This window comes from Pandoraea thiooxydans (assembly GCF_001931675.1).
In the GTDB taxonomy this organism is placed as follows: Bacteria; Pseudomonadota; Gammaproteobacteria; order Burkholderiales; family Burkholderiaceae; genus Pandoraea; species Pandoraea thiooxydans.
The window spans coordinates 2338079-2394862 of record NZ_CP014839.1; the positions used below are offsets into that span (position 1 = coordinate 2338079).

51 protein-coding genes and 1 tRNA gene (1 of these 52 running past the window's edge) are annotated in these 56784 nt (G+C 63.6%); 24 read left to right on the forward strand and 28 right to left on the reverse strand.

Translation table 11 applies throughout. The annotated features are described in order from the left end of the window. Together aptA and PATSB16_RS10735 are read left to right on the forward strand one after the other, a co-directional pair. Positions 1-206, forward strand: the 3' portion of a protein-coding gene (gene aptA / locus PATSB16_RS10730) for an omega-aminotransferase AptA (protein WP_047214124.1). 1132 nt of this gene lie to the left of the window's left edge; 206 of the gene's 1338 nt are visible here — the last part of the coding sequence; the start codon falls outside the window, past its left edge; it ends in the stop codon at positions 204-206. Positions 207-228: 22 nt separating this feature from the next. Then, on the forward strand, positions 229-660 hold the full coding sequence (locus PATSB16_RS10735) for a YybH family protein (RefSeq protein ID WP_047214125.1): 432 nt from the start codon (positions 229-231) through the stop codon (positions 658-660). A 13-nt stretch (positions 661-673) separates the two neighbouring features. Here the strand turns inward: PATSB16_RS10735 and PATSB16_RS10740 are convergent, their stop codons facing one another. The 3 genes from PATSB16_RS10740 to hrpA all read right to left on the reverse strand — a co-directional run bounded on the left by PATSB16_RS10740 (position 674) and on the right by hrpA (position 6555). Continuing rightward, positions 674-1477, reverse strand: a complete 804-nt coding sequence (locus tag PATSB16_RS10740) for a competence/damage-inducible protein A (protein WP_047214126.1) — start codon at positions 1475-1477, stop codon at positions 674-676. 36 nt (positions 1478-1513) lie between these two features. After that, on the reverse strand, positions 1514-2356 hold the full coding sequence (locus tag PATSB16_RS10745) for an EI24 domain-containing protein (protein ID WP_047214127.1): 843 nt from the start codon (positions 2354-2356) through the stop codon (positions 1514-1516). Between the two features lie 191 nt (positions 2357-2547). Continuing rightward, on the reverse strand, positions 2548-6555 hold the full coding sequence (gene hrpA, locus PATSB16_RS10750; RefSeq protein ID WP_047214128.1) for an ATP-dependent RNA helicase HrpA: 4008 nt from the start codon (positions 6553-6555) through the stop codon (positions 2548-2550). 22 nt (positions 6556-6577) lie between these two features. On the opposite strand from hrpA, the gene argA reads away from it, so the two are divergent. The 3 genes from argA to PATSB16_RS21275 all read left to right on the forward strand — a co-directional run bounded on the left by argA (position 6578) and on the right by PATSB16_RS21275 (position 8564). Beyond that, positions 6578-7933, forward strand: coding sequence for an amino-acid N-acetyltransferase (argA, locus tag PATSB16_RS10755; protein WP_047216476.1), 1356 nt, complete (start codon positions 6578-6580; stop codon positions 7931-7933). 49 nt (positions 7934-7982) lie between these two features. Beyond that, positions 7983-8255, forward strand: a complete 273-nt coding sequence (locus PATSB16_RS10760) for an oxidative damage protection protein (protein ID WP_047214129.1) — start codon at positions 7983-7985, stop codon at positions 8253-8255. A gap of 102 nt (positions 8256-8357) precedes the next feature. Further along, on the forward strand, positions 8358-8564 hold the full coding sequence (locus PATSB16_RS21275) for a DUF6726 family protein (RefSeq protein WP_047214130.1): 207 nt from the start codon (positions 8358-8360) through the stop codon (positions 8562-8564). Positions 8565-8625: 61 nt separating this feature from the next. On the opposite strand, the gene rpiA is transcribed toward PATSB16_RS21275, so the two are convergent. Continuing rightward, entirely contained in the window at positions 8626-9318 is a 693-nt protein-coding gene (rpiA, locus tag PATSB16_RS10770) for a ribose-5-phosphate isomerase RpiA (protein WP_047214131.1), read from the reverse strand. A 108-nt stretch (positions 9319-9426) separates the two neighbouring features. Between rpiA and tal the strand changes: the two genes are divergently transcribed. Next, positions 9427-10377, forward strand: coding sequence for a transaldolase (tal, locus tag PATSB16_RS10775; protein ID WP_047214132.1), 951 nt, complete (start codon positions 9427-9429; stop codon positions 10375-10377). A 46-nt stretch (positions 10378-10423) separates the two neighbouring features. On the opposite strand, the gene rlmB is transcribed toward tal, so the two are convergent. The 3 genes from rlmB to PATSB16_RS20860 form a co-directional block, all read right to left on the reverse strand. Beyond that, positions 10424-11167 carry a 23S rRNA (guanosine(2251)-2'-O)-methyltransferase RlmB gene (rlmB, locus tag PATSB16_RS10780; protein WP_047214133.1) on the reverse strand — a complete coding sequence of 248 codons (744 nt, stop codon included), beginning with the start codon at positions 11165-11167 and terminating at the stop codon, positions 10424-10426. A gap of 103 nt (positions 11168-11270) precedes the next feature. Further along, positions 11271-13793, reverse strand: a complete 2523-nt coding sequence (rnr, locus tag PATSB16_RS10785; RefSeq protein ID WP_072628636.1) for a ribonuclease R — start codon at positions 13791-13793, stop codon at positions 11271-11273. Positions 13794-13826: 33 nt separating this feature from the next. Further along, a complete protein-coding gene (locus tag PATSB16_RS20860; RefSeq protein WP_156884707.1) occupies positions 13827-13979 on the reverse strand; it encodes a hypothetical protein in 153 nt (50 codons plus the stop codon). 13 nt (positions 13980-13992) lie between these two features. Between PATSB16_RS20860 and PATSB16_RS10790 the strand changes: the two genes are divergently transcribed. Next, a tRNA-Leu gene (locus tag PATSB16_RS10790) sits at positions 13993-14077 on the forward strand. Positions 14078-14328: 251 nt separating this feature from the next. Here the strand turns inward: PATSB16_RS10790 and pstA are convergent. The 3 genes from pstA to pstS form a co-directional block, all read right to left on the reverse strand. Then, positions 14329-15228 (reverse strand): phosphate ABC transporter permease PstA, encoded by a 900-nt coding sequence (gene pstA / locus PATSB16_RS10795; RefSeq protein WP_047214135.1) that lies wholly within the window; start codon positions 15226-15228, stop codon positions 14329-14331. Then, positions 15176-16135 carry a phosphate ABC transporter permease subunit PstC gene (gene pstC / locus PATSB16_RS10800; protein WP_047214136.1) on the reverse strand — a complete coding sequence of 320 codons (960 nt, stop codon included), beginning with the start codon at positions 16133-16135 and terminating at the stop codon, positions 15176-15178. Before pstC ends, pstA begins: the two co-directional genes overlap by 53 nt. A 98-nt stretch (positions 16136-16233) precedes the next feature. Continuing rightward, on the reverse strand, positions 16234-17313 hold the full coding sequence (gene pstS / locus PATSB16_RS10805) for a phosphate ABC transporter substrate-binding protein PstS (RefSeq protein ID WP_047214137.1): 1080 nt from the start codon (positions 17311-17313) through the stop codon (positions 16234-16236). A 409-nt stretch (positions 17314-17722) separates the two neighbouring features. On the opposite strand from pstS, the gene PATSB16_RS10810 reads away from it, so the two are divergent. Further along, positions 17723-17995 (forward strand): BON domain-containing protein, encoded by a 273-nt coding sequence (locus PATSB16_RS10810; RefSeq protein ID WP_052892653.1) that lies wholly within the window; start codon positions 17723-17725, stop codon positions 17993-17995. Positions 17996-18046: 51 nt separating this feature from the next. On the opposite strand, the gene PATSB16_RS10815 is transcribed toward PATSB16_RS10810, so the two are convergent. Beyond that, positions 18047-18694 carry a nitroreductase family protein gene (locus PATSB16_RS10815; RefSeq protein WP_047216478.1) on the reverse strand — a complete coding sequence of 216 codons (648 nt, stop codon included), beginning with the start codon at positions 18692-18694 and terminating at the stop codon, positions 18047-18049. A gap of 237 nt (positions 18695-18931) precedes the next feature. On the opposite strand from PATSB16_RS10815, the gene PATSB16_RS10820 reads away from it, so the two are divergent. Continuing rightward, entirely contained in the window at positions 18932-20488 is a 1557-nt protein-coding gene (locus PATSB16_RS10820; protein WP_083566753.1) for an SH3 domain-containing C40 family peptidase, read from the forward strand. 63 nt (positions 20489-20551) lie between these two features. Here PATSB16_RS10820 and leuD read toward each other — a convergent pair whose 3' ends face one another. From leuD to PATSB16_RS10835, 3 genes are all read right to left on the reverse strand, one after another. Beyond that, positions 20552-21199 carry a 3-isopropylmalate dehydratase small subunit gene (gene leuD, locus PATSB16_RS10825; RefSeq protein WP_047214138.1) on the reverse strand — a complete coding sequence of 216 codons (648 nt, stop codon included), beginning with the start codon at positions 21197-21199 and terminating at the stop codon, positions 20552-20554. Between the two features lie 20 nt (positions 21200-21219). After that, positions 21220-22644, reverse strand: a complete 1425-nt coding sequence (gene leuC / locus PATSB16_RS10830) for a 3-isopropylmalate dehydratase large subunit (RefSeq protein WP_047214139.1) — start codon at positions 22642-22644, stop codon at positions 21220-21222. 102 nt (positions 22645-22746) lie between these two features. Beyond that, the gene (locus PATSB16_RS10835; RefSeq protein ID WP_047214140.1) at positions 22747-23649 is read right to left on the reverse strand and encodes a LysR family transcriptional regulator; all 903 of its coding nucleotides are present in this window, start codon (positions 23647-23649) and stop codon (positions 22747-22749) included. Positions 23650-23905: 256 nt separating this feature from the next. Here PATSB16_RS10835 and PATSB16_RS10840 point away from each other — a divergent pair, with 256 nt between their 5' ends. Then, positions 23906-25132, forward strand: a complete 1227-nt coding sequence (locus PATSB16_RS10840; RefSeq protein ID WP_047214141.1) for an MFS transporter — start codon at positions 23906-23908, stop codon at positions 25130-25132. Positions 25133-25242: 110 nt separating this feature from the next. Here the strand turns inward: PATSB16_RS10840 and mctP are convergent, their stop codons facing one another. Together mctP and PATSB16_RS10850 are read right to left on the reverse strand one after the other, a co-directional pair. After that, positions 25243-26775 (reverse strand): monocarboxylate uptake permease MctP, encoded by a 1533-nt coding sequence (gene mctP, locus PATSB16_RS10845; RefSeq protein ID WP_047214142.1) that lies wholly within the window; start codon positions 26773-26775, stop codon positions 25243-25245. Beyond that, positions 26772-27011 (reverse strand): DUF3311 domain-containing protein, encoded by a 240-nt coding sequence (locus PATSB16_RS10850; RefSeq protein ID WP_047214143.1) that lies wholly within the window; start codon positions 27009-27011, stop codon positions 26772-26774. The genes mctP and PATSB16_RS10850 overlap by 4 nt, the downstream gene beginning before the upstream one ends. Before the next feature lie 399 nt (positions 27012-27410). Here PATSB16_RS10850 and PATSB16_RS10855 point away from each other — a divergent pair, with 399 nt between their 5' ends. The 6 genes from PATSB16_RS10855 to PATSB16_RS10880 all read left to right on the forward strand — a co-directional run bounded on the left by PATSB16_RS10855 (position 27411) and on the right by PATSB16_RS10880 (position 34754). Continuing rightward, complete coding sequence (locus tag PATSB16_RS10855; RefSeq protein ID WP_047214144.1) at positions 27411-28829, forward strand: cache domain-containing protein; 1419 nt, start codon at positions 27411-27413, stop codon at positions 28827-28829. A gap of 14 nt (positions 28830-28843) precedes the next feature. After that, complete coding sequence (locus tag PATSB16_RS10860; protein WP_047214145.1) at positions 28844-29506, forward strand: response regulator transcription factor; 663 nt, start codon at positions 28844-28846, stop codon at positions 29504-29506. Between the two features lie 105 nt (positions 29507-29611). Next, a complete protein-coding gene (locus tag PATSB16_RS10865; protein WP_047214146.1) occupies positions 29612-31573 on the forward strand; it encodes an aconitase family protein in 1962 nt (653 codons plus the stop codon). 51 nt (positions 31574-31624) lie between these two features. Continuing rightward, positions 31625-32506 carry an alpha/beta fold hydrolase gene (locus PATSB16_RS10870; protein WP_047214148.1) on the forward strand — a complete coding sequence of 294 codons (882 nt, stop codon included), beginning with the start codon at positions 31625-31627 and terminating at the stop codon, positions 32504-32506. Between the two features lie 159 nt (positions 32507-32665). Beyond that, entirely contained in the window at positions 32666-33682 is a 1017-nt protein-coding gene (locus PATSB16_RS10875) for a YVTN family beta-propeller repeat protein (RefSeq protein ID WP_047214149.1), read from the forward strand. A gap of 70 nt (positions 33683-33752) precedes the next feature. Beyond that, positions 33753-34754 carry a sterol desaturase family protein gene (locus PATSB16_RS10880; RefSeq protein ID WP_047214150.1) on the forward strand — a complete coding sequence of 334 codons (1002 nt, stop codon included), beginning with the start codon at positions 33753-33755 and terminating at the stop codon, positions 34752-34754. 137 nt (positions 34755-34891) lie between these two features. On the opposite strand, the gene PATSB16_RS10885 is transcribed toward PATSB16_RS10880, so the two are convergent. Both PATSB16_RS10885 and PATSB16_RS10890 read right to left on the reverse strand, forming a co-directional pair. Beyond that, positions 34892-35860 (reverse strand): M14 family metallopeptidase, encoded by a 969-nt coding sequence (locus tag PATSB16_RS10885; protein WP_047214151.1) that lies wholly within the window; start codon positions 35858-35860, stop codon positions 34892-34894. Between the two features lie 145 nt (positions 35861-36005). Continuing rightward, complete coding sequence (locus PATSB16_RS10890; RefSeq protein WP_047214152.1) at positions 36006-37091, reverse strand: tartrate dehydrogenase; 1086 nt, start codon at positions 37089-37091, stop codon at positions 36006-36008. A 173-nt stretch (positions 37092-37264) separates the two neighbouring features. On the opposite strand from PATSB16_RS10890, the gene PATSB16_RS10895 reads away from it, so the two are divergent. From PATSB16_RS10895 to PATSB16_RS10905, 3 genes are all read left to right on the forward strand, one after another. Then, positions 37265-38182 carry a LysR family transcriptional regulator gene (locus PATSB16_RS10895; RefSeq protein WP_047214153.1) on the forward strand — a complete coding sequence of 306 codons (918 nt, stop codon included), beginning with the start codon at positions 37265-37267 and terminating at the stop codon, positions 38180-38182. A 223-nt stretch (positions 38183-38405) separates the two neighbouring features. Continuing rightward, on the forward strand, positions 38406-39563 hold the full coding sequence (locus tag PATSB16_RS10900; RefSeq protein WP_062551271.1) for an acyltransferase family protein: 1158 nt from the start codon (positions 38406-38408) through the stop codon (positions 39561-39563). Positions 39564-39614: 51 nt separating this feature from the next. Further along, positions 39615-40328 (forward strand): pseudouridine synthase, encoded by a 714-nt coding sequence (locus PATSB16_RS10905; RefSeq protein WP_047214156.1) that lies wholly within the window; start codon positions 39615-39617, stop codon positions 40326-40328. Here the strand turns inward: PATSB16_RS10905 and PATSB16_RS10910 are convergent. The 3 genes from PATSB16_RS10910 to PATSB16_RS10920 form a co-directional block, all read right to left on the reverse strand. Further along, on the reverse strand, positions 40325-41182 hold the full coding sequence (locus tag PATSB16_RS10910) for a 23S rRNA (adenine(2030)-N(6))-methyltransferase RlmJ (RefSeq protein WP_047214158.1): 858 nt from the start codon (positions 41180-41182) through the stop codon (positions 40325-40327). The two genes, PATSB16_RS10905 and PATSB16_RS10910, sit on opposite strands and share 4 nt — an antisense overlap. 56 nt (positions 41183-41238) lie before the next feature. Then, a complete protein-coding gene (locus PATSB16_RS10915) occupies positions 41239-41811 on the reverse strand; it encodes a DNA-3-methyladenine glycosylase I (RefSeq protein ID WP_047214159.1) in 573 nt (190 codons plus the stop codon). A gap of 70 nt (positions 41812-41881) precedes the next feature. Continuing rightward, entirely contained in the window at positions 41882-42742 is an 861-nt protein-coding gene (locus tag PATSB16_RS10920; RefSeq protein ID WP_047214160.1) for a fumarylacetoacetate hydrolase family protein, read from the reverse strand. A 212-nt stretch (positions 42743-42954) separates the two neighbouring features. Between PATSB16_RS10920 and PATSB16_RS10925 the strand changes: the two genes are divergently transcribed. Beyond that, positions 42955-44604 carry a FecR domain-containing protein gene (locus tag PATSB16_RS10925; protein WP_047214161.1) on the forward strand — a complete coding sequence of 550 codons (1650 nt, stop codon included), beginning with the start codon at positions 42955-42957 and terminating at the stop codon, positions 44602-44604. After that, positions 44601-46934, forward strand: coding sequence for a CHASE2 domain-containing protein (locus PATSB16_RS10930; protein WP_047214162.1), 2334 nt, complete (start codon positions 44601-44603; stop codon positions 46932-46934). The genes PATSB16_RS10925 and PATSB16_RS10930 overlap by 4 nt, the downstream gene beginning before the upstream one ends. Before the next feature lie 17 nt (positions 46935-46951). Here PATSB16_RS10930 and PATSB16_RS10935 read toward each other — a convergent pair whose 3' ends face one another. Together PATSB16_RS10935 and PATSB16_RS10940 are read right to left on the reverse strand one after the other, a co-directional pair. After that, positions 46952-47677 carry a response regulator transcription factor gene (locus PATSB16_RS10935; protein WP_047214163.1) on the reverse strand — a complete coding sequence of 242 codons (726 nt, stop codon included), beginning with the start codon at positions 47675-47677 and terminating at the stop codon, positions 46952-46954. 54 nt (positions 47678-47731) lie between these two features. Further along, a complete protein-coding gene (locus PATSB16_RS10940; protein WP_047214164.1) occupies positions 47732-48445 on the reverse strand; it encodes a response regulator transcription factor in 714 nt (237 codons plus the stop codon). A gap of 336 nt (positions 48446-48781) precedes the next feature. On the opposite strand from PATSB16_RS10940, the gene xth reads away from it, so the two are divergent. Further along, positions 48782-49561: an exodeoxyribonuclease III gene (gene xth, locus PATSB16_RS10945; protein ID WP_047214165.1), complete on the forward strand. Its 780-nt coding sequence runs from the start codon at positions 48782-48784 to the stop codon at positions 49559-49561. Positions 49562-49566: 5 nt separating this feature from the next. On the opposite strand, the gene PATSB16_RS10950 is transcribed toward xth, so the two are convergent. From PATSB16_RS10950 to glnA, 5 genes are all read right to left on the reverse strand, one after another. Next, positions 49567-49989: an HIT family protein gene (locus tag PATSB16_RS10950; protein WP_047214166.1), complete on the reverse strand. Its 423-nt coding sequence runs from the start codon at positions 49987-49989 to the stop codon at positions 49567-49569. A gap of 127 nt (positions 49990-50116) precedes the next feature. Continuing rightward, positions 50117-51019 (reverse strand): dTDP-4-dehydrorhamnose reductase, encoded by a 903-nt coding sequence (gene rfbD / locus PATSB16_RS10955; protein ID WP_047214167.1) that lies wholly within the window; start codon positions 51017-51019, stop codon positions 50117-50119. Positions 51020-51037: 18 nt separating this feature from the next. After that, on the reverse strand, positions 51038-52543 hold the full coding sequence (ntrC, locus tag PATSB16_RS10960) for a nitrogen regulation protein NR(I) (protein ID WP_047214168.1): 1506 nt from the start codon (positions 52541-52543) through the stop codon (positions 51038-51040). Between the two features lie 43 nt (positions 52544-52586). After that, entirely contained in the window at positions 52587-53717 is a 1131-nt protein-coding gene (gene glnL, locus PATSB16_RS10965) for a nitrogen regulation protein NR(II) (RefSeq protein WP_047214169.1), read from the reverse strand. A gap of 110 nt (positions 53718-53827) precedes the next feature. After that, a complete protein-coding gene (gene glnA / locus PATSB16_RS10970) occupies positions 53828-55243 on the reverse strand; it encodes a type I glutamate--ammonia ligase (protein ID WP_047214170.1) in 1416 nt (471 codons plus the stop codon). A 349-nt stretch (positions 55244-55592) separates the two neighbouring features. Between glnA and PATSB16_RS10975 the strand changes: the two genes are divergently transcribed. Both PATSB16_RS10975 and PATSB16_RS10980 read left to right on the forward strand, forming a co-directional pair. Further along, complete coding sequence (locus tag PATSB16_RS10975; RefSeq protein ID WP_047216480.1) at positions 55593-56057, forward strand: rhodanese-like domain-containing protein; 465 nt, start codon at positions 55593-55595, stop codon at positions 56055-56057. Positions 56058-56106: 49 nt separating this feature from the next. Further along, positions 56107-56727: a LysE family translocator gene (locus PATSB16_RS10980; protein ID WP_047214171.1), complete on the forward strand. Its 621-nt coding sequence runs from the start codon at positions 56107-56109 to the stop codon at positions 56725-56727. The last annotated feature ends 57 nt before the right edge of the window (positions 56728-56784 follow it).

Consider the following 56784-nt stretch of genomic DNA (forward strand, 5'->3'; position numbering starts at 1 on the left):
GCCTGATCGGGGCGATCGAGTTGCAGCCGCGCGAGGGTGCACCGGGCGCCCGTGCTTTCGACGTATTCCTCAACTGCTGGGAGCGCGGCTTGATGATCCGCACCACTGGCGACGTCATTGCACTGTCACCGTCGCTCATCATCGAACGCGGGCAAATCGACGAATTGTTCTCAATCGTCGCCGACGCTCTGGCATCGACCGACTGATCGCCACACACCGGGAAGCGGCATGGCTACCTCTTTTTTCCTCACTCCTGACGATGCCGAACAGGCATTTTACGAAGCGCTCAATCGCGGCGACGTCGACGCGTTGATGGAAGTCTGGTCGGAGGACGAGGACGTCGTATGCATTCATCCCGCTGGTCCGCGCGTGGTCGGCGTCGGGGCCGTGCGCAGCAGCTGGGAGCAAATCCTGGCGCACGGCAGCCTTGATATCACGGTCACGCACCGGCAGGTCGCGCGCAATCCGTTATGCGCGATTCACAGCGTTATCGAGCAATTGCTGGTCGAGCACGGACCTCAGCCTCGCTACGCATTCGTGGTCGCCACCAACATCTATCTGAAGGAAGCCGACGGCTGGCGGCTCGTGCTGCATCACGCCAGCCCCGCGCTCGGTCACGAGGGCAGCCAGATCGAAACGCACGGACATGTCTTTCATTGATCCGTGACGACCGTCACGATGCGGCCGGTTCGACAATTTCTCCACCCAGCGCCTCGACCCCTTTTCGCAACGCCTCGAAAGCGCCATCGAGCAGCGCCGGATCGCCCTTGACACCCAGGTCGATGTGCCGGCGGGCATAATGCCCGCCCCGTTCGCTGTCGCCGACGCTGGGCAAGCTGAACACCTTGACGGCCGCAAATTCGGTTTCGATCTGCTCCATCAGCGGAGTCAGCGTCGACTCGGCCAGACCGAACACCAGCATCGAACGCTCGCCGTGCGGGCGCAGATGATGCAGATCCAGGTAGTAATGGTCCAGCGCCCAGGCCATCATCGGCCAGGCCATGACCGGAAAGCCTGGCATGAAATGATGGCGCCGAATCGAAAAGCCAGGAATCTTGTTGTACGGATTGGGCAAAATCTCGCAGCCCACCGGAAACTCCCCCATCTTCAGGCGATGGCGGTTGTCGGCCTGCGTCAGATCGGCCTGGCCGTCGCCGCTGGTATCGGCGATGCGCTCCAGAATCAGGCGCTCGGCCTCGGGATGCAGCGCCAGCGGCACGCCCAGCGCCTGCGCCGCGCATTGCCTGGTGTGGTCATCCGGCGTAGCGCCGATGCCGCCAGTGCAAAAGACGACATCGTCGCTGGCAAATGTTCGCCGCAGCGTGGCGGTAATGCGCGCCGGATCGTCGCCGATATATTCTGCCCAATCCAGATGCATGCCTCGTTCGCCCAACAGTTCGATGGTTTTGGGCAAGTGCTTGTCGTTGCGTCGTCCCGACAGGATTTCATCACCGATTACGATGAGCCCGATCGCCATAAATCAATCCTTTCTTCAATCGTTGCGCGCTGCACTTCACGGACCAGGCACTGCCCGATCGGCAACGCTTGCTCGTTGTGCCGGCGCATCGGCACGCAATCGGGCCAACGCGCGCAGGCAATAGTGCGCAAACCACAATGCCGAAAATACAAAAATCAAAACGTATAGCCAGATGACCACGACCGCCACGATCGGAAACAACACGATCATCACCGCCGACGACACCCAAAGCAGCGTCGGCAGCGCGCCGAGCAGGCCGGTGGCCACGCCCATGGCCAGCAGCGGCAAGCGGTGTTCGCGCACGATGCTGCGCCGCTCGTCGGCCGTGGCGTGTTCGGCCAACGCATCATAAGTCATTACCCGATAAGTCAACCACCCCCACAGCAGCGGGGGAATCAACGCAAAAAACGGCGGTACCAGCCAAAATGGCAGCGTCAACGCCACCATGAACAGGAATATCAGCATCGCGCCGCAAGACTGCGCCAGGCTGCCCCACAGCGAGCCGCCACGACGCGCTTCGAGCGTGACGTAGTGGCGTGCCGACAAGTGGCGAAGCACCGCCGGCATCGACAGCACGGCGATCAGCAACAGCGCCGAGGCAGCGATCAGCGGAACGGCCAGTGCCACCACGATGAAGGGCGCCAGCGTCATGCGCAGGCTGTCGACGCCGAAATAGCCGAAGAAATGGTATAGCCAATGCGTGAGCGGCCATTGCTCCAGCCAGACGCGCAGCGCGTCGGTCATTGGTTCCCAGCCGAACCACAACACCACGCCCCACAACAGGCCCGAGATCAGAAACGGCACGGCCGTCAGCCACAACATGCGCGGGTGCAACAGACTCACCAGCGCCTTGCCAAAAGTGCGCAGCAGCTCATTCATGGAAAATCGGGCGCCCGGCGCCCCCGGCGCGACAAAGCGAAGCGAGCCGTTTGGAAAAACGGACGGCCATGTCGAGAATACAAAGATTGGTGGGCATCGACTCGTGTGACGCAGAAATAAGCATCCAGCATATCACTGCCGCCGATCTTCTTGGTCGGGCAATCCGGCATGTTGCATGCGGCGCTGCCGTCTCAGCGCTGCAATGATTCCCACACCTTATGCAAGCGCTTGACCGACACCGGCATTGGCGTGCGCAGTTCCTGCGCGAACAGCGACACGCGCAGCTCCTCCAGCAGCCAGCGAAACTCGTCGAGCCGGCCATCGTCCTGGTCCCGTCGCTGCGTCAGAGCGCGCTGGTAGTTTTGCAGCAGCGGCGCCAGTTCCGCCGCCACTCGCGCGTCGCGACCGGCGTCGGCTTTCAGTTTGTCGATGCGCAGCGTCATCGCTTTCAAATAACGCGGGAAATGCGCCAGTTGCGCATAGGGCGTGTCAGCGATAAAGCGCTTGCCGATCAGGCGCTGCAATTGCTGCTGCAGATCGGCATAAGCCTGCCCGTGCGCCTTGGCCTGCGGCAGCTTTTTCTGCACGGCGGCATATTCGGTCAGAATCAGTCCGACCAATCGGGCGATTTCCTGCGCCAGCAGATTCAAACGTGCCTTGCCTTCGTCCTTGCGCGCCCCAAAACCGGCGGAATCGGTCGGCAACGGCGCCTGCAGGCATGCGCGTGTCAAAGCCTCGTCGATGATTTGATCGCGCAGCTCCTCCTGAGTACCCAGCGCCATGTACTGCATCGCCATTTGCTGCAGGCCGGGGATGTTCTTCTCCAGGTATTTCACCTGCTCCCTGAGCTGCAACGCAAACAGGCGCCGCAGTCCGCCCAGATGCATCCGCGCCGCCTCGGCCGGGTCGTCGAACACCTCGAGGTCGCAATGAGTCGTGCGGTCGACCAGCGCCGGGTAGCCGAACAGCGTTTGGCCGCCGCGGCGAATCTCGAGCATCTCCGGCAATTCGCCGAAGGTCCAGGCGGTCAGTCCCTCGTAGCGGGACGCCTCGAGCGGCGCCGAGCCTCCGTTCCGAGACGGCGCCGTGCCTGCCGGCGGCGCGCCATCGGCCGGCGCCGCGGCCTGGCTCGCGGCGGTGACAACTGCGCTTTGCGCTGCGATCCGCTGGAAAATATGCTGCGCCTGCTGACCGAGTTCCGCCCGCAGTTGCGCCAGATTGCGGCCCATGCCGAGCTGCCGGCCGTGTTCGTCGATCACCTTGAAGTTCATCGACAGATGCGCCGGCAGCGTCTCCAGTTTGAAATCGGCGCTTTTAAGCTGCGTCGTGGTCCGCTCGCGCACGTCGGCGATCAGCGCGTCGAGCAGCGCGCCCTTGGGTTCGCCCACCCGCTCGACGAAACCGGCCGCATATTCGGGCAACGGCACGCAGTGACGGCGCAGCTTCTGCGGCAGCGACTTGAGCAGCAGATGCACCTTCTCCTTGAGCATGCCGGGCACCAGCCACTCGGTACGGCGGACGTCGACCTGATTGAGCGAAAACAACGGTATGCTCAAGGTCACCCCATCGCGCGGCGAGCCCGGTTCGAAATGATAGGACAACGCCATTTCGATCCCGGCCAGCGCGATTTTCTTCGGGAACAGTTCGGTCGTGACGCCGGCCGCCTCGTGCCGCATCAAATCGTCGCGCACCAGGAACAGCAATTTCGGCTGCTGACGCGACGCCTCGCGATACCAGCGCTCGAGCGTCACGCCCTGCGAGATGTCGGGCGGCAAATGCCGATCGTAAAAAGCATAAATCAGCTCGTCGTCGACCAGCACGTCCTGGCGACGCGATTTATGCTCGAGCTGCTCGATCTCCGCCATCAGCTTGCGGTTATGGGTGAAGAACGGCAAGCGTGTCTCGAACTGGCCCTCTACCAGCGCAGACCGAATAAATATCTCGCGGGCACGCTTCGGATCCTGCGGACCGAAGTGAATCCGGCGCCGGGCATACACCGTCAGCCCGTACAAGGTGGCGCGCTCGAACGCGGTGACCTGCGCGGCCTTCTTTTCCCAATGCGGATCCGACAGCGATTTGCGCAGCAAGTGTCCGCCCACGCGCTCCAGCCACTCCGGCTCGATGCGCGCAATGCAGCGTGCGAACAGGCGGCTGGTCTCGACCAGCTCGGCGGCAACCACCCACCGGCCGGCCTTCTTGAGCAGCGGCGAGCCGGGCCATATATGAAACTTGATGCCGTGCGCGCCCAGGTAATACTGCTCGTCGTCGGCCTTGCAACCGATATTGCCGAGCAAGCCCGCCAGCAGCGCCAAGTGAATTTGTTCGTAGGTCGCCTCGGCCTCATTGAGCCGCCAGCCCTGCTCGCGCACCACCGTCAACAACTGGCTATGCACGTCACGCCATTCGCGCAGTCGCAACTGCGAAACGAAATTATCGCGGCAGGCCTGTGCCAGCAGGCGGTTCGATTTCTTGTGGGCGATCGCCTCGTCGAACCAGCGCCATAGTTTCAGCCAGGAGAGAAACTCCGACTTCTCGTCGACGAATTTGCGGTGCGCTTGATCAGCGGCGTCCTGCGCATCGATCGGCCGATCGCGCGGATCCTGCACCGAGAGTCCGCTGGCGATGATCAGCACTTCACGCAGCGCCGACTGATCGCGCGCGGCGAGAATCATGCGCCCCACGCGCGGATCCAGCGGCAAGCGGGCCAGCTCTCGGCCGAGCGGGGTCAGCACATTGTTATCGTCGACCGCGCCGAGCTCTGCGAGCAACTGATACCCGTCGGCCACCGCGCGCGGCGGCGGCGGCTCGATAAAGGGAAACGACTCGACCTTGGCAAGCCGCAGTGCCTGCATGCGCAGAATCACCGCGGCCAGCGACGAGCGCAGGATTTCCGGATCGGTAAAGCGCGCCCGCGCCTGAAAGTCGGCTTCTTCATAAAGCCGGATACAGATCCCGTTGGCGACCCGCCCGCAGCGGCCGGCACGCTGGTTCGCCGCGGCCTGCGAAATCGCCTCGATCTGCAACTGCTCGACCTTGTTGCGGTACGAGTAGCGCTTGACCCGCGCCAGGCCGCTATCGACCACATAGCGGATGCCCGGCACCGTCAGCGAGGTTTCCGCCACGTTCGTCGCCAGCACGATACGGCGCGCATTCGACGGCTTGAAAACGCGCTCCTGCTCGGCCGCCGACAAGCGCGCGAACAGCGGCAGAATCTCGGTATGCGGTGGATGATGCTTGCGCAACGCTTCAGCCGTTTCGCGAATTTCGCGCTCGCCGGGCAAAAACACCAGCACGTCGCCCGGACCCTCGCGGCACAACTCGTCGACCGCGTCGACCAGGCCATCGATCAGATCGCGCTCCCGATCGCGCTGCGCCGCCCGCCCGCCCTCGGCGGGATTGCCGCTGTCTTCCTGGATCGGCCGGTAGCGCACCTCCACCGGATACAGGCGCCCGCTGACCTCGATGACCGGCGCCGGCTCGACTTCGCCCTGCCTGTCGCCGCCTGCGGGTCGGCCAAAATGCCGTGCGAAGCGATCCGCGTCGATCGTCGCCGAGGTGATGATCAGCTTCAGATCGGGCCGCCTCGGCAACAACTGCTTCAGATAGCCGAGCAAAAAATCGATGTTCAGGCTGCGCTCGTGGGCCTCGTCGATAATGATCGTATCGTAGGCGCGCAACAGCGGATCGGACTGCGTCTCGGCCAGCAAAATGCCGTCGGTCATCAATTTGACCGACGCCCCCGGCGCCAGCGTATCGTTAAAGCGCACCTTGAAGCCGACCACCTCGCCCAGTGGCGTATTCAGCTCCTCGGCAATGCGCCGCGCGGTCGCCGATGCGGCAATGCGGCGCGGTTGCGTGTGTCCGATCAGCCCTGCGCCGCCGGCGCCACGGCCGCGCCCCAGCGACAGACAAATCTTGGGCAGCTGGGTCGTTTTGCCGGAGCCGGTCTCGCCGCAAACGATCACCACCTGATGTCCGGCGATCGCCTCGGCGATCGCCTGGCGCTTGCCCGATACCGGCAACGCTTCGGGGAACGAGATCTGCTTGACAGGCGTCGCCGGCACGGGCGGCTCAGCCGATGCCGCGCCCTGGCGACGGGGCGCGCGCCGGCGCTCGGCGCTCGGTTGGGTCGCCGCCGGATCGATCGGCCCGGACGGTCGCGGCCGGCGGGTTTGTGGATTACGCTCATCACTTGGCATGGGCGCGCATTATAATCCCAGGATGAACGCTCCGACCCCAAGCCCCTACGACAGCGACAGCGATGAATCGGCCAGCCACGCCCAGTTCGTGGACTGGCTGCGCTCCGTCGCCCCCTACATCCATGCCTTTCACAACAAGACGTTCGTGGTCGCGTTCGGCGGCGAACTCGTCAAGGCCGGCGCACTCGACGCCCTGATCCAGGACATCGCCCTGCTGCACGCGATGGGCATGCATATCGTGATGGTGCACGGCTCGCGGCCGCAGGTCGAAGAGCAGTTGATGCTGCGCAACGTCGAATCGCATTTTTCGCAGGAAATGCGTATCACCGATCCGGCCGCGCTCGAGTGCGCGAAAGAAGCCGCCGGCGAACTGCGCCTGGATATCGAAGCCGCCGCCAGTCAGGGGCTGCCAAATACGCCGATGGCTCACGCGCGCATCAGCGTCGTGTCGGGCAATTTCGTCACGGCACGCCCGGTTGGCATTCTCGACGGTGTCGACTTCCAGCACACCGGCATCGTGCGCAAGATCGACGCGGAATCGATCCGCATGTCGCTGAGCAACGGCAAAATCGTGCTGCTCTCACCGTTGGGTTTTTCGCCGACCGGGCACGCCTTCAACCTGACCATGGAAGACGTGGCCTCCTCCGCCGCGATCGCCTTGAAGGCCGACAAGCTCATCTTCATTACCGAAACGCCGGGCGTGGTCAACGAATACAACGAGCTGCAACGCGAAATGACGCTGGAAGACGCTCAGCGCATGCAGTCACAGAACACGCTGAGCGCCGACGCGGCCTTCTACCTGCGCTACGCCACCCGGGCGTGCCGGGGTGGCGTAGCGCGAGCCCATATCATTCCCTTCGCGCTCGACGGCGGCATTCTGCTCGAGCTCTTTTCGCACGACGGCGTCGGCACGATGGTCTCGTACGAAAACCTCGAGAGCCTGCGCGAAGCCACTATCGACGACGTCGGCGGCATCCTGCAGCTGATCGAGCCGCTCGAGGCGGACGGCACGCTGGTCAAGCGCGGGCGCAATCAACTCGAGCGCGACATCGACCATTTCTCGGTCATCGAACACGACGGGCTATTGTTCGGCTGCGCCGCGCTCTATCCGTACCCGAAGGAAAGGATCGGCGAGATGGCGTGCCTGACGGTATCCCCCGATGCACAAGGCACTGGCGACGGCGAACGCCTGCTCAAGCATATCGAGCAGCGCGCCCGCGCGCGTGGACTGGAGCGGTTGTTCGTTCTGACCACACGCACCGAACACTGGTTTCTCAAGCGCGGTTTCGTCAAAGCCGGACTGGACGACTTGCCGGACGACCGGCGCCGTCTGTACAACTGGCAACGCCGCTCTCTGATTCTGATGAAAAAACTCTGACCGCACCGTCGGTCGTCACCCTATTCGAATTTATTGCAAGGAGCTGACCATGGCCCGCACCATTCAATGCGCCAAACTTCACAAAGAAGCCGAAGGACTCGATTTTCCGCCGATCCCCGGCGAGCTGGGCAAGCGCATCTATGAAAATATCTCCAAAGAAGCCTGGCAGGGGTGGCTCAAGCAACAGACCATGCTGATCAACGAAAACCGCCTGAACATGGCCGACGTCCGGGCTCGCCAGTACCTGCTCAAGCAAACCGAGAAGTACTTCTTTGGCGAAGGAGCCGACACAGCCGCCGGCTATGTGCCGCCGCAGGGCTGAACCCGGCCCGAGCATTTGCCCAGCCGGCGCATCCGCTCCGGCTGGCGCACTTACAGTTTTTCACACTTTCGGACTCCAACCTCACAGACAGCCGCCTGGAAAATGCGTAAGCTGGCAGCATCGAATCAGCGGATAGCGAGGTCAAGCGTGAGGGCACTTGTCGGTGTCGTGCTTTTGAGTATGCTCAGCGGATGCGGGCTCATGGCCGCGCCATGCCGCGTTGCATCGGCCGGCCTGAAGATCATCCCGGTGGTCGGTCATGCGGCGGCCGTCCCCACCGACGCCTGCGCCACCGCCATCGATCCGTAAGATAAGCGACCCGATGGCGCTGCCGCAAACACCAAGCCCGCCTCGCGCGGGCTTGGTTTTTTCAGGCGCGGTAGGTCGCGCGCTGCACGCCCTGCGGCGTGCCCATCAAGCAGATGTCCGCACCGCGTTGCGCGAACAGGCCGACCGTAACCACGCCAGGAATCTGGTTGACTCGCGTCTCCAGGGCAACCGGATCCTCGATTTGCAGACCTGACCAATCGAGAATCACATTACCGTTGTCGGTCAGATACGGCTTGCCGTCCGCAGTACGCCGCAAGGCTGGCGCACCGCCCTGTGCCGCCAGAGCTCTCGTCACCGCCGCCTGGGCCATCGGGATGACCTCCACCGGCAGCGGAAACGCCCCCAGCACCGGCACCAGCTTGGACGCGTCGACCACGCAAACGAACTCGCGCGCGATCGACGCGACGATTTTCTCGCGTGTGAGCGCGCCACCGCCCCCCTTGATCATATGACCCTGCGCATCGATCTCATCGGCCCCGTCGACATACACCGGCAGGTTATCGACCTCGTTCAGATCCAGCACCGCGATGCCATGTGCGCGCAATCGCGCGGTACTGGCTTCAGAACTCGACACCGCGCCGCGATACCGGTCCTTGATCGCCGCCAGCGCGTCGATGAAACAGTTGGCCGTCGATCCGGTGCCCACGCCGATGACCGCACCGGATGCAACGTTCTGCTGCACGTAATCGGCCGCCGCTTGACCCACCAGCCGCTTGAGTTCATCCTGATTCATAGGGAGATTCGACAAAATTTGATAAAGTCTGAAGTTTACCGGAGCCGCCAAAGCGCTGCTCGTTTTTTACGCGCATCAGCCGCTTGCGCGTTGGGAGATGCCCCCCCTATGAATCAACTGGAACAGCTCAAACAGCACACCGTCGTAGTTGCCGACACTGGCGACTTCCAATTATTGCGCGCCTATACGCCGCGTGATGCGACGACCAATCCCTCGCTCATCCTGAAAGCCGTTCAGAAAGACGAGTACCGGCCGCTACTCGAGCGCACCCTGACGGATCACCGCGGATTGCCCGCACGCGACCTGATCGATCGTCTGCTGGTCGCATTCGGACGCGAAATTCTTGCGATCGTGCCGGGCCGGGTCTCCACCGAGGTCGATGCGCGCCTGTCATTCGACATCGAGGGCACGCTCGTCAAAGCCCGCCAACTCATCCATCTCTATGAGTCGGCCGGCGTCTCGCGTGAGCGCGTGCTGATCAAGGTCGCCTCGACCTGGGAAGGCATTCGCGCCGCCGAAATCCTGCAGCGAGAAGACATCCGCTGCAACATGACGCTGCTGTTCTCGCCGGTGCAGGCGGCCGCGGCCGCCGAAGCGCGCGCCCAATTGATCTCGCCGTTCGTCGGCCGCATCTACGACTGGTACAAGCGGGCCGCCGGTCCGCAATGGGACGAGGCCGCAATGGCCGGCGCCAACGATCCGGGCGTACAGTCGGTCGAGCGCATCTATCGCTACTTCAAACACTTCGACTACCGCACCGAAGTGATGGGTGCGAGCTTTCGCAACACCGGCCAGATTCTCGCCCTGGCGGGCTGCGACCTGCTCACCATCAGCCCCGACCTGCTCGAAAAACTGCAGCAAACGGAAGGGGAAGTCCCGCGCCGCCTCGACCCCGCGTCGGCGCACGAGACGGCCATGGAGAAACTGGCCACCGACGAGCGCAGTTTCCGCTACCAGCTGAACGACGACGCAATGGCCACGGAAAAGCTTGCCGAGGGCATCCGCATATTCGCCGCCGACGTGATCAAGCTGGAAAAACTGGTCGCGTCACGGCAATGAGCGATCGTCGGCGCCCCCGACACGCAGCTGTCGAGGCGCGCCGAGTCTAGCGCGCGGCGTTCCGCTGACGCACCGCTTCATACAGGCACACGGCGCTGGCCACCGAAACGTTCAGGCTTTCGACGCTGCCGGCCATCGGGATGCGCATCAGCTCGTCGCAGGTCTCTCGCACCAGCCGGCGCATACCCTCGCCCTCGGCGCCCATCACCAGCGCCAGCGGGCCGGCAAGTTTGGTCTGATAAATATCGTTGGGCGCATCGTCGGACGTGCCGACCACCCAGATCCCCCGCTCCTGCAACTCGCGCAAGGTGCGCGCCAAATTGGTCACGGTGATGTACGGCACCGTCTCGGCTGCGCCGCTGGCGACCTTCGCGGCCGTCGCGTTCAGGCCCACGGCCCGATCCTTGGGGGCAATCACCGCGTGCGCGCCGGCGCCGTCGGCCACCCGCAGACACGCTCCCAGGTTATGTGGATCGGTCACGCCGTCGAGCACCAGCAGCAACGGGGGTCCGACGATACCGTCGAGCAATTCGGCCAGATTCAGCGCCAGCGCGACTTCGGCCGCGCGAGCCACCACGCCCTGATGCCGGGCGCTGCCGGCCAGACCTTGCAAACGCTGCGCGTCGGCGGCGATCAGCCGCACTTTCGCGCTCTCGGCCTGCTGCAGAAAATCCAGCATGCGCCGGTCGCGTCGGCTCGCATCGTAATAGATTTCCTCGATACTGGAAGCGTCATGGCGCAAGCGCGCCGTAATGGCATGAAAGCCGAACAGCAATTTAGGGTGACTCATGGAATTTCCGATACAAAATAAGCCCGCATGATACGCCGCGAGCGACCGGTGGCATCCGCCAAACCCGCACGCCCGGTCGCATCAATGGCGCATCAACAGGACATCAGTGGCGCGTCTTGGCTCGCTTGGACGACGCGCCGTCGCTGCGCTTGGCAGGCGCACCGCCGCGGCTACCACCCCGTGCGCCACGCTTGGCCGCACCCGATGCCGTCTTTGCCTTTGTGGTCTTTTTCTCGCCGCGCGACGAAGCGGGCAACGCTCTGATCGTGGCGCCATCGCCCACCTGATCGTGCTCCGGCATCTGCACCGCCTTGGGCTGCCCCTTGCCCGCCGGCTTGCGACTGGCTTCCCGCACCAGGCGGAAATCGATCTTGCGCGCATCGAGGTCGACCCGGCTGACCTGGACCCGAACTCGATCGGTCAGGCGGTAGCGGATTCCGGTGCGCTCGCCGCGCAACTCATGCTTGACCTCGTCGAACTGAAAATAATCGGCACCCAGCTCCGTCACGTGCACCAAACCCTCGATAAAAAGCTCATCGAGCTGCACGAAAATGCCGAACGACGTCACGGCACTGACCGTGCCGCCATACTCCTCGCCCAGCTTGTCGCGCATGAAGTAGCACTTGAGCCAGGCCTCGACGTCTCGCGAGGCCTCGTCGGCACGGCGCTCGTTGGCCGAGCAATGCAGCCCCAGTTCCGCCCAGATGGCTTCTCGCTTATTTGCTTTGGCCGCAGTCTTGCCCTGCTCCTCGTCTTCCTTCTGCAGGCGACGCGCCGCCGGCGACAGGCTGGTATTGAGCGCCACCGCCCCGGGCACCTGCGGCTGGTACTTGCGCCCGGCCAGCACCGCCTTGATGCCGCGGTGCGTCAGCAAGTCCGGGTAACGGCGAATCGGGCTGGTGAAATGTGCATAGGCCGGATACGCCAGGCCAAAATGGCCGACATTGTCCGGGCTATAGACCGCCTGCTGCATGGAGCGCAGCAGCATGACCTGCAGCATCGGCGCGTCAGGGCGATTCTCGACCTGCGTCATCAGCGCCGCATAATCGCTGGTCTGCGGCGTGTCGCCACCGCCCAGTGCCAGGCCCAGCGACTTGAGGAAGGTCCGCAGGGTTTGCAGGCGTTCGCCGGACGGACCCTCGTGAATCCGGTAAAGGCAATGTTGCTTGTTGCGCTTGAGAAAATCCGCGGCACAAACGTTGGCCGCCAGCATGCACTCCTCGATCAGCCGGTGGGCATCGTTACGGGTGCGCGGCAAAATCTGCTCGATCTTGCCTTGCGCATTGCACACGATGTAGGTTTCGGTCGAATCGAACTCGATCGCCCCACGCGTCTGGCGCGCCTTGGCCAGCACCTTGTAGAGTTCGTAAAGATTCTGCAAGTGCGGCAACAGCGCGGCGCGGCGCTGCGCCTCGGGCCCCTTGGTGTTGCCCAGCACCGCGGCAACCTCCGTATAGGTCAGGCGGGCCGCCGAGTGCATCACCGCCGGATAGAATTGATAAGCCTTGATCTCGCCGTTCATGGCCACGGTCGCATCGCACACCAGCACGCAACGGTCGACCGCCGGGTTCAGCGAGCATAATCCATTCGACAGCTTTTCGGGCAGCATCGGGATCACCCGGCGCGGGAAATACACCGACGTGCTGCGCTCGATCGCATCGATATCCAGCGCATCGCCCGGCGTCACGTAGTGCGACACATCGGCGATCGCCACGATCAGGCGGTAACCGTTGGTTCGCCCGATTTTGCAGGGTTCGCAATACACCGCGTCGTCGAAATCGCGCGCATCCTCGCCATCGATCGTCACCAGCGGCAAATCGCGCAGATCGATGCGATGCCGCAGGTCGGCCGCGCGCACCTCGTCGGGCAAAGCGCCCGCACTGGCCAGCGCCTGCGGCGAGAACTGATGCGGCACGCCATACTTGCGCACTGCGATCTCGATCTCCATGCCGGGGTCGTCGATTTCGCCCAGGACTTCCACCACGCGCCCCACCGCCTGGTTATAGCGGCTGGGATAGTCGGTCAGCTCGACGCAGACGACCTGCCCCACTTTCGCCTTGCCCTGCGAGCGCGGCGGAATCAGGATGTCATGGCCAATCCGCTTGTCCTCGGGCGCCACGATCAAGGTACCGTTCTCGTTGAGCAGGCGGCCTATCACGGTGGTATTGGCGCGTTCGGTCACCTCGACGATATGCCCCTCGGGCCGCCCGCGCCGGTCATGGCCGGTAATGCGCAACAAGACCCGATCGTTGTGCATTACCTTTCTCATCTCGTCGATGGAAAGATACAGATCGTCGCCGTCGTCGTCGCGCACCGCGAAGCCGAAGCCATCGCGATGCCCCACTACTCGACCTGAAATAAAGTTCGACGGATGCGTCAGTTGATAATGTCCTTGTCGATCGATCCGGACCTGATCGTCGCGCTCCATCGCTGCCAGCCGCTTGAAGAACCCCTCGCGCTCCTGCCGTTTGATGGCCAGCGCTTCGGCGATGTCGTGCGCACTGAGCGGCGCATCGGCCGTACGCAGTGCGCCGAGAATCTCTTCACGGCTTGGAATGGGATAGGGAAATTTGCTCAAGGGTTTTTCTATCGAGAACCGGTTTCTTCCGGTGAAGTGGCGCCCCATGCGCCGACGGTCTGCCCGTCTGAATCGTTCCAATCATACGGCAAAGCCCGCAAAATCTGCCACCGCTTGCGCAAAAGCGAGATCCCGGCCGCGCGCCGCCGGCTGCCGCCCAATAAATTTCATCGAAACCCGGCCAAAGCTGTTGACAAGGCCATCAGAACCCTTAAAATAGCGCTTCTTCGCCAAAACGAAGACACCTGCCCAGGTGGCGGAATTGGTAGACGCACTAGTTTCAGGTACTAGCGGGTAACTCCGTGGAGGTTCGAGTCCTCTCCTGGGCACCAAATACAAAGGCTTGCGCAAGCAAGCCTTTTTCATTTTCAGGGCCAGGAAGCAAAGTGCCTGCGCACTTTGCGCGAGGACTTGAAAGGTGGCGCATGCAAAGCAGCGCCGGGGTCGCGCCCGGGTCACCGAGTCCTCTCCTGAACACCAAATACAAAGGCTTGCGCAAGCAAGCCTTCGTCGTTTGTCGAACCTTTGAGGTGCAGCGCCACGCAGTCGGGACGGTCCCGACGATACCGTCCCCCGGCCCCTGTCAGCCGTTCTCCCGCACGCGCATGAGGATGCGCGCCGCGACATTGATCGCCAGCACCATCGCGATCACCATGAATGCGGCGGCATAGGCCAGTGCGTGGGCCGAGGCAAAAGGCTGGTTGATGAAGCTCCAGATCACGTACGTCAGGTAGCCTATCGGCTCGTGCGTCAACTGGCCATTCCACACGTAGTTGGACCAGCCTGCGGTGTAAATCAGCGGCGCAGTCTCACCCACCGAAATCGCCAGTGACAGCAGAATGCCGGTCACCACGGCCGAGCGGGCAGCCGGCAGCAGCACGCGAAATACGACCTGATGTTCCTTGCAACCCAACGCGTAGGCGGCCTCGCGCAAGCTGGCGGGGTTCTGGCGCATGGCCAGTTCGGTAAACCGCGTGACATAGGGCACGATCAGCACAGCCAATGTAATCGCACCAGCCAGCGCCGAGAACTGCCATCCCAGGCCGATCACGAGCGTCACGTAGCTGAAGTAGCCCAGTACGATGGAAGGCACACCCACCAGCACGTCGGCCAGGAACCGCGCGGTCTTGCCCCAAGGGCCTTGACCGTATTCGGCCAGGTAGATGCCCGCCGCGACACCGATCGGCGCGGCGAACAGGATCGCGCCGCCGCTAAGCACCAGGGTGCCCTCGATGGCATTGAGCAGGCCACCGCTGATGCCGTTGGTCACCTGAGTAAACAGACTCCAGGACAAAGCGTTGAAGCCGCGCTCGAAAACCGTCCAAATAATATCGGCCAGCGGCACCACGACCAGCGCGAACGCCATCGCGCAGAACACGGCAAAAACGCCATTGACGATGGCGCGCTTGCGCTGCAGCGCGCGGCGCGCTTCAGGCACGGTCGGCCAGGCGGACTTGAGAGGTGAGTAGGCGGGCGATGACATTGACAATGACCGCAATAACGAGCAACACCAGGGCGATTTCCGCAAGCGAACGCACGGCCATCCCGCTGGGATCCTGCAGCGCGCTGTCGAGCTGGGATGCGATGAAGGCCGCCATGCTGGTAATCGGGCTATAGAGCGTGTGAGGCAAATAATTCAGCGCGCCGCCACTGACCATCAGCACGGCCATGGTCTCGCCCAGCGCGCGCCCCAGGGCCAGAATCACCGAGCCGATTAACGGCACGCGTACGGCGGGCAACAGGATCTTGCCAATCATCTCGGCACGCGTGGCGCCCAGCGCGAAGCACGACTCGCGCAACTCGCGCGGGACTCGCTGCATGGACTCCACCAGCGTGCTCGATATCACCGGCACGACCATCAGCGCGAGCACCAGGCCGGCGGTCAGCAATCCGTAGCCACTGGTGGCCGTACCGGAAAAGAAAGGAATGAAGTGCAACAGATCGGCCAGCGCCGGAGCGATATGCCGGAGAACCAGCGGCGCCAGCACCTCCAGGCCCCACAGACCATAGACCACGCTGGGCACCATGGCGAGCAGCTCGACCAACTGCGACAGCGCCGCACGCACCCTGCCGCGCGAATACTCACTGAGAAAGAACGCAACGCCCATGCCAATCGGCACGGCGAGCAGCAGCGCGATCGCCGAGCTGGCCAAGGTGCCGACCACGAACACCCAAATGCCGTAGTGCGCGCCCACGGCGACCTGATATCCGTCCTGAGCGATCGGATCCGCATACAGATTGCCCAGACTCCAGGTTTTCGAAAACAGGAATCCCAGGCCATTGAAACGGATAGCCGGCCACGAATAGGCCGTCAGAAATACGAATATCGCCAGCAGCAGCAGCGGAATGATCCCGGTGACCACCTGCAGACTCAAACGAAACGATCGCATGGTAGTAATGGCTTTTTTACTGCGTCTCGACTTCGATTCAGGCTGCTGCGCCTTATCGTCCAGCGATAAGGCGCAGCCCGTCAAACGTTACTGCCGCGTTACTGGATCTTGGCGATCTGCGCTTTGCTGAGCTCGGCGATCTTCGCCGGCAACGCCACGAATCGCACTTGATCCAGGAAGGTTGCCGCGCTGCCGCCGGCCGGGCTCACCGCCCAGTTCAGCAGATCGCGCACGGCCTTGGCCGTTTCCGGATTGGCTTGCTTGGCGTTGACGATTGCGTATTCGTAGTTGATGATCGGATACGAATGCGCGCCCGGCGCGAACACCAGACTAATGCGCTCGTCGGCCGGCGTCTTGGCCGTCAGTTGGCTGGCCGCCGCGTTGACGGTCTTGGCCGTCGGCAGCACGAAGTTGCCGGCGCGGTTTTTCAGTTGCGCCGTGCCGAGCCCGGCCTTTTGAATTTCGTTATGAAAGCTCACGCCGATGTAGGCAATCGAATACGGCGTTTGCTGGCTGGCCTGAACCATGCCGGGGTTGCCGTTCGCGCCCACGCCACCCTGCACCGCGGGCCAGCTGATGGTCGTGCCGTAGCCCACGCTCTTGTTCCACGTGGGAGTGGAGAACGACAGGTACTGGCTGAAAATGAACGTATCGCCGCTGCCGTCCGTGCGGTGAATCGGCACAATGGCGTGGTTCGGCAGCGCCACGCCCGGATTCAGCGCCTTGATGCGCGGATCGTTCCAGGTCTTGATCGAACCGTCATAGATGCCTGCGAGCACCGGGCCATCGAGCTTGAGCGACTTCTTGTTCAGATTCGGGATGTTGTAGTTGATCGTCTGCGCCGAGATCGCCAGAGGAATATTGAGAATGCTGGGATTTTGCTTGATCTGCGCGTTGCTCATATAGGCATCCGAAGCGCCGATCTGCGCCACGCCGGAGATCGCCTCGGCAATGCCGGTGCCGCTGCCCGTACCTTGCGTGGTGATCTTGACGTCCGGGTTGGCCTTGGCAAACGCGGGCACCCAGAGATTGAACAGCGGATACAGCAGCGTCGAGCCGGTTTCCAGCAGATTGGTTTGCGGCACTGCATTGGCGGCGATCGGCAGAACGCCTGCCACTGCAAAACTTGCGATAGCGAAAATGTGCTTCAGGTGATTACGGCGATGTCGAACTGACATGGGTCTCTCCGCGGTTTAAGTGCTTATTAAAAATCGAATCGCTGCGCGTACTCGATGTCCATACAACTACTTGCCATTTCCTGATTTCCACACCGTGAGATTCCCGTTCACACGGCGCATTGGGCCACCAGCGAGCGCGGCACCCTTATGAGTGCTGGATCGTAGGTTCAAAATATGACATTAGGATGACAGTCAACAATTGCCACGATTATCTTGCCCCGCGGTCGCGGCTCGCGGCTCGCGGCTCGCGGCTGCGTGAATAGTCCTGCACCGATCGATGCACCCGTTGGCCGGCCATGACGCAGATCAATATCGGGAAACCTGTTCGACGTATTTTGAGAAAGTGTCTCGATGCCATCCAGAATGGCTTGAGCATGACGAAACGATCGAGACAAATCGGAGAGCGGCAATGAACACCGACATGCACGAGAAACAGGATACTGGAACAGGCTCCGACGAGCCCCTTGCCCATTCGCCAGCCGTTGAAATCGGCAGAAAGATCGAGGCGGCGCTGCAGCTATACGCACGGCTCGAGTCCCAATACATCCAGGTCAGCATGCGTGACGGCACCGTGATATTGCGCGGCGAAGTGGACTCCAGCGCCGAAAAATCAGTGGCATTCGACGCCGCGCGGTCCTCACCGGGCGTACAGGTGGTGATCGACGAATTATTGGTGAGATGACAAGCGCCCGGCCAACGCCCGGCATGCCGCCGGGCTTGCCATCCACTGCGTCTACGGGTGAACGGGTACGCCGACCGTTTGCGCCAGGATCGGCACCTCGTCCTCGTTCAAACCAATGGCCTCGGCCAGATTGCGTCGGTTGAGCCAGCCCCGTACCACTGCGCCCAAACCGCTCGCGGCGCAGTAAAGAGAAACGTTCTGCGCAATCGCGCCTGCCGTCGCCGCAGAGAAAATGTCGCGTTGCTGCGCAGGCATGTCCAGCAGGCGGCCGTAATTGACGACATACACCAGATCGAGCGGCGCACGCCCGACAAAATCCTGATACCCGGTCAGATTGCGCGCATCCACGGCGCGCTTGAGCTTCAGCTTGTGCGTACCCGGCTCGTAGCGGTAGACACCCTCGGGCAGCGCGGCGTAAATATCGATCTCCTGCACGCCATGCGGGGATGGCGCCGTGCGGCCGCCGCCGGTCGCCCGATTCACGCCATCGGCCGCCCACAACAACTCGGCCAACTGCTGCTGCGTGAGCGTCTGCGCGGTAAAATCGCGCACGCTGCGGCGCGATGCCAATGCGCTCATGAGCGCAGGCCCAGCGCCCAATGCGGGCTGGGGCAGCGCGATTTCCGTCAACGCGCTTTGGGTCAACAGCGCCGGAGCCGGTACCGCCGGTTCGTAGCGCAACAATTGCGAAGTCGTCATCTCAATCTCCCGAAGACCTGCCTCGATGGCCTGGCACGATGCCACGCCGGATCGCGCGTTGCGGCCCTGTGCCGAACGCATCGCGGCATGCCGACAAGCCTGCCACGCGGCCAATCAGGAGTTTTGACCAGGATCAAGCCGGACATAGAGTCCTGCGAGTCGTCTGGGCGGTGCATTGCGTTGCGGCAAATCGTCGTATCATCACAGCCCATATATCCATCAGCGAATCCCTTGCCCATGACTGTCCCAGTCCGCTCTTCAGCTCGCCCTCGCCAGCGTGTCGCTGCGCGGGCGGCTCATGTGTGGCGTGCACTGGCCATTGCCGGATGCCTGGCGCTGGCCGGCTGCGCGAGTGCACCGGTCTCCGCCCCCGCGTCGGCGGCGCTCGACCGCGTCAGCCTTTTCCCAATGACCGACTACGATCAAAACGTCGATCGCTGGATTGCGCCGGACAGCCCGGATTACGACCAACCTTTCCTCAGCGCGGCAGACCAGCAGGCGCACTTGCTCGCGCTCTACGCGCGCTATTTCGGCACCGCCGCCAACGACCCGTCGCCATGGAATTCCGCTTATGTGGACGCCCGCGTCTACCGCCAGCTTGGCAGCGACATCGTCGCCCTGCAGCAGCGCCGCATCGAGCGTTTCGACAATACCCGGCAGACGGGCCGGCGCATCGGCTACGGGCAGAACTTCCGGCCGCACACCAAGGCATGGATCGACGCAATCGCGCAAAACATGAATGTCGGACAATTCGAGAATGCGCCGAGCTTCCAGCCGGGGCGCAGGGCGATAGCCACCGGCAATTTGATGGTGCGCGAACTGCCGACCATGGACCCATCGTTCTACAGCCGCCATCTCGCCGGCGAAGGCTATCCGTTCGACAATCTGCAGATATCGGCGATCCGCCCCGGCACCCCGCTCTATGTGCTCGGCACCAGCGTCGATGGCGGCTGGGACTACGTGCAGACCCCCGACGTGCAAGGCTGGGTGCGTAGCCGGGGTGTGGCTGCCGTGGACGACGCCTTCGCCAACGCCTGGCGCACGGCGGCCCGACACGCGCTGGGCGCCGTGATCGCTGCCTCCGCGCCGGTGCGCGACACCCAAGGTGTGTTCCGTTTCGACGCGCCGGCCGGCACGCTGCTGCCCGTGCTGGCCGGCCCCGCGCCCGGGCAGCATACAGCCATGGTGCCCGGGCGTGACATCGACGGCCGCGCGGTTATCCGCGCCGCACTGCTGGATGATGCGCAAATCGTCCCGATGCCATGGCGCGCCACGCCACGGCACCTCGCGACACTGCTCAAGGCGCTGATCGGCCGGCCTTACGGGTGGGGAAATACGGGGCTGTACAACGATTGCTCGTCGGAATTGCAAAGCATTTTCGCGGCGTTCGGCGTGTGGCTGCCGCGCCATTCGTCATCGCAAATGAGTGCGGGCGACATGACCGACCTGTCCGGCGACTCGCCGGCCCAGCGCCTGGCCATTCTGATGCGCGAAGGCAAGCCGATGCGCACCCTGATCTATATCGGCGGGCACGTCATGCTGTATCTGGGCAAGGTCCAGCGCGGGGGCCACCTCGTGCCGCTCGTCTATCAGGATATCTGGGGGCTGAGTCCGGCCGACAACAGCCGCCGGGCGGTGATCGGCGGCTCGGTCATCACGCCGCTGTTGCTCAATATTCCGGAAGATCCGGCGCTGCGCTCGCTCGCCGCGACCTCGACCTTCCGGATCAGCATCATTGGCCCGGCTGGCGTCGGTGCGTCCGTGCCGGCCGACGACGACGACCCTGCCAGTTGAGCGACCCGCGGCAGCCTGCTCCGCGGTGCTGCCGCGCTTCGCCAGATCACTGGCGAGACCCCCTCAAACCGGGTTGGCCAACCACGGAAATCGGGCCATGTGCTGTTGCTCGAAGCCGCGAATCGTCTCCGTCTGACGCAAGGTCAATGCGATATCGTCGAAGCCGTTGAGCAGGCATTCCTTGCGAAACGGATCGACGTCGAAACCGATCTCGATCGCCCCGTCCAGCGTCCTGACGGTCTGCCGCTCGAGATCGACTTCAAGTTGCAGCGCACCAGCAGCCTGTGCGGCCACGAACAAACGCTCAACGTCTGCTTCGCCCAGCACGATCGGCAGCAGGCCGTTCTTGAAGCAATTGTGGAAAAAGATGTCGGCAAAGCTCGACGCGATCAGCACCCGAAACCCATATTGTTCGAGCGCCCACGGCGCATGCTCGCGCGACGAGCCACAACCGAAGTTGGCGCGAGCCAGCAGTATCGACGCCCCCTTCAAATCGGGCCGATTCAGCACGAACGATTGATTCACCGGCCGCTTCGAGCAATCCTGCCCCGGCTCGCCGTGATCGAGATAACGCCATTCGTCGAACAGATTGACGCCGAACCCGGTGCGCCGGATGGATTTGAGAAACTGCTTCGGAATAATGACGTCGGTGTCGACGTTGGCACGGTCGAGCGGTACGACGATGCCGGTATGTTGAGTCAGAGGTTTCATCGAATATCCGTCGAATCGAGTTAACTTGCGGCGTCCGTCGCGCGCATCGCGCGTACATCGACGAAGTGACCGGCAATGGCGGCGGCCGCGGCCATTGCCGGGCTCACCAGGTGCGTGCGCCCGCCTGCTCCCTGGCGCCCTTCGAAATTACGGTTGGAAGTCGATGCGCAGCGCTCGCCGGCCGCCAGCCGGTCGTCGTTCATCCCGAGGCACATCGAGCAGCCCGATTCACGCCACTCGAAACCGGCCGCGCGAAATACCTCGTCGAGCCCCTCGCGCTCGGCCTGGGCCTTGACCAGCCCCGAGCCCGGTACCACCAGTGCCTGTTTCACATTGGCTGCCACTCGCTGGCCGCGCACGACGGCTGCCGCGATGCGCAGATCCTCGATTCGCGAATTGGTGCACGAGCCGATGAACACCTTGTCGATCGCGATATCGGTGATCGGCGTGCCGGGCGCCAGATCCATATAGGCCAGCGCCTTTTGCATGCCGTCGCGCCGCATCGGGTCGCGCTCCTGCGCTGGGTTCGGCACCCGAGCGTCGACCGGCGCCACCATCTCCGGCGAGGTGCCCCAGGTAACCTGCGGCTTGATCTGGGTCGCGTCGAGCGTCACCACGGCATCGAAGCGCGCGCCCTCGTCGGAATGCAGCGTGCGCCAGTACTCGACCGCCTGATCCCACTGCGCGCCGCTCGGTGCCAACGGGCGGTCCTTCACGTAGGCAATGGTAGTTTCGTCCACGGCGATCATGCCGGCGCGCGCGCCCGCTTCGATCGCCATATTGCAGATCGTCATGCGCCCTTCCATCGACAGTGCGCGAATCGTCGAACCGGCGAATTCGATCGCGTAGCCGGTGCCGCCGGCCGTGCCGATCTTGCCGATAATCGCCAGCACGATGTCCTTGGCGCTGACGCCAATCGGCAATTCGCCATCGACTTGCACCAGCATCGATTTCATCTTGCGCGTGAGCAACGTCTGCGTCACCAGCACGTGCTCGACTTCGGAAGTACCGATGCCGTGCGCCAGACAACCGAACGCGCCGTGCGTGGACGTATGGGAATCGCCGCACACGACGGTCATGCCGGGCAGCGTCACGCCCTGCTCCGGCCCGATCACGTGTTCGATGCCCTGCCGCTTGTCGAGCATGTCGAAATAGGTGAAACCGTAGGTCTTGGCATTGCTGCCGAGGGTTTGCACCTGCAGGCGGGAAATCGGGTCCTCGATATGCCCGCTGCTGCGCTCGGTGGTCGGCACATTATGGTCGGCTACCGCCAGGTTCGAACTAACGCGCCACGGCTTGCGCCCGGCCAGCGCCAGGCCTTCGAATGCCTGCGGGCTCGAGACTTCGTTGATCAGGTGCCTGTCAATATAGAGCAGCGTGGTGCCGTCTTTCTCGGTGGCGACCGCGTGGGTCTCCCAGAGCTTGTCGTAGAGGGTCTTGGCCATGGTTCACGGGAATCGAAAATGTCAGCCAATGGTACTGACCCACACGGAGGCTGGCGGTGACGATTCCTCAAGGCAGACGTTCCGGAACGAGATGGCAGCGGCTCAGCGCTTGTTGGTCAGGAAATTGACCAGGGCCGAGGCAGCCGCGGTCAACCGCTCGCGCTGGCGAAATACCACGATCTGCTCGCGCGATGCCCACGGTTCCGCGATCGGCACCAGTTGCAGGTCCAGCGTGTCGACATACAGCTCGCCGATATGCTGCGGCAGCACAGCGATGCCCAGGCGCACGTGCACCATGCGGCACAGCGCATCGAAGCTGTTGACGCGGATCTTCACCTTCATGTCCAGCCCGAGGCTCCTGGCCTGCTGGGCGAGCAGCCGCGCGAGCGACGTGTCGCTGCCCAGGCCGACGAAGTTCTCGCGCGCCATATCGGCCAGTGTGACGGCAGTCGCATCGCTCAGCCGATGCCCGCGCGGCACCAGCAGGAACAGCCGGTCGGTACGATACGGCAGCGATTCCAGATCCTTGATGCCGGGTACCGCGTTGCAGATGCCAAAGTCCGCGCCGCTCTCGCTGACGCTGCGCAACACGCTCGAGGTCGACCTTTCGTCTACCTGAATTTCGACATCCGGAAAAATACGCGTGTAGGCCGCGATATCCTCGGGCAGAAACTGCACGATGGCCGATAAATTGGCGACCACCTTGACGCTGCCCTTGGCGCCAGTGGCGAATTGCGAGAGTTCGGCGTCGAGACTCTCGAAGCTGGCGATGACCGCCTGGGCATGGCGCATCACCATCTCGCCGACCGGCGTGACCGAAATACCGCGCGACTCCCGGTGGATCACGGGCCGCCCGATCACCGTCTCAATCTCGGCAATGCGCCGGCTCACCGCCGAAGGCGTAATGGACTCGCGCTCTGCGGCACGGGCGATGTTTCTTTCCTGACACACGGCGACGAACAGCCTGAGCGAGGTCAGATCGAGTTTGCGAAGCAAATGGTTCATGGCGCGGCGCCTCATCGAGGGCGTTGGCGAAATGGCTCGATCATACTACCGGTGCGCGCGGCCGCCCGACGCATGCCGCCCTGCCGTGACGATTGGGCATGGCAGCATTGCCGTACCGACAACGCCCGGATGTGCCACGGCTCTTATACTGGGGCGATCGTACGAGTCGCCCGACCTTGACGGCCGGCGCGCGCCGCCGCATCCTCCGCTTGAAAGCCGGCGCGGCAGCGTCTGCGTCAGCCTCCTCCACGGACCCATGAACGAATCTCACTGGCAACGCAATCTGGCCGTCTGCTTCTTCGGCGCTTTCATCAACATCATCGCGATGACGTTGGTGCTGCCGTTCCTGCCGGTCTATATCGAGCAGCTGGGCGTGCACGGCCACGCCGCGATCGTGCAATGGTCGGGCATCGTCTACGGCGCGACCTTCCTGGCCGGGGCGCTGGTCGCACCATTGTGGGGACGCCTGGCGGACCGCTTCGGTTGCAAGCCGAACCTGATTCGCGCCAGCATCGGCATGATGATCACCATGGCGCTCATCGGGCTGGCCCAGAATGTCTGGCAGTTGGCCGGCATACGGCTGCTGGTCGGCCTGGCCGGCGGCTACACCTCGGGCTCATACGTGCTGGTGGCGGCGCAAACGCCCAAGCACCGCTCGGCCTGGGCGCTCGGCGTGCTGTCGACCGGCATCATGGCGGGCAATCTGATGGGGCCGCTGCTGGGCGGCATCATGCCGTCCCTGATCGGCATCCGCATGACGTTCTTCGTGGCCAGCGGCTTTATTTCGCTCAATTGTCTGGCCACCTGTATTTTGATCAGGGAAGATCGCCCGCCGCGCCCGCAAGCCCAGCGCGGCGCCCGGGCCGCCGCCGGGGCGGCACCGGCGCCGCTGGGCAATCGAAAACTGGTGTTGTCGATGCTGGCGACCGCGACCTTGCTGATGGTCGCCAATATGTCGATCGAACCGATCATTACGGTCTACGTGCAACAACTGGTCAGCGACATCAGGACGGTCACCTTTGTCTCGGGCCTGGCGATGTCGGCCGCCGCGCTTGGCAGCATCGTCTCGGCATCGCGCCTGGGCAAACTGGCCGACCGGATCGGCGGCATGAAGGTCGTCACCGGCTGCCTCGCGGTCTCCGGCCTGCTGCTGATTCCGCAGGCTTTCGTCACCGCGGCGTGGCAGTTGATCGGATTGCGTTTTCTGATGGGACTGTCGCTCGGCGGCCTGCTGCCCTGCGTGACTGCGCTGATCCGGCATAACGTGCCCGACGAGTCGGTCGGCCGCGTGCTGGGCTATTCGACTTCGTCGCAATACGTCGGCCAGGTGGCGGGCCCGCTGTTCGGCGGCTTTGTCGGCGGGCACATCGGCATGCGCTACGTGTTTCTGGCGACCTGCGCGCTGCTGCTCGCCTGCGCCGCGGGCAATGCGCTGCTGGCACCGGCCGGGCGTCGACGCGTGCAGACTGACCAAGCCCGCTGACCGGCGCGCCGCCCCTCGAATAAAAAACGCCCCCGAGCGGATCTCGCTCGGGGGCGCGGCCAATCGCCCCGTGATAATCAGGCGACTGGCAGACGACGGGGGTACCGTCCTTACTTACCGCTGGCCGTGTCCAGACGGGCGCGCGAGTCGCCCTGCACCAGACGGACCACCAAACTGACCGCCACCGCCACGACGATGTTGATCGCCAACGACCAAACTGCCGCATAACCGGGAATCGCCATGCCACCCAGGTGAATCGTGTAGATCGACGACTTCAGATGCAGCGATGCGGCCATCCAGGTACCGGCAACGATACCGACCAACCAGCCCAGCAGCAGCCCGCGCGAATCGAGCACACGCGTGTAGAGGCCCAGCACGATCGCCGGCAGCGTCTGAATGATCCAGATGCCGCCGAGCAACTGCAGCTGCAGCGCATAGGTCAGGGGCAGGAACACGATGAACGCCAGCGCGCCGAGCTTGACGATCAGCGACACCAGCTTCGCCACCTGGGTTTCCTGGTGAGCGGTCATGTCCTGCTTGACGTAGACGCGGTGAATATTGCGCGTGTACAGATTGGCTGCGGCAATCGACATGATCGCGGCCGGCACCAGGGCGCCGATGCCGATGGCGGCAAACGCGACGCCGACGAACCACGACGGGAAGAAATGCAGGAACAGCGCCGGCACCGCGAAACTCGGCCCATAAGCCTTGAAGTACGGCACGAACTCCGGCATGTTCTGCAAACCCGCGGCCAGCGCCATGAAGCCCAGCAGCGCAAGCAGGCCGAGCATGAACGTGTAGGCCGGCAGCAATGCCATATTGCGGCGAATCGTGTTGCCCGAGGACGAACTGAAAATCGCCGTGACCGAGTGCGGATAAAGGAACAGCGCCAGGGCCGAGCCGATCGCCAGCGTGGCGTACGCGCTATAGCCGTTCAGGCTGGCGGCGTCCGGTGCGTGCAACAGCAGTTTGGCCGGCGGTATCGCACTGAAGATATGCGCGAAGCCACCGAGCTGCGCCGGCACCACGATCACCGCCGCGCCGATCGTCACGTAGATCAGCAGATCCTTGACCACCGCGATCATCGCCGGCGCGCGCAGGCCCGACGAATACGTGTAGGCCGCCAGGATCGCAAAGGCGATGATCAGCGGCAGATCGCCCAGCGCGCCGTGCGTGTTGAAGCCAAGCGCGCCGATCACGGTTTCGATCCCGACCAGCTGCAAGGCGATGTACGGCATCGTCGCGACGATACCGGTGACCGCCACGGCCAGCGCCAGCGGCTTGCTGTTGAAACGACCCTGCACGACGTCGGCGGCCGTGACGTATCCGTGACGCTTGGCGATATGCCACAGCTTCGGGAACACCACGAAGGCAAACGGGTAGATCAGAATCGTGTAAGGCAGCGCGAAAAAGCCGATCGCGCCGGCGCCGAACACCAGCGCGGGCACGGCGATGAACGTGTAGGCCGTGTAGATGTCGCCGCCCAGCAGGAACCACGTCACGATGGTGCCGAAGCGCCGCCCGCCCAGGCCCCACTCGTCGATCGAGCGCAGGTCGCCGCGGCGCCAGTGGGCCGCATAAAAGCCCATGACCGTCACGGCCAGGAAAAACAGCACGAAAACCAGGGTAGCAGTTGCGTTCATTCTGTTGCCTCCCGCTCATCGGCGGCCGCATGCAGGCCCCGGGTCTTGACGTACACCAGCGCCGTGATGGCCGCGCTCAGCAGCACCCACAGCAGTTGGTACCAGTAGAAGAAGGGGAAGCCCGCGAGCGTGGGCTCAACGGCGTTGTACGATGGCACCCAGAACAGCGCAATCCAGGGCAATAGCAGCAGCCATCGCCAGCGTGCGCCGGCTTGGGCTGGAATCGTCGATTTCATGCTCAAGTCTCCTTATATGGCTCAAAATGGCAAACCGGCACGGCGTGTAAAACCGTCCGGCCATCGGTCATTGCGTCCGCCTTATATTTGGACGCGCGAGCATTATTGAGAGTCTCAACTTCGTCTACAAGCGTAGTACTACGCAGATTGCGCGTTTGAGTGATAATTTCGCCTGTCCGTGGGGTTTCGCTCTGCGGAATACCCTGAGTGGCGGCGCACGGTGCCTACGCAGTACCACGCAGATCGATTCCATGACCGAATGTTCTGGCGCGAATTCAAAGACGCTCGGGCACGGCGCGGCAACCATGCCGCGGCACTTTATCAATCGCAGGTGGCAGGTTGGGCCGCATTGCTGGACGCGACCGCTTGCCGCCCTTTTCGGATGGCTGATTTAACGCGATGTTGAGCGTCCCTATCCCCGGCCTGCGGCGCAAGCTGCTGCTGCTCGCGCTGCTGCCATTCATGATCGCCACGGCCATCATCGCCGTCGCCGTGGTGCTGCAGGCGCAAACGCTGTCCAACTCGCAGCGACGCATCATCGCGGCGGCCTATCGCACCAGCAAGCAAGCCGAACTGCGGCATTACATGGATCTGGCGCAGAGCGCCATCGCGCCGCTTTATGATTCCGGCCGCAACGACCCCGCCACGCGCGAGCGCGCACTTCAGATATTGTCCAAGCTGGAGTTCGGCACGGACGGTTATTTTTTTGTCTATGACCTCAATGGCAAGTCGCTGATGCATCCGCGCCAGCCGGAACTGGTCGGTCAGAATCTTTGGTCGCTGCGCGCGCCGGACGGCACCTCGCCGATCCAGCGCCTGATCCACCGGGCCGAGCAAGGCGGCGGCTTTGTCGAATACCCGTGGCGGCGGCCCTCAACCCACCAGATCGAGCCGAAGCTCGGCTATGTGCTCAAGCTCGATCGCTGGGGGTGGATGATCGGCACCGGCATCTACCTGGACGATGTCACCGCGGCGCTGGCGCAGATCGACCAGCACGCGTCGATGAACATCAAACGCACACTGTTATGGATTGGCCTGACCGGCACCCTCGGCATGCTGGCGATCGGCATCTGCGGTCTGGCGCTCAATATCACCGACTGGCGCAGCTCCGATGCCAAACTCAAGCTGCTCGCCAATCAGGTGGTGGAATCGCAGGAAGCCGAGCGGGGACGGCTCTCGCGCGAATTGCACGACGGCGTGAGCCAGATGCTGGTGTCGACCAAACTGCTGCTCGAGTCGGTGCCGGCTCACGCCGGGCAGGCAGGGGGCGATCCGGGCATGGTCGAGGCAACCATCGGCAAGGCGCTCGCGCAGATCAACCGGACATTGGGCGAAATCCGCCGTATCTCGCACGCGCTGCGCCCGTCGATGCTCGACGATTTCGGGCTGGCCGCCGCGCTGGTGCAACTCGGCACGGAATTCGGCGAGACCGGCTACATGCCGCGCGAAAACGTCGTCGTCGACGTCTCGGCCGCGCAGGGCAAATCATTGCCGGATTCGTTCAACACGATACTGTTTCGTATCGCCCAGGAAGCACTCTCCAATATCGCCCGCCATGCCTCGGCCAGTCGGGTCAAGATCGCGCTGGCGGTGCTGCCGCGCCAGGTCATGCTCAGCGTGATGGACAACGGGCAGGGGTTCGACAGCGAAGCGGTGCAGGCCGACGCGCAGCGCGGCATCGGCCTGCGCAACATGCGTGAGCGCGTCGAATCGCTGGGCGGCTGCCTGCAGATCGACTCCAGCCCCGGACATACCGAGTTGATCGCGCTGATTCCCTACCATCCCGCGCAGCCGCAGACGGCCGCCGCCCTGACGTGAAGCCCGAACCTGACATGACGCGCCTGCCTGCCCTGATCGATTTGCTGCTGGTCGACGACCATCCGCTGGTGCGCGACGGCCTGCGCCTGCGGCTCGATGCCATTGCCGGTCTTCGCGTGATTGGCGAGGCCGGTAATTTGACCGACGCGTTGCGGTTGATCGAGCAGACCCAGCCCCATCTGGTGCTCACCGACATCAGCATGAAGGGCGGCAGCGGTATTGCATTGACCCAGGCGATTCATCAGAGGTACCCGAGCACGCGGGTGCTGGTGCTGTCGATGCACGACAATCGCGAGTATGCCGCGCAAGCCCGCGCGGCCGGCGCGCACGGCTACGTTCTGAAGGATTCGCCGGCCACGCAGATCGTCGAGGCGATCTACACCATCATGGGCGGCGGCACATTCTTCGCCGTCGACATGAGCGCGCCCACACCGGCGGGCGCCATGCACGGGCTGAGCGAACAATTCGCCGCACGCGAGATCGAAAAACTCACGCGGCGCGAGCATGAAATTCTGCGTCATCTGGCCAATGGGCTCTCCAACAAGCAGATCGCTTCGCTGCACGGCCTGTCGGTGCGCACCGTCGAGACCCATCGCATGTCGATCAAGCGCAAGCTGGATATCGACGGCCAGGCCGAACTGATCAAATTCGCCGTCGAATTCTTCAGCCAGTCCTGAACGGCGTCGGCCATCCCGGCGCAGCCGGCAAGGCTGCCATGCCGAGCCGTCACGCCACGCGCGCCAAAGCGCCGATATAGTGGGGTCACAAGGAGATGCCCCGCCATGGAAGATACCGTTCGCTTCGACGCCCGTGTGCTGTACCTGTCGCAGGATCCCGCCTGCATCCGCCGCCAGTTGGCTGGCGAATCGATCAGCCTGGCCGAAGCCGGGCCCTTGCGCGACGATGTCTCCACCGACGAAATCACCCCGGTGACCGTCATGCTGGTCTATGACGAGCGGCTGGGCCGTTACCCCTACGTAGGCTTCAAGGCCGGCGACGAAATGCCGTTTGGCGAAAACGCCGTCAAGCAAGGCGGCTTCGCCGTCACCGTGGCCGGCAAGCGCTACGGCAAAGGTTCGTCGCGAGAATCGTCCCCGCTGGCCGAATTGTCGGCCGGCATCCGGCTGATCGTGGCGCAAAGCTTCGAGCGCATTTACCAGCAGAACTGCGACAACATCGGCATTCTCACCACCACCGACTTCTCGGTGCTCGACCGTATCGCCGCCGGCGAGGCAATCCCGATGTCGGTATTTCTGGCCGGCCGAGACGAGCTGACCCAACGCATCATCCGCGCCGGCGGCCTGCTCAACTACAGCCGCCTGCAGCAATGGCCAGCGCCGCGCAAGCGCGCGGCCGACGAGCGTGCCGAAGCGGCCGCACCGCGCACGCTGGTCCAGAAAATCATCGAGCGGCATCTGCATCCGGCCAGCGACCGCGCCCAAATCGGCGAAGGGGTGTTCATTGCGGCCGACTACCGCTTCAGCCACGACTACTTCACCGGCATGAGTGCGCATCTGATGCACCGGGCGTTCGGCAAGCCGGCGCCGCTGGTCGACCCCGAGCATATCGTTGCCTTTCAGGATCATCTGGTCCTGGCCGCGCAAAGCGTGCCGCACGTGCGCGACGGACTGCTGCCGGGCGTGGCCAACCTCGCCCAGGGCCACCAGGCATTCGCTCGCGACTATCCCGTGCGGGTGCATGGCGCGCTGCCCGGCGAGCCCGGCTCGGAGGGCATCTGTCACGCGCTGATGGCCGAGCGCTACGCGCTGCCGGGTCAGGTGATCGTCGGCACCGATTCTCATACGCCGCACTCGGGCGCGCTGGGCTGCCTGGCCTTCGGGGCCGGCGCCACCGAGATCGCCAACAGCTGGGTGACCGGCTACGTGCGCTGCAAGGTGCCGCAGACGCTGCGCATCGAGGTCAGCGGCCGACTGCGCCCCGGCGTGACGGCCAAGGACCTGGTGCTTCATCTGCTGCAGATGGAGACCATCCGCTCCGGCGGCGCGATCGGCGTGGTTTTCGAATACGGCGGCACGGCAGTGCATGCACTGTCGATCGACGAGCGCGCCACGCTGACCAATATGGTGGCCGAGCTGGGCGGAATGACCGGCATCGTCGCGCCGGACGAGAGAACCGTCGCCTTCCTGAAGGAGCGGCGCGGCATCGATTTCAACCTCGAGCCGTGGATGCGCAGCGACCCAGGAGCTCCCTACTGCGACGTCATCCGCATCGATGGCGAGCGCATCGAACCGATGCTGGCCCGCCCCGGCGACCCCGGCAACGGCGTGCCGGCCTCCGCATTGAGCGAGGCGGTGGCGGTCGATATTGCCTATGGCGGCTCCTGCACGGCCGGCAAGCGCAGCGACTTCGACAACTATCACGAAGTGCTGCGCTGGGGGCTCGAACATGGCCTGCAGGTGGCCCCGGGCACCCGCCTTTACCTGCAGTTCGGCACGCTCGACGTGCGCCAGTACTGCGAGCAGCGCGGCTACCTTGCCACTTTCGAGGCCGCCAATGTCACGCTGGTGCCGCCCGGCTGCGGCTCGTGCGCGAACTGCGGCCCGGGGCAATCCACCGACCCCGGGCAGGTGACGGTCAGCGCGATCAACCGGAATTTTCCGGGGCGTTCCGGCCCGGGCCGGGTGTGGCTGGCAGGTCCCTACACCGTGGCCGCCAGCGCGCTGGCCGGCAAAATCGTATCGTTCGAACAATTGCAGCGCGACACAGCGACCGCAAGCGCCTGAGCGAGATAGCCCAAGCCCGGCTAAACTGGCGCAAACGCCCGGGAGGCCATCGTGTTCGACGCATTCGAGGAAGTCTCAGCCGTCATCGACGGCATCGATATTCATGCCATACGCGGCGGCGGCGGGCCAGCGCTGCTGTTATTGCATGGCCATCCGCAAACCCACGTTATCTGGCACAAGGTGGCGCCCACGCTGGCGCAACATTTCACCGTGGTAGCCGCCGATCTGCGCGGCTACGGCGATAGCGGCAGGCCGGCCGGCCTGCCCGATCACAGCAATTATTCCAAGCGTCGCATGGCGTTGGACCAGGTCGAGCTGATGCGCACGCTGGGATTCGACACTTTTTCGGTGTTGGCGCATGATCGCGGTGCGCGCGTTGCCGCGCGCATGGCGCTCGACCACCCGGCGGTCGTGGAAAAGCTGGTGACACTCGACATCGCGCCGACCCTGGCGATGTACGAGCAAACCTCGTTCGATTTCGCCCGCGCCTACTGGCACTGGTTCTTCCTGATACGCCCGGCGCCGTTTCCGGAGACCCTGATCCGCGCCGACCCGGATCAATACCTGAGACAGACCATGGGCACCCGCAGCGCGGGACTCAAGCCCTTCGCGCAAGAAGCCTACGCCGAATACCTGCGCTGCCTGAGCGACCCGGCCGCCGCGCACGGGCTGTGCGAGGACTACCGCGCCAGCGCGACCATCGACCTGGAGCACGATCGCGCCGACCGCGCAGCCGGGCGCCGGATCGGCTGTCCTTTCATGGCGCTGTGGGGTGCCGAAGGCGTCATCGAGCAGTGTTTCGACCCGCTCGCCGAATGGCGCCGCCTGGCGCCGCACGTCGTCGGCGAGGCGCTGCCGTGCGGGCACTACGTCCCCGAGGAAGCCCCCGAACAATTGTTGGCCAAAGTGATGCCGTTTCTGGCCGCGAAATAGCGGTGGATTCGCTTCGGCGAGGGTATTTTTACCGCTGTTTCGACGCCCGCGATAGATTGCTTGCGCCCCTGCGAGGAACGCAGGAAAATAGCGCCGCCGCGGGCATCGGCTCGCGCCGTCCAGTCCACTCGATACGCTTTATTTCCAGGCCCCTACAACATGTTTGCATCCATTGCGACGCGCCTCACGAAATCCATCGTGGCGGTCGCCGCCCTCTCCTGCGGGCTCGGTTTTGCCGCCTCGGTACGCGCGCAGAATGTCATCGTTCTCGATTCCGGCCAAGCCACTCTGACCCTGATTGACCAGGCCACCCACAAGGTCGTCGCCGTATGGCCGACCGGCAAGGAACCGCATCACCTGATGCTCACGCCCGACAAAAAGTCGCTGATCGTGGCCAATTCGGTCTCGAACGACCTGATGTTTCTCGACCCGCGAACCGGCAAGGTACAGCGCTGGGTGCAGGACATCGAAGATCCGTACCAACTCGGTTTTTCCCCCGACCACAAATGGTTCGTCACCAACGGCTTGCGGCTCAACCGCATCGACATCTACCACTACGACGAGAAAACCCAGGGCATGACGCTGGCCAAGCGCATTCCGCTCGGCAAGACGCCCAGCCACATGACGTTTTCCACCGACAATCGCACGGTGTTCGTGACGCTGCAGGACTCCGACCAGTTGGCCGCGATCGACCTGCCGACCCAGAAGGTGCTGTGGACCATGCCGGTGGGCAAAACGCCGGCCGGGCTGTGGATGGTGCCGGGCGACCAGTACCTGCTGGTCGGCATGACCGGCGAGGACGATGTCGCGGTGGTCGACTGGCGCAAGCGGCAAGTCGTCAAGCGTATCCACACCGGGCGCGGCGCGCACAATTTCCGCTGGTTGGACGACGGTCAGCACGTGGCGGTCTCCAATCGGGTCGACAGCACGATCAGCATCATCGACTACCACACGCTGACCAATGTGGGCGATATTACCGGCCTGATGCCCGGACCGGACGATATGGAACTGACCGCGGATCACCGTTATCTGTGGGTCACTTTCCGTTTTGCCCGGCATGTGGGTATCATCGATATGCGTACGCGCAAATTGATAGCGACGATCCCGGTCGGGCGTTCGCCGCACGGCATCTTTTTCGCCGATCGCGCGCCGGTGGCAACACCCAATCCCGACTGATTCCGGCCAGTTGCCGTCCGGCGACGGGCGGCGCGCCGGTTGAGCAATTCCAGCCGCACCGAAGGCTTTCATGATTCACGACATCGTCACGCAACTCGACAATCTCGTCGGCGCCCTGCAAACGCAGTTGTTCGTCGGCGTCATCGAGCCGCTGTTCTATCATTTCGGCCTGATGGGATATGCCGACGACCTCTACGATTCGCTCTACTGGGTCATCGTCGGGCTGCTGGAGATCGCCGCGACCTACGCCTTGCTGCGTCCGCTCGAGGCGTTGCGCCCGCTTGAAGTCTGGTCCGACCGCAAGGCGTTGCGCACCGACGTGCTCTACACCTGGATCGCCAAGCTCGGCCTCATCAACCTGGCCGTATTTCTGCTGCTGCAGCCGCTGTTCAGCCATTGGCAAAGCCTGATGGTGATCTACCATGTGCCCAACATCGACCTGAGCAACCGGCTGGGCGTGACCGACAAGCCGCTTATTTCCTTTGCTGTCTACCTCGTGGTGCTCGACTTTGCCGGCTACTGGTACCACCGCTGGCAGCACCGCTTTGGGGTCTGGTGGGAATTGCATGCGGTGCATCACAGCCAGCAACAGGTCTCGATGTGGGCCGACGATCGCAATCATTTTCTCGACAGCGTGCTGCTGGCCGCGTATTTCGCGGTGATCTCGCTGTTCATCGGCGTCGAGCCAAACCAGTATGTCGTGCTGATCGCCGTGGGCAACCTGCTGCAAAGCATCCAGCACGTCAACGCCCGCCTGCCGTATCACTGGCTGCTCGAGCGCATCATCGTCAGCCCGGCATTTCACCGTCGGCACCACGCGATCGGTTACGGTCACGAGGGAACGCGTTACGGCTGCAACTTCGGCGTGCTGTTCCCGTGGTGGGATATGCTGCTGGGCACCGCCTCGTGGGACAAGACCGTCGAGGCGACCGGCATTCGCGATCAGTTGCCGGTGCCGCAGGGAACCGCGCGAGAATACGGCCAGGGCCTGCTCGCGCAGCAATGGTATGCGTTCGCGCGCATCGGCGAGCGCCTGGCTGGCCGGCGCCGCTACACGAGCGATGTGTCCTAGCAAGGTGAAAAAACGCAGCGAACGGGTTTGAAGCGCAGCGCACCAGCGCTTCAGACCCGAGTCCATGCGGTATCCGCAAGGATGCCGGGCACTGCCCGCCCTGCTTCAAACGGGCGCGCCCGCTTATCGGCGACCGGCTAGTCGACTTGCCGGCCCAGCCGCACCACCGTCACGCCGGGGCGCAACTGGCGCAGCGAGGGCATCACCAGCACGCAGTTCGCATACGGGGTGAGCACCGGCTCGCCGCCGTTCCAGCCAATCACCGTGCCCGCCTGCGCGAAGCGCTCCAGGCCGGTGTAGTCGCCGGCAAAACGAAAATCGTTGCTCTTGGCGACCACCGGCTCGGTTACGCGAATCACATGGCTTTGCGCAGGTAGCTCGCCCCACCACGAGGCGGGCAGCGCTTGCTGGTCGATCGCGCCTGCCAGCAGCAGAAAGCGCGCCGTGGCGTGTCGCGCCGTTGTCACGCTATTGGCCTCCCAGTGCTGGCCGCACTCGACCAGCAACGCGTTTTTCGGACTCGCGGCATCGCCGAAGCCGCCGTAGTCGCGCATGCGCCGCCCTTCCGGGTGCCCCTCGTCCGATATCACGTGCGGCGGGATCCGCAGCTCGCGTGCCAGCGCAATGCCCTTGTCGAGCGGGCCCGAGACGATCAGCGGCAGACTTTTCTCGTGCATCGAATGCAAATCCAGCAGCAGGTCGACGGTATCGACCACCGGGCGCAGCGCCCGAGCCCGCCGAAGTTCCGTCGAGTCCCTGGCGGCGTCGTCGAGCACCGCTGGTGTCCAGACGCGATTGAAATCCTGGTCGACGAAGCGCGATGCATCGGGCCTGGCCGGATCGAACCGGCCGTACGCGTCGACGTTGGCAAACGACAGGGAGAGCTTGCCGCGCTGCGGCCGCAGCCCCATGTCCAGCAATTCCTTGACGACGATCGCACCACACACCTCGTTGCCATGGGTAAGCGCATTGACCATCACATGCGGCCCGGGCTGACCGCTGTCGAAGGTGTGCACGTAAGCGACGCTGCCGGTACCGGCGGCATAGGGGCGAATGTCGGGAAATTCGATCTCGATCGGGTAGGCGTTGAATTCGGCGGCGTTCATGGCGGCGACAGTGGGTGGGGGTCAACTGGCTTTGCGTTGCATTCTGCGCGCCCGGTACGGTTTTGTCGACCGGCCGGCGCGCCGGGCATCGGGGCGCAACGGGCCGATGCCCGGCATGCCCGGCGTGCATGGCATCGAGCGATGCCTAGGCGGCAGCGACTCGCGCGGCAATCGCCTGGCCCATTTCGGTGGTGGACGCCTTGCCGCCGAGATCCGCGGTGTGCGGGCCGGCGACCAGCGCGGCCTTGATCGCCGCGACGATCGCGTCGTGCGCGGCGCGCCCGGCGCCCGCGCCGCCGGTGAGGAAATCGAGCATCATCGCGCCCGACCAGATCATGGCGACCGGATTGGCGATGTTCTTGCCATAAATATCGGGGGCCGAACCGTGCACCGGCTCGAACAGCGACGGAAACGCCCGTTCCGGATTCAGGTTGGCCGAGGGCGCCAGGCCGATCGTGCCGGTACAGGCCGGCCCGAGATCGGACAGGATGTCGCCGAACAGATTGGACGCCACCACCACGTCGAAGCGCTGCGGCTGCAGCACGAATCGGGCGCACAGAATGTCGATGTGCTGCTTGTTCCAGGCGACGTCCGGATAGCGGCTGGCCATCTCGGCAGCGCGTGCATCCCACCAGGGCATCGAAATCGAAATACCGTTGCTTTTGGTCGCGACGGTCAGGTCTTTACGCGGCCGGCTTTGCGCCAGCTCAAAGGCGAATTTCATGACCCGCTCGGTGCCGCGCCGCGAAAACACCGACTGCTGCATCACGATTTCATTCTCGGTGCCCTCGAACATCACACCGCCGATCGACGAATATTCGCCCTCGGTGTTCTCGCGCACGATCATCATGTCGATCTCGCCCGCATCGGCCGCCAGCGGCGACTTCACGCCGGCGAAGGTTTGCGCGGGCCGCAGGTTGATGTACTGGTCGAATTCGCGGCGAAACTTCAGCAGCGATCCCCACAATGAGATGTGATCCGGCACGATCTCGGGCCAGCCGACCGCGCCGAAGTAAATTGCGTCCATCGGCTGCAACAGCGCCTTCCAGTCATCGGGCATCATTTTTCCGGTGGCGGCGTAATAGTCGCAGCTGGCCCAATCGAAATGAGTCAACTCGAGAGCAATGCCAAAGCGCTCGGCCGCGGCGCGCAGCACGCGCAGCCCCTCGGGCATTACTTCCTTGCCGATGCCGTCGCCCGGAAGTACGGCAATTCTGAATGGTTTTGTCATGTGTGCGTCGACCTGTGTTGAAAATCGATGGAGTCAATCAGCCGCCCGGCTACTGCCGGCAGGCATCTTCGCGATGCATTATCCGGCGATGCGGTGCCCACTCATTATATTGATTCACTTTCAAAATATAATTCGCCTTTCGGTTAACTCATTTTTCACGAATCGTGAATAAAATGCCCACCCCCGACGACCTGCGCGTGTTCATCGCGGTCGTGCGCAAGGCCAGCTTCTCCGGCGCGGCCGACGAGCTTGGCACCTCGCCGGCCTATATCAGCAAGCGCATTCGCGTGCTGGAGGACGACCTGAAGCTCAAACTGTTCCAGCGCACCACGCGCAGCGTAGTCATCACCGACGAGGGCGAGCGCGTCTATCACTGGGCCCAGCGCATTCTCGACGATATCGATCAACTGCTGCAGGAGGTCTCGATGCCGCGCGCCGCGCTACGCGGGACACTGCGCGTGAGCAGCAGTTTCGGCTTCGGCAGAAATGTCGTCGCGCCGATGATCTCCACGCTGATCGGCCGCTACCCGGGCCTGAGCGTGCGCTTTGAAGTATTCGATCGCCTGGTCGACGTGGCCAGCGAAGGGATCGATCTCGACATTCGGGTCGGCGACGAAATCGCGCCGCATTTGATCGCCAGACCGCTGGCCGAGAACCACCGCATCCTGTGCGCGGCCCCGGCCTATCTGGCCCGGCGCGGCGCGCCCCGCTCGCTCGCCGACCTGTCGCAGCACGATTGCCTGGTGATCAAGGAACGCGACCATCCATTCGGCGTGTGGAAATTGCGCGCCGCCGGCGAGGAAAAAACCGTCAAGGTCACCGGGCCGCTGTCGACCAACCACGGTGAGATCGCCGTGCAATGGGCCATCGCCGGACATGGCGTGGTGCTGCGCTCGATCTGGGACGTCGGGCCGCACCTGCAGCGCGGCGAACTGGTGCCGGTGCTGCCCGGCTACCGGCAAGAGGCCAATATCTGGGCGGTCTACCCGTCGCGGCTCGGCACCTCGGCCAAGGTCAGGGTCTGCGTTGAGTTCCTGCAGGAGCGCTTCGCACAATGCAACAATGGGGCGATAGCGTCTTGGTTAGGATAACTTTGTAATAGCCGGACATCTGCCATATCGGGTCGGCAACGCCCCGGCCTTGATTCGACTGACGAAATCCGGGTCTGGCGCGTGCCCGCGTGGGGTGCCGCCAAATGTTTCAAAAAGTATCCGCGCTGCGCCGCCAGGCGCTCGGGTGATAGCCTAAGGCTATTCCCCGCAACACGATGCGCGTATACCGCCGCTCATGGCGACGCGGCGCGCTCTGCCATCCATGCGCAGCAGTTCCAAGACGTATTACGAAAAACTGGATCACTTGCGACTGTTCGCCGCAACGCTGGTGCTGCTCTATCACACCTGGGCGGCGGCCGGCGGTCCGCAGGCCACGTCGAACTGGCTCGAGCAATTCGTGCTGCTGGGCAATACCGGCGTGACACTGTTTCTGGTGCTCAGCGGGTTTCTGTTCACCGTCCTGGTCGACGGCGGCAACAAGGCAATCGTCTACCCGCGCTTTCTGGCCAATCGGGCCCTGCGTATCTTTCCGCTCCTGACGGTGTTGTTTATCGGAGCGATGGCGGTGCATCAGCGCGATGCCACGGTCACCGGCGCATTATCGTTCCTGCTGTTCTCGAATCTTGGCCAGTCGCCGCTGTTCCAGTTCAGCAATGCGCTCTGGACGGTGGCGGTCGAATGCCAGTTCTATGTCATGTTCCCGTTTCTGATCCGATTTGCACGCCGGCAAGGCGCCGGGTACCTGATCGGCCTGGCGGTATTCTGGATCGGCTGGCGCACCGTGATCGCGACCCTGTTCGGCGCTTCGTTCGCACCGGGCGACGCCAATTATGTCTACTTCACGATGCTGGGGCGGCTCGATCAATTCCTGATCGGCATGATCGCCGGCCTGGTTCACCTGAAATCGCCCCGCCTGCTGCGCTCGCCCTATGTCCTTGGCCTGGCCGCAATTGTCGCGCTGTGCTGCTTTCACCTCATGTATGCCACCGGCTCGCTCTGGAAAAACGATCCGCGCTGCATGCCGGTAAGCGCGATCGAGGCGCTGCTGTGGGCCACCTTGCTGCTGGCCTACTTCCAAGGCCAGTTGCAATGGCCGGCGCCGCTGAGTCGCGCGCTGGCCTCGCTGGGTCAGTGCAGCTACTCTCTCTACCTGTTGCACATCTATGTGGTGCTGATCATCGACGAGTACGGCGGATGGCTGCACCTGGTCGGCGACCCGGGCGCGAACGCCATATTGAATGGACTGTTGCTGGTCTGGCCGGCGTCGCTGTTGTTGTCGTTCTTCAGTTACCGGTTGATCGAAGCGCCGTTTCTCGGCCTGCGCACGCCCTATACGATACCGCGCGCCGCGCCCGAACCCGAGCCCGCCACGCCGGCAGTGGTGCCGGCATCCAGCGCGACGGCACCGCAACGTCACTGACCGGGGCCATTACAATAGCGGGTTGACGTCACAACGCTTCGGAGACCCCCTATTCAACTCGAACGCCTTCTTCAGTCGCAGGGCTTCGGCAGCCGAAAAACATGCCGGGCATTGATCGAATGCGGCGCGGTGAGTGTCGGCGGCGTCGTGTGCGATGCCCCCAAACAGGAGTTCGCGCCGCACGGCCTGGCATTTGCCGTCGACGGTCAACCCTGGCGCTATCGGGAAAAGGTCTACCTGCTGCTGCACAAGCCCGCCGGCTACGAATGCTCGGCCAGTCCTCAGCACCACCAGAGCGTGCTCGCACTGCTGCCCGCCCCGCTGGTCGCGCGCGGCGTGCAGCCCGCCGGCCGCCTCGATCAGGACACCACCGGGCTGCTGTTGCTAAGCGACGATGGGCCATTCCTGCATGCGCTGATGTCACCGCGCCGCCATGTGCCCAAGCGCTATCTCGCGACGACGAAGCATCCGGTCACCGAAGCGATGCTTGTCGCCCTGCGCGACGGCGTCCTGCTGCACGATGAAACGCAGCCGGTGCGCGCCATCGATGCGCAAATCGAGGGCCCGCACCAACTCTGGCTGACGATTGATCAGGGGAAATATCACCAGGTCAAGCGAATGGTGGCCGCGGTCGGCAACCGCGTCGAACAATTGCACCGGGAGCGGCTGGGCGGCCTGGCCCTCGGCACGCTGGCGCCCGGCGCATGGCGTTATCTCGAGGAAGACGATCTGGCCGCGATTCCCTACCCGGTGCCGCAGAATTAATCCTGCTTGCCTTCCAGCGTGTATTTCGCGCCCTTGTCCTGACCCAGCACCTTCACCAGCCACGGCAAGGCTTCCTGCAGCGCCGCGCGCAGCGTCCAGGGCGGATTGACGATGAACATGCCGCTGCCGTGCAGCCCGAGGCCGCCGGCCTGCGGCGACTGCACGGTGAGACTGGCATGCAGCCAGCTCTTGAGCGGCAGGCGCTTGAGCCGCTCGGGCAGCTGTATCGACTCCCGCCGCTGTACCTGCGGGTACCAGATCGCGTAACAGCCGGTCGGAAAACGCGTGAGCGCTTCCTGCATGGTTTGCACGACGCGCGTGTAGTCCTGTTTGTCCTCGTAGGCCGGATCGATGAGAATCAAGCCGCGCTTGGGCGGCGGCGGCAGCAGGGCCTTGAGACTGGCGAAACCGTCGGCCTCGTAGAACATCGTGCGGCGCGCTACCGACTTGCCTTGCGGCCGGAAGTTGTCCTGCAGCGCGCGATTTTCGTTGCCATGCATCTCGAACAACCGCAGACGATCGGTTTCTCTCAGCAGTTGCAGCGCCAGGAACGGCGAACCGGGGTAGTAGCGCAGCTTGCCGTCGGTGTTGAATTCACGCACCAGCCGCACGTACTCGGCAACGATCGGCGGCAAATCCTGGCGGTCCCACAGGCGCGTGATGCCGCTTTGATATTCGGCATTCTTTTTGGCCCATTCGCTCTCGAGCGCGTATCCGCCGGCCCCCGCATGGGTGTCGATATACCAGAACGGCGTGTCCTTCTGCCCGAGGTATTCGAGCAGTTGAACGACGATGCAGTGCTTGAGGACGTCGGCGTGATTGCCGGCATGAAAGGCGTGGCGGTAGCTGAACATGGGTTTTCCGATTGAACAGGCGCGATTGTAGCCGACCCGCGGCCCCGGAGCGCCGATTATCCCGCCAGCGCCCGCACCTGCTCGTGGCGAAAGCACGTCGTGACATGGTCGTTGACCAGGCCCGCCGATTGCATGAACGCGTAACAGATGGTCGAGCCCACGAACTTGAAGCCGAGCTTTTTGAGCGCCTTGCTCATGGCGTCGGATTGCGCCGTGCTGGCGGGCACCGTGTCCCTGGTGCTCCAGGCGTTCTGGCGTGCGCGGCCGTCGACGAAGTCCCACAGGAAGGTATCGAAGCGCTGGCCGCGTTCGCGCATCTCGAGATAGACACGCGCGTTTTGCACGACGGCGGCGACTTTGGCCCGATTGCGCACGATGCCGGGATCGGCCAGCAATTGCGCCACCTTGCGCTCATCGTAGCGGGCGATTTTTTCCGGATCGAAGCCCTCGAAGGCACGCCGGTAATTGTCGCGTTTTTTCAGGATCGTGGCCCACGACAAGCCGGCCTGCGCGCCCTCGAGCATCAATAATTCATAGAGCGCGAGGGGTTCGCGCAGCGGCACCCCCCACTCGAGATCGTGATATTGCCGGTACGCGTCGAACCCCTCACACCATGCACAGCGTTCCATTGTGCCGCCTCATCAATACGTGCTTCGTCAAGCGGCACCGGCAGTTCGCGCCCGCCGGCGCCGGCCACCGTCAGTCGAGCAAGTCGGCCCGCCACGCATGCACCGACTGCTGTTGTTCGCCCAGACCGTCGATACCCAGCCGCACGACGTCGCCCTCGCGCAGAAACACCGGCGGCTTGCATCCCATGCCGACACCCGGCGGCGTGCCGGTGGCGATCAGGTCGCCTGGATTGAGCGTCATCACCTGGCTCATGTAATGAATCAGGAATGCGACGCCGAAGATCATGTGGGCCGTGTTGCCGGTCTGGAACCGCTTGCCATTGACATCCAGCCATAGGCCCAGGTTTTGCGGATCGGGAATCTCGTCGGCACTCACCAGCCACGGGCCGACCGGGCCGAATGTGTCGCAGCCCTTGCCCTTGTCCCAGGTGCCGCCCCGCTCCATCTGAAACTCCCGCTCCGATACATCGTTCACCACGCAGTAGCCGGCCACGTGACGCAGCGCGTCCTCCAGCGGCACGTACCGTGCCCGGGTGCCGATCACCACGCCGAGTTCGACCTCCCAGTCCGTCTTGCGCGAGTCTTTGGGCATCACGATCGGATCGTTGGGACCACTGAAGCACTGGTTCCATTTCGCGAACAGAATCGGCTCGCCGGGGATCGGCAGATTCGCTTCAGCGGCGTGGTCGCTGTAGTTCAGCCCCACGCCGATGAATTGCCGCAAGCCGGTAAACGGCGTGCCCAGGCGGCCGGGTGCGGCGACCTCTGGCAATGCCGTCAAATCCAGCGCACGCAGTCTGGCCAGGCCGGCCGGGCTGAGTTGCTCCGGCGTCAAGTCGTCGATCACGCCGGAGAGATCGCGGACCACGCCCCGTGCGTCAAGGATCCCGGGTTTTTCCTGGCCCTTCGGGCCGAATCGCAGTAGTTTCAAAGTGACTCCCAATGGAAAAGATGCGCCGCGTTGCGCTCGTGAGGCGGCTGCGCCAATTGTTAAATAATGTTAAATCAGCTCAAACTGTTCTGAAAAACTTATAATCGCCCCATAACAGGCGACACGGAAAGTCCGAAGCTTTCTCGGCGGCTGCCGTCGCCGCGCCGAAATTGCGCGGCTGCGAACCATTGCCAGCCTGACCTGAGAAATTCATGCACACAATAGCACTCAAACAATTGACACGGGGACTGCTATGTCTGGCCGTGCTGCTGCCGCTGGCATGCCCGGCCGCGCCGCTCGGCGTGCAGGACGGCGCCTTGGTCGTCGCCGTCGAGCCAGGCGACACGCTGTTCAACATCGCTTCGGACTACCTGCTGCCTGGGCACGACTGGCGCGACCTGCAACGATTCAATCAGATTCGTTCTCCTTATCGCCTGCGGCCCGGCGCCCGATTGCGGATACCTTTGGCGTGGGCCGCCACCGAGCCGTCGAGCGCCCGCGTGCTGTTCGCCAATGGTCAGGTAACACGCATTCTCGGACCGCACGCGACGATCCCCCTGAAGCCCGGCATGCTGTTGCCCGAGGGCAGCCGCATCGGCAGCGCGCCTGGCGCAAGCGCGACGCTTGAACTGGTCGATCACAGCAGGATTCGCGTGCTGCCCGACACGACGCTGGTGCTGGCTCACCTGCAGCAATACCGGCATACCGACATCATCAACACCGTGATTCGTTTCAGCCGCGGGCAGGTCGAGTCCAGCGTGGATCCGGCGCACCGCGGTATCGGACGCTACGAGGTCAATTCGCCGCTGGCGGTCACCGGCGTGCGCGGTACGCAATTCCGCGTCGGACTCCAGGACAACGACACGCAAATGACCAATGAAGTGCTCAAAGGCGTGGTCGCGGTGCAGGGCGCGGGGTCCTCCCTGGTCAGCGCAGTCACGGCCGGCCAAGGCACCATCGTCGGGCCGGGCGGCAAGGTACAGGCGCCGCGAGCGCTGCTGCCAGCTCCCTCGCTGCAAGGCATCGCGATCCTCCAGCCGCGACCGATTGCGCGATTTGCCTATGCCTCGCTGCCCGGGGCCGTATCGTATCGAGCCATCGTAGCCCGCGACCGGGCCATCGACGACATCCTGCTGACCGGGTCGTTCAAGAACCCCGTCGCCAAGTTCGCCGGCCTGCCCGACGGCAAATACTATCTCGCCGTCAGCGGCGTCGATGCCGACGGCCTGGAAGGACGCAGGCAGGTCGTCGCATTCGAGACAGCGGCGCACCCGCAGACTCCGGTGGCTGTCGCACCGCCGCGCGATACCCCGGTGAGCGGGCCGCGCGTCGAATTCGACTGGGGCCAGGTCGCGAACGCCGGCGGCTATCATTTCCAGTTGGCCCGCGCGCCAAGCTTCGCGGCGCCGCTGCGTGACGAACGCCTGACCGGCACCCGCTTGCGCCTGGCCGATATCGCTCCCGGACGCTACTACTGGCGCGTGGCATCGATTGGCCGTGACGGCCATTCAGGCGCATTCAGCGCGCCGCTGGCGCTCGCCGTGAGCGCCGCGCCGGAACGCACCGCCATGCAGGAACAGACACGTGCGCCCGCCGCCGTGCAGTTGAGCTGGCCCGGCGACATGACCCAGGCCTATCGCGTCGAGCTTGCACGGGATCCCGATTTCACCATGCCGGTTGCCAGTGGCGTGACGCGCACACCGCGGTGGCGCCTTGCGCCGCTGCCTGCCGGCACCTACTACGTGCGCGTCGAGTCGCTGGATGCCGATGGCTTTCATGGACTATCCCTCGCGCCGCAGCGAATCCTGATCGACGACAACGGCGACGTCACGCCCAACGTGCGCCGGCTCACCCGACCGTGAAGGCGAGATTCGCCACCGCAAACCGCGGCCCGCTGCTCGAATGGCTGACGCTGACGGCGCTGCTGCTGCTCGCGACGGTCTTATTGAATCAATCGGTCGATCAATGGCAACCCAGCCGGCTGCTCTATGACCGATGGGTCGCCTCGGACGCGCATGCGGCCAATCCCGACATCGTGATCATTGCGATCGACAACGCGAGCCTGGCGAAGATCGGCCGCTGGCCTTGGCCGCGCTCCGTGCATGCCGCGCTGCTGGAGCGTCTGGCGCAAACGCGCGCCCGCGCAATTGGGCTCGATGTGATCCTGGCCGAACCCGATCGCCAGGATCCTGGTGACGATCTCGCGCTGGCCAAGGCGATCCGCGACAATGGCCGGGTGGTGTTGCCGATGTATGCTGCGCGCGGCCAACCGGTGCTGCCCACGTCGACCTTCTCGGCCGCCGCGGCGGCGATCGGCCACATCGATCTCGAACTCGATTCCGACGGTGTGGCGCGCAGCGTATTCCTGCGCGAGGGCACCGCCCATACGCAGTGGGACCACATAGCCGTGGCCATGCTGCGGGTGGCCGGCATGCGGCAAGGCTTCGCTGCGCTGCCCGGCGAGCGCCGGCCCAGCCAGGCCCGGCCGTCTTCCGCCGCGCCAGATGGGCCGATGTGGTTGCGCGACAACTGGATCCATATCCCGTTCACCGGTGCGCCTGGGCACTACCCGGAGGTGTCCTACACCGACGTGCTGGATGGCACTGTGCCGCGATCGTTTTTCGACGGCAAGCTGGTGCTCGTTGGAGCCACGGCAGCCGGACTCGGCGACAGCTATCCGACCCCGGTGTCAGGAAATTCGCGCGCCATGCCCGGGGTAGAAATCATCGCCAACGTGCTCGACGCGCTGATCGCGCACCGCGCCATTGTCGACGCGCCGCCGCAAGTCGGCCTGATCCTGGCGATCGGCACGATTCTGCTGGCCATGCTGGGGCATTTCATCCTCACGCCGCGCAAGTCGTTGGCCTTGACGGTGGCGCTGGCCGCCGCCACGCTGCTGCTGAGCTACCTGATGCTGACTCGCGAGGGATTATGGATTGCACCGCTGCCAACCGTATTCATGTTGGCCGTTGCCTATCCGTTGTGGAGCTGGCGCCGCCTGGAAGCGGTCATCCGCTATCTCGGTCAGGAGTTCATGCGGCTCGATAAAGAGCCTCACCTGCTGCCGGAGCGCACGGCGCCGGCGCCGTTGATCAGTGACACGGTCGAGCGCCAGATTCACGTGATGCGGCAAGCGGCCAAACGTGTGCGCGCGATGCGCCGCTTTATCCAGGACGGCGTCGACAGCATGCCCGACGCGACGTTGATTTGCGGCCCGGATCAAAATGTCCTGTTGGCCAATCATGAGGCATTGCGCTACTTCAGCGCGCGCGGAAGGACGCAATTGCGCGGCACGCCCGTGCCCTCATTGCTGAGCGACCTGCGACAGCCCGCCCCGATCGACTGGGTCACGCACCTGCAGCACACGGTCGAGCACGCGCAGCCGGTTACGATCGAAGCGCGAGACGGTGCGGGCCGCGATTTCCTGGTCAAGCTGGTGGCGTTATTCGAGTCGTCGCATCAGCCGATCGGCTGGATCGTGACATTGATCGACATCTCTTTGATTCGCGAAGCACAGCGGCAGCGCGACGAAACGATGCGATTTCTGTCGCACGATATCCGCTCGCCGCAATCGTCGATTCTCGCATTGCTGGAGAATCAAAAATACAGTGAAAGCGCCCTGCCGCCGCACGTGTTCACACAACGCATCGGCAAATACGCCGAACGCACGCTCAGTTTGGCCGATGACTTCGTTCAACTGACGCGCGCCGAATCGCAGACGTATCAGTTCGAGGAAGTCGATCTCGCCCAGTTGCTGCTCGACGCGCTCGACGATGTGTGGGAGCAGGGGGCGGCCAAGCGGATCGAAATCGATACGGCCATCCCCGACGATGGTGCATTGGTGCGGGGCGACCGGGCGCTGCTCACGCGCGCTCTCGTCAACCTGCTCAATAACGCAATCAAATACAGTGACCCCGACACGCGTATCGTTTGCCGGATCGTGCCTGCGCAAGGCGGCTGGTGCCTGACCATTCGCGACCACGGTTGGGGCATTCCCGCCGATGCCCTGCCCCGATTGTTCGAGAAGTTCGCCCGCTTTGTCGCGCCCGGCGAGAATGACCCGGGCGGCACGGGCCTTGGCCTGGCGTTCGTCAAGACCGTGATCGACAAGCATGGGGGGCGCCTCTCGGCCAGCAGTACGGTCGGGCAAGGATCGTCGTTCAGCGTTCGCCTGCCGGCGCCTGGGTCCTGAGGCGCCCTCGGCACGGCTCACACATCGCCCGCCACTGCCACTGCCGCGCCGTCCCGCGCCGCCACTGGCTCGAGTCGATAGCCGCGCGAATAGACCGGTACCAGCTGCACCCCGTTTTCGGGGCGCAGCTTGAGCTTGGTTCTGACGCGCGACAGGTGAGTGTCGAGCGTGCGCGAGGCGATTTCCGCGCCGCGGCCCCAGACCGCCTGCATCAGCAGATCGCGCGGCAGCAGGCGACCGAGGTTCTGGAACAGCAGTCGCGCCAGATCGAATTCGCGAGGCGTCAGAGTAATCGGCTCCTCGTGCACGTGAATCGTCTTTTGCGGCACGTCGACGCGGTACGGGCCGACTTCGATCAGGCTGTCTTCGGCCGCGCTCGGGTAGGCGCGTCGCAGCAACGCGCGCACCCGCGCGACAAACTCGTTGGTTCGGATCGGCTTGGTCAGGTAATCGTCGGCGCCGGCCGACAGTCCGCTGATGATGTCCTCCTCCATATTGCGGGCGGTGACGAACAGCACCGGTATGTCGTGGCCGAAATGAGTCCTGAACCAGAGGATAAAATCGCGTCCACTGGTGTCGGGCAGCTCCCAGTCGACGATCAGCATATCGAATTTTTCTTCACGCAGCCGCCGATTCAGCGCGCGTCCGGTGGAGAACGTGGCACATTCGTAGCCGGCCTCGTGCAGTACGCGCGACATGATCGCCGCGTGGGCTTCGTCATCTTCCAACGACGCAATTTTCATCACTCCCCCTGTGATATCCCGTCGTGCGCAGGCACGCGGCCCGGCTCACCGAGGCTACATTGCCTGGCGAGCCGCTCCTATTCTATCCAATCGATAGCCGTGGCCGTAAATCGCGACGAGCCGATAGCCGTGCTGGCCGGCCCTGAGCTCGAGCTTGGCGCGCAGTTTCGCCACGTGGCTATCCAACGTGCGGGAAAACGCCGGGTTGGCCTCGCCCCAGATCATGCGCAGGATATGCGCGCGCGTGACCGTGTGCGAGATATTGCGAAACATCAACAGCGCGATATCGAATTCCTTGTGCGTAAGCGAAACGCACTTGCTCATGAATTCGACTTCCCGCCGGCTGATATGAAAGGTGTAATCGCCATGTATCTCGCGGCTGCTGCGCACATCGGTGCCGCGCGCGCGGCGCAGCATCGCTTCGATCTGCGCGACCAGCACGGCGGGCGAGATCGGTCTGACGGTACATTGGTCGGCGCCCAGCCGCAGGCCATCGGCCACGCTCAAAGGATGCTCCGCGCCGGTAATGCACATCAGCGGCGGATTGTTCTTGGCGCGGTGCCTGAGCCGCCGGATCAACATCGCCGGGCCGGCGTTCTCGCCTGACCAATCGACGATCAATGCGTCGTAACATTCGACGTCGAGCGCCGTCAGCAAAGCGTCGCTCGAATCGAAAAAAGCGCATTCGTAATGCGCACTCGACAGAACATGTTCGAGAATCTTTGCGTCATTCGCGTTGACGGCGAAGACGGCCAGTTGGATTTTCATGCTCGGCAAAAATAGCCCATCAACCTCGTTTCGTTTCGGCTGCACACATCCAGCATGTGCAGGCCAATCCAGCGTTATCGAGCAGGCGACCAGATTCGACACCCTACGGCCGATCATAATGGTCAGGCATGCAAATCAAGCAAAACTTAAAGATATTTAACAATTGAACAGATATCGGCTTCGGCTATGCGCCGTTTTCGCGCGATGCGCCCCGCGCTCGAGAGCGGTTTGTCCTCGGCCGGCGGTGCCGGTATCATGGCCGGCATCGGCCTGGCCGCCCGTGATCTCACCGGGCGTCAAATTTAAACGCAACAAAATCAATCGGTTATCACAGAAATGAAAATCGCCACCTGGAATGTCAATTCACTCAAAGTCCGGCTCGGTCAGGTCCAGGACTGGCTCACCGCCAATCCGGTCGATGTCCTGTGCCTGCAGGAACTGAAGCTGCCCGACGATAAATACCCGCTGGCCGAAGTCAACGCCACGGGTTATCAAAGTTATTTCACCGGACAGAAGACCTACAACGGCGTGGCGATTCTGGTGCGCGAGGCCAGCGGCCTGGCCGTGACGGACGTGGTTCGCAACCTGCCGAATTTCCCGGACGAGCAGCAACGCCTGATTGCCGCGACGGTCGGCGACATGCGTGTGGTGTGTGGCTACTTCCCGAACGGGCAGGCACTCGACTCGGAGAAGTTTCCGTACAAGCTGCGCTGGCTCGACGCGCTCACGCACTGGCTGAGCGACGAACTCCCCAAGCATGGCAAGCTTGCACTATTGGGCGACTTCAATATCGCACCGGAAGATCGCGACGTGCACGACCCCAAGGCCTGGGAGGGAAAGAACCTGGTCTCGCCGCAGGAGCGCGAGGCATTCGCCCGCCTGCAGGGGCTGGGCCTGCGCGATGCGTTTCGCCTGTTCGAGCAGCCCGAGAAAAGCTACAGTTGGTGGGACTATCGGATGCTCGGCTTTCGCCGCAACGCCGGACTGCGCATCGACCATATCCTGCTGAGCAGCGCGCTGGCCGATCGCTGCGTGGCATGCGCGATCGACCGCACGCCACGCGCGCTCGAGCAGCCATCGGATCACGCGCCGGTCATCGCCACGCTCGAACCGTAAGCGGCCTATGCCGGCCAAGCGGCCTTGATGCGCTCGGCGATTTTCTCCAACTGAGCGGGATCGGCCGGCTTGGCCGCATGCATGGCCAGAAATTGGCCGTCGCGACGCGGAATGACGTGCACGTGCAGATGAGGCACGGTCTGGCCCGCCGCAGCGCCATTGGCCTGGGCCAGAATCACACCGGCCGGCTCGAGTGCGGCCTTGACGGCCAGCGCGGCCTTGCGCGCGGTGCGCATGCAGGCCGCGGCGGCCTCCTCGGAGAGTTCGAAGATCTGCGCGGCCGCTTCCTTGGTGAGAACCAGCACGTGTCCTTCGCTCTGCGGCATGATGTCCATGATGACCAAGGTCTGGTCGTCTTCGAAGATCCTGATGCACGGCGCTTCGCCACGCAGGATTTTCGCGAAAATATTGTTCGGATCGTAACTCATGGCCCTGTCCGGAGATAGATGAAGCGCTTATTGTAATGAGCGGTTCATCGGCTGGCGAGGCAACGCTCCGAATCACCGCGTACCTGTGCCGGCACCCGCGACGCGACGCGGGGACCAGGCGCTACCGTCAGGCGAGCGGCTGAGCGGGTTCAACGCCCAGGCAGAGGCCCAATCCAGCCTGCCACGATGGCGCACGCAGCCCGAAGACCTCGGCCAGCTTGCCGTTGTCGAGCAGCGAATTGACCGGACGCTCGGCCACCGCAGCATACTCGCGAGCCGATATCGGCAACACCTGCGGCCTGGCGGCCAGATCCATCCGATTGACGATCAGTTGCGCGAAATCGTGCCAGGTGGAACGGCCCTGCGCGCTCAAATGGTAAATGCCGCTGCGCGCGTGCCACCAATCGAGTCCCTCACCAGCGGCCATGCCCTGCGTCACGATGTGCGCGCTCAGCTCGGCCACGGTGCGGCACCAGGTCGGAGCGCCGTATTGGTCGCTGACGATGCGCAACTCGGCTCGCGAGCGGGCCGCACGCATGATCGAGAGCAGGAAATTGCTGCCACGCAGGCCATAGACCCAGCTCGTGCGCAAAATCACGTGCGCCGCACCACTGGCCGCAATGGCCTGCTCGCCGGCAAGTTTGCTGCGGCCGTAGACGTTGAGCGGATTGGGCTGCGCGGCCTCGGCATAGGGTTCGCGCTGCGCGCCATCGAACACATAATCGGTCGAGTAATGCACCAGCACCGCGCCTTGCCGGACCGCCTCTTCGGCCAGCACGCCCGGCGCCTGGCCGTTGACGGCCATGGCCAGTTCAGGCTCCTGTTCGGCCTGATCGACAGCGGTGTAGGCCGCAGCATTGACGATCAAGTCCGGAGATACCTCGCGCACTACCTCGCGAATGCGCGCCGCATCGCGCAGGTCGAGAATCTTGCGCGACGGCGCGACGATCTCGCCGAGCCCCTGCAGACTGCGCGCCAGCTCCCACCCGATTTGCCCGCTGGTGCCGGTAATCAGAATCTTTTTGATCATGCTCGCTACTTTCGCATTTCAGGATTCCAGGCCGAGTTCCTGAATCTTGCGGGTGATCGTGTTGCGGCCGATGCCCAGTCGGGTAGCCGCTTCCACTTTGCGCCCGCGAGTGAAATCGAGCGCCTCGTTGATCACCGCGGACTCGAAGCGGCGCAGCAGCACGTCCATCACGTCGGGCGTGGCCGTGCGCAGCAGGCGAGCCACTTCGCGCCGCAGCGTAGGCTCCCATTGGCCGGCCTCCGGTGCCATGCCGGCGAGCACGCCGGCACCGCCGGCAGGCGTTGCCGCAACGTCGGCCGTCGGTGTTTCGGCCAGCGTCGAGCCGCCGGCCCCTTGCGGAGCCGGCGAGGTCGCCGCCGCGCCAACGGCGCCAGCGTTTTGAAATTCGGGCGGCAAATCCTTGATCTCGACGGTTTGCGCCGGCGCCATCACGGTCAGCCAGTTACTGAGATTCTCCAGCTGGCGAACGTTGCCCGGGAAGGGGAAGCGCGTCAGGTGAGCCAGCGCGGCATCGCTGATGCGTTTTGGCTCGACGCCCAGATCCTGCGCGCTCTTCTGCAGGAAATGCCGCAGCAGCAGCGGAATGTCCTCGCTGCGTTCGCGCAGCGAAGGCAGGCGCAGCCGGATCACGTTGAGCCTGTGGTACAGGTCTTCGCGGAACAGCCCCTGGCGGGCACGATCCTCGAGATTCTGATGCGTCGCGGCGATCACCCGCACATTGGCCTTGATCGGGCTGTGTCCGCCGACCCGATAGTAGTTGCCGTCCGACAGGACGCGCAGCAGGCGGGTTTGCAAATCGAGCGGCATGTCACCGATTTCGTCGAGAAACAGCGTGCCGTTCTCGGCCTGTTCGAAACGGCCCCTGCGGGTGGCCTGGGCGCCGGTAAATGCACCGCGCTCGTGACCGAATAATTCGGATTCCAGCAAATCCTTCGGAATCGCCGCGGTATTCAATGCGATAAACGGCCCCGCCGCACGCGGGCTGTGCCGGTGCAGCGCGCGCGCGACCAACTCCTTGCCGGAGCCGGACTCGCCGGTGATCAGCACCGTGGCACTCGAGTGCGACAGCCGGCCAATGGCTCGGAAAACGTCCTGCATGGCACTGGCTTGCCCGAGAATCTCGGGCTCCTCGGCCAGGCGCTCGTCGACGGTCGTCTCGCGCAAACTTTCCTCGACCGCGCGCATGATCAGCTCGACCGCCCGATCGACGTCGAACGGCTTGGCGAGATACTCGAAGGCGCCACTCTGAAACGCCGAGACGGCGCTGTCCAGATCCGAGAACGCCGTCATGATGATGACCGGCAGGCCGGGATACCGCTGCTTGGCTGTTTGCAGCAACTCAAGCCCGGAGCCGCCAGCCATGCGAATATCGGAAACCAGCACCTGCGGCGAGTCGGTTTCCATCGCGAGCGCGGCCTCGCGCGGCCCGGCGAAGCTGCGCACCGGCAAGTTGGCGCGCGAGAGCGCTTTTTCGAGAACCCAACGAATCGATTGATCGTCGTCTACTATCCAGATCGGCTTCATGGCTCACCGTGAAAAAAACATATCGGAACTGCCGGTGCCGTACTCATCCGAGCGGCAGCATAATGCGGAAATCGGTGCGTCCGGGCCGACTCTCGCACTCGATCGATCCCTCGTGCCGTTGCACGAAAGACTGCGCGAGCGTCAATCCCAAACCGCTCCCACCCTCTCGACCCGACACCAGCGGAAAGAAGATGCGATCCCGGATTTCCTCGGGAATACCGGGCCCGTTATCGATTACATGCAATTCCAATGCCAGCTTGTGCAACCGCTTGGCCAGCGTGACCTTGCGCGCGACGCGGGTGCGCAGCACGATGCGCCCTTGCCCGCGCTCGATCTGCTCGCGCATCGCCTCGGCGGCATTACGCACGATATTTAGCAGTGCTTGAATCAATTGCTCCTTGTCGCCGCGCAACTCGGGCAGGCTGACGTCGTAGTCGCGCTCGATCTCCAGGCCCTGCGGGAATTCGGCCAGCACCAGCGAGCGCACCCGCTCGCACACCTCGTGCAGATTGATTTCGGTGACGATATAGGGGTGCCGGTGCGGCTCGAGCAACCGATCCACCAGGGTTTGCAGGCGATCGGACTCCTTGATGATGACTTGCGTGTACTCGCGCAACTCGCGCTGTACGAGTTCGAACTCCAGCAGTTGGGCCGCACCGCGAATGCCGCCCAGCGGATTCTTGATTTCGTGCGCCAGATTGCGAATCAGCTGCTTGTTGATCCATGCCTGATCGAGAATGCGCTCTTCGCGCTCGTTCTTGAGCTTCTGTTCGTTTTCGATCAGCTCGACGATCACGAAATCCGGGGCATTTTCCGGGATGCCGACGATCGCATGGGTATGCAATGGCTCCTGCGCAGTGCGTTCGAGCACCAAATCGAGGCGTGTTGCCTGATATTGATTCGCCAGCAGCTCTTTCACGGTGGCGTCGATCACTTCGCCGTTGAGAAAAAGATCGTGCCAGGTCATATGCGCCAGCGAGCGCCGCGAGAGCGCCAGCAGGGCTTCGGCTGGCGGGTTCGCGTAGACCACCCGCAGCGTCAGCTTGTCGAGCACCAGCAGGACCGTGGCCAGCGCGTCGAGACCGGGCAGAATGCCGCTGGCCGCCAGCGCTGCGTGCCCGAGGTCTTCAGGCGGTTCGGCAGTCGGAGGGTTCGTGGTACGAACTGATTTCATGTTTGGCGCCGTCGAAAAACCAAGCTTCACACTGGTCGCGAAATAAAGAAGGGGGAGGCAAACCGCCCTCCCCCTGTGCTTTCATTGGCTAGCTCGGAGCTGGCAACAATTTACAGCGAGTAGTACATGTCGAACTCGATCGGATGCGTGGTCATGCGGAACCGGGTCACTTCTTCCATCTTCAACTCGGTGTACGCATCGAGCATCGCGTCGGTGAACACGCCACCGCGCGTCAGGAACTCGCGGTCTTCCTGCAGGTACTCCAACGCCTGTTCGAGGCTGGCGCACACGGTCGGGATCTTGGCATCCTCTTCCGGCGGCAGGTCGTACAGATTCTTGTCGGCGGCTTCGCCCGGGTGAATCTTGTTCTGCACGCCGTCCAGGCCGGCCATCAGCATGGCCGAGAATGCCAGGTACGGGTTGGCCATCGGGTCCGGGAAGCGCGCTTCGATGCGGCGGCCCTTCGGGTTGGCAACGTACGGAATGCGGATCGAGGCCGAGCGGTTGCGAGCCGAGTAGGCCAGCTTGACCGGTGCTTCGAAGCCCGGCACCAGACGCTTGTACGAGTTGGTGGTCGGGTTGGTCAGCGCGTTCAGCGCGCGAGCATGCTTGATGATGCCGCCGATGTAGTACAGCGCGAAGTCAGACAGGCCGCCGTAGCCATTGCCGGCGAACAGGTTTTGGCCGTCTTTCCATACCGATTGGTGGATGTGCATGCCCGAGCCGTTGTCGCCGACGATCGGCTTCGGCATGAAGGTGGCGGTCTTGCCGTAGCTGTGCGCCACGTTTTGCACCACGTACTTCAGAATCTGCGTCCAGTCGGCGCGCTGCACCAGCGTGGAGAACTTGGTGCCGATTTCATTTTGGCCCTGGCCCGCGACTTCGTGGTGGTGCACTTCGACCGGCACGCCCAGTTGTTCGAGCAACAGGCACATTTCCGAGCGCATGTCCTGGAAGGTGTCGACCGGAGCGACCGGGAAGTAGCCGCCCTTGACGCCCGGGCGATGGCCGGAGTTGCCGCTGTCGAATTCCTTGGAGGAAGACCACGGTGCTTCTTCCGAGTGCACGGTGACCGAGCAGCCGGACATATCGACGTGCCAGTTCACGGCGTCGAAAATGAAGAATTCGGGTTCCGGGCCGAAGAAGGCGGTGTCGCCCAGGCCGGTGCTCTTGAGGTAGGCTTCGGCGCGCTTGGCGATCGAGCGCGGATCGCGGTCATAACCCTTGCCGTCGGAAGGCTCGACCACGTCGCAGGTCAGCACCAGCGTGTTTTCTTCGTAGAACGGGTCGATATAGGCGGTGTTCGGATCCGGCACCAGCAGCATGTCGGAGGCTTCGATGCCCTTCCAGCCGGCGATCGAGGAGCCGTCGAAAGCGTGCCCGCCGTCGAACTTGCCCTCGTCGAATGCCGACAGCGGCACGGATACGTGCTGCTCTTTACCTTTGGTGTCGGTGAAACGGAAGTCGACGAATTTGACGTCTTCCTCTTTCACCAACTTCATTACGTCTGCCACAGACTTGCTCATGCATATCTCCCGAAAGATTCAACTTGTCACCCCGCTGGCGCATCCCAGCGAAGTGCCACATTCTAACGAACTCCGTTTGCGGATTCATCGTTATTAAGCAGAAAACATGCCACATCGCTTTTTCTGCCGCAGAGCCCGCGCGCGCGCAGGATGCCACGGAGGATCGGACTCTGTCATTATGGATGAAAATCCCCATTTTGATGCATGCCCACCGCAAAAAATCACCAATATGGTGCGCATCGCAAAAATGCTCGCTTTTGGTGCAATCGGGCCGGGCTACGCCCGTCTCTGGCGAATTGCGGTCACACCCCATAGAATGAACGACCATTACCCGAGCGAACGCAATCCCATGACGACATCTACCGAAATCTACTCGCAAGCCGATCAACGGCGCCAAAGCGGCAACCTGCCATATGCCGGCGCGGTCACGCCCGAGGAGGCCGCGACACTGCTGCAACTCGACCCCGAGGCTCGACTCGTCGACGTGCGCACTCGCGCCGAACTCGACTGGGTGGGCCGGCCGCAAATTGCCGACGACAGATACATTCATATCGAATGGATCCGCTACCCTGGCAGCGTGCCCAATGCACAGTTCCTGGAGCAGTTGCGTGCCCAGGTCGCACCCAACGCACCGCTGCTGTTCCTGTGCCGCAGCGCGGCGCGCTCGAAGGTCGCAGCCAAGCTCGCCACCGAGAACGGCTTCAGCAAGGCCTATGACATTCTCGAGGGTTTCGAGGGCGATAAAAACAGCGCCGGCCACCGCAAAACGGTATCCGGCTGGTGCCATCGAGGCTTGCCCTGGATTGGGGCATAAGACCGGCGCGCCCGCTGCGGCATCGCACCCGCCCGATAAGGAGTTTTTGATGAGTCTTGCGAGCTTGATGACTTTCGCGCTGGCGCTGCTGGTCGCCGCCGGCGCGCCCGGCCCCGGCATCGCCGCCATCGTGGCACGCGTGCTGGGACGAGGCACGCAGGGCGCGATCGCTTTCACCGCCGGCATGGCCATCGGCGACGTCGTCTGGCTGACCTGCGCTGTGCTTGGGGTGGCCGCACTGGCGCAGTCGTTCAGCGAAGTCTTCCTGGCGGTCAAATACGCGGGCGCGCTCTACCTGCTTTATCTCGCCTGGAAAATGTGGACCTCGCCAGTCACCACGCAGGAGGTGACGCAGCAGGCGCAGCCGCCTCGCGAGCGCCCGTCCAGACTGTTTCTCGGCGGACTGTCGGTGACCCTGGGCAATCCGAAGGTCGTGATCTTTTATCTGGCGCTGCTCCCCAATCTGCTTGACCTGCGTCACATCACGCCGCTCGGATACGCCGAAGTCGTCGGTATCACGCTGGCGATTCTCGCCGTGGTGTTCGGCGCCTACATTCTTCTCGCGGCCCGCGCCCGCAAGCTCCTGGCCTCGCGGCGCGCGATGAAACTCCTCAACCGCTCGACTGGCGTGGTGATGGCGGGCGCCGCGGTGATGGTCGCGACCCGCTGACAACCTCCTCCGCCTGCCCGCGCCGCCGAGACCTGCCATCGGCGGCGTTTTTTTGGC

What these genes read in the sequence shown, in the direction of transcription:
- PATSB16_RS10855 (WP_047214144.1), top strand. Translation starts at nt 27,411, where the DNA reads ATGTTGAGCGTCCCTATCCCCGGCCTGCGGCGCAAGCTGCTGCTGCTC.
- PATSB16_RS10840 (WP_047214141.1), top strand. Translation starts at nt 23,906, where the DNA reads ATGAACGAATCTCACTGGCAACGCAATCTGGCCGTCTGCTTCTTCGGC.
- PATSB16_RS10860 (WP_047214145.1), top strand. Translation starts at nt 28,844, where the DNA reads ATGACGCGCCTGCCTGCCCTGATCGATTTGCTGCTGGTCGACGACCAT.
- PATSB16_RS21275 (WP_047214130.1), top strand. Translation starts at nt 8,358, where the DNA reads ATGCGTAAGCTGGCAGCATCGAATCAGCGGATAGCGAGGTCAAGCGTG.
- rpiA (WP_047214131.1), bottom strand. Translation starts at nt 9,318, where the DNA reads ATGAATCAGGATGAACTCAAGCGGCTGGTGGGTCAAGCGGCGGCCGAT.
- PATSB16_RS10875 (WP_047214149.1), top strand. Translation starts at nt 32,666, where the DNA reads ATGTTTGCATCCATTGCGACGCGCCTCACGAAATCCATCGTGGCGGTC.
- PATSB16_RS10935 (WP_047214163.1), bottom strand. Translation starts at nt 47,677, where the DNA reads ATGAAAATTGCGTCGTTGGAAGATGACGAAGCCCACGCGGCGATCATG.
- PATSB16_RS10745 (WP_047214127.1), bottom strand. Translation starts at nt 2,356, where the DNA reads ATGAATGAGCTGCTGCGCACTTTTGGCAAGGCGCTGGTGAGTCTGTTG.
- glnL (WP_047214169.1), bottom strand. Translation starts at nt 53,717, where the DNA reads ATGAAATCAGTTCGTACCACGAACCCTCCGACTGCCGAACCGCCTGAA.
- PATSB16_RS10890 (WP_047214152.1), bottom strand. Translation starts at nt 37,091, where the DNA reads ATGACAAAACCATTCAGAATTGCCGTACTTCCGGGCGACGGCATCGGC.
- PATSB16_RS10975 (WP_047216480.1), top strand. Translation starts at nt 55,593, where the DNA reads ATGACGACATCTACCGAAATCTACTCGCAAGCCGATCAACGGCGCCAA.
- PATSB16_RS10815 (WP_047216478.1), bottom strand. Translation starts at nt 18,694, where the DNA reads ATGACGACTTCGCAATTGTTGCGCTACGAACCGGCGGTACCGGCTCCG.
- PATSB16_RS10735 (WP_047214125.1), top strand. Translation starts at nt 229, where the DNA reads ATGGCTACCTCTTTTTTCCTCACTCCTGACGATGCCGAACAGGCATTT.
- hrpA (WP_047214128.1), bottom strand. Translation starts at nt 6,555, where the DNA reads ATGCCAAGTGATGAGCGTAATCCACAAACCCGCCGGCCGCGACCGTCC.
- PATSB16_RS10760 (WP_047214129.1), top strand. Translation starts at nt 7,983, where the DNA reads ATGGCCCGCACCATTCAATGCGCCAAACTTCACAAAGAAGCCGAAGGA.
- pstA (WP_047214135.1), bottom strand. Translation starts at nt 15,228, where the DNA reads ATGTCATCGCCCGCCTACTCACCTCTCAAGTCCGCCTGGCCGACCGTG.
- PATSB16_RS10835 (WP_047214140.1), bottom strand. Translation starts at nt 23,649, where the DNA reads ATGAACCATTTGCTTCGCAAACTCGATCTGACCTCGCTCAGGCTGTTC.
- rlmB (WP_047214133.1), bottom strand. Translation starts at nt 11,167, where the DNA reads ATGAGTCACCCTAAATTGCTGTTCGGCTTTCATGCCATTACGGCGCGC.
- PATSB16_RS10950 (WP_047214166.1), bottom strand. Translation starts at nt 49,989, where the DNA reads ATGAGTTACGATCCGAACAATATTTTCGCGAAAATCCTGCGTGGCGAA.
- PATSB16_RS10915 (WP_047214159.1), bottom strand. Translation starts at nt 41,811, where the DNA reads ATGGAACGCTGTGCATGGTGTGAGGGGTTCGACGCGTACCGGCAATAT.
- leuD (WP_047214138.1), bottom strand. Translation starts at nt 21,199, where the DNA reads ATGAAACCTCTGACTCAACATACCGGCATCGTCGTACCGCTCGACCGT.
- PATSB16_RS10885 (WP_047214151.1), bottom strand. Translation starts at nt 35,860, where the DNA reads ATGAACGCCGCCGAATTCAACGCCTACCCGATCGAGATCGAATTTCCC.
- PATSB16_RS10740 (WP_047214126.1), bottom strand. Translation starts at nt 1,477, where the DNA reads ATGGCGATCGGGCTCATCGTAATCGGTGATGAAATCCTGTCGGGACGA.
- PATSB16_RS10900 (WP_062551271.1), top strand. Translation starts at nt 38,406, where the DNA reads ATGCGCAGCAGTTCCAAGACGTATTACGAAAAACTGGATCACTTGCGA.
- PATSB16_RS10810 (WP_052892653.1), top strand. Translation starts at nt 17,723, where the DNA reads ATGAACACCGACATGCACGAGAAACAGGATACTGGAACAGGCTCCGAC.
- PATSB16_RS10980 (WP_047214171.1), top strand. Translation starts at nt 56,107, where the DNA reads ATGAGTCTTGCGAGCTTGATGACTTTCGCGCTGGCGCTGCTGGTCGCC.
- ntrC (WP_047214168.1), bottom strand. Translation starts at nt 52,543, where the DNA reads ATGAAGCCGATCTGGATAGTAGACGACGATCAATCGATTCGTTGGGTT.
- rfbD (WP_047214167.1), bottom strand. Translation starts at nt 51,019, where the DNA reads ATGATCAAAAAGATTCTGATTACCGGCACCAGCGGGCAAATCGGGTGG.
- leuC (WP_047214139.1), bottom strand. Translation starts at nt 22,644, where the DNA reads ATGGCCAAGACCCTCTACGACAAGCTCTGGGAGACCCACGCGGTCGCC.
- PATSB16_RS10850 (WP_047214143.1), bottom strand. Translation starts at nt 27,011, where the DNA reads ATGAAATCGACGATTCCAGCCCAAGCCGGCGCACGCTGGCGATGGCTG.
- rnr (WP_072628636.1), bottom strand. Translation starts at nt 13,793, where the DNA reads ATGGGGCGCCACTTCACCGGAAGAAACCGGTTCTCGATAGAAAAACCC.
- PATSB16_RS10940 (WP_047214164.1), bottom strand. Translation starts at nt 48,445, where the DNA reads ATGAAAATCCAACTGGCCGTCTTCGCCGTCAACGCGAATGACGCAAAG.
- mctP (WP_047214142.1), bottom strand. Translation starts at nt 26,775, where the DNA reads ATGAACGCAACTGCTACCCTGGTTTTCGTGCTGTTTTTCCTGGCCGTG.
- tal (WP_047214132.1), top strand. Translation starts at nt 9,427, where the DNA reads ATGAATCAACTGGAACAGCTCAAACAGCACACCGTCGTAGTTGCCGAC.
- PATSB16_RS10925 (WP_047214161.1), top strand. Translation starts at nt 42,955, where the DNA reads ATGCACACAATAGCACTCAAACAATTGACACGGGGACTGCTATGTCTG.
- xth (WP_047214165.1), top strand. Translation starts at nt 48,782, where the DNA reads ATGAAAATCGCCACCTGGAATGTCAATTCACTCAAAGTCCGGCTCGGT.
- PATSB16_RS10865 (WP_047214146.1), top strand. Translation starts at nt 29,612, where the DNA reads ATGGAAGATACCGTTCGCTTCGACGCCCGTGTGCTGTACCTGTCGCAG.
- pstS (WP_047214137.1), bottom strand. Translation starts at nt 17,313, where the DNA reads ATGTCAGTTCGACATCGCCGTAATCACCTGAAGCACATTTTCGCTATC.
- glnA (WP_047214170.1), bottom strand. Translation starts at nt 55,243, where the DNA reads ATGAGCAAGTCTGTGGCAGACGTAATGAAGTTGGTGAAAGAGGAAGAC.
- pstC (WP_047214136.1), bottom strand. Translation starts at nt 16,135, where the DNA reads ATGCGATCGTTTCGTTTGAGTCTGCAGGTGGTCACCGGGATCATTCCG.
- argA (WP_047216476.1), top strand. Translation starts at nt 6,578, where the DNA reads ATGAACGCTCCGACCCCAAGCCCCTACGACAGCGACAGCGATGAATCG.
- PATSB16_RS10880 (WP_047214150.1), top strand. Translation starts at nt 33,753, where the DNA reads ATGATTCACGACATCGTCACGCAACTCGACAATCTCGTCGGCGCCCTG.
- PATSB16_RS10895 (WP_047214153.1), top strand. Translation starts at nt 37,265, where the DNA reads ATGCCCACCCCCGACGACCTGCGCGTGTTCATCGCGGTCGTGCGCAAG.
- PATSB16_RS10910 (WP_047214158.1), bottom strand. Translation starts at nt 41,182, where the DNA reads ATGTTCAGCTACCGCCACGCCTTTCATGCCGGCAATCACGCCGACGTC.
- PATSB16_RS10820 (WP_083566753.1), top strand. Translation starts at nt 18,932, where the DNA reads ATGACTGTCCCAGTCCGCTCTTCAGCTCGCCCTCGCCAGCGTGTCGCT.